At 62.5% G+C, this 57,671-nt stretch carries 54 protein-coding genes (1 of these 54 running past the window's edge); 5 read left to right on the top strand and 49 right to left on the bottom strand.

Features of this window, described 5'->3' with window-relative positions; genetic code table 11:
* From fliP to M5C71_RS13875, 48 genes are all read right to left on the bottom strand, one after another.
* On the bottom strand, positions 1-90 hold the 5' end (the start) of the coding sequence (gene fliP, locus M5C71_RS14110; RefSeq protein ID WP_103495949.1) for a flagellar type III secretion system pore protein FliP. 663 nt of this gene lie to the left of the window's left edge; only the first 90 of its 753 coding nucleotides appear in the window; its start codon is at positions 88-90; the stop codon falls past the left edge of the window.
* A complete protein-coding gene (gene fliO / locus M5C71_RS14105; RefSeq protein WP_103495950.1) occupies positions 90-524 on the bottom strand; it encodes a flagellar biosynthetic protein FliO in 435 nt (144 codons plus the stop codon). The genes fliP and fliO overlap by 1 nt, the downstream gene beginning before the upstream one ends.
* Entirely contained in the window at positions 525-992 is a 468-nt protein-coding gene (fliN, locus tag M5C71_RS14100) for a flagellar motor switch protein FliN (RefSeq protein ID WP_103495951.1), read from the bottom strand.
* 56 nt (positions 993-1,048) lie between these two features.
* Complete coding sequence (gene fliM, locus M5C71_RS14095; RefSeq protein WP_103495952.1) at positions 1,049-2,017, bottom strand: flagellar motor switch protein FliM; 969 nt, start codon at positions 2,015-2,017, stop codon at positions 1,049-1,051.
* A 9-nt stretch (positions 2,018-2,026) separates the two neighbouring features.
* Positions 2,027-2,533, bottom strand: coding sequence for a flagellar basal body-associated protein FliL (gene fliL / locus M5C71_RS14090; protein ID WP_103495953.1), 507 nt, complete (start codon positions 2,531-2,533; stop codon positions 2,027-2,029).
* Between the two features lie 245 nt (positions 2,534-2,778).
* A complete protein-coding gene (locus M5C71_RS14085; RefSeq protein ID WP_103495954.1) occupies positions 2,779-4,254 on the bottom strand; it encodes a flagellar hook-length control protein FliK in 1,476 nt (491 codons plus the stop codon).
* A 104-nt stretch (positions 4,255-4,358) separates the two neighbouring features.
* On the bottom strand, positions 4,359-4,703 hold the full coding sequence (locus M5C71_RS14080) for an Hpt domain-containing protein (protein WP_152738612.1): 345 nt from the start codon (positions 4,701-4,703) through the stop codon (positions 4,359-4,361).
* A gap of 41 nt (positions 4,704-4,744) precedes the next feature.
* The gene (locus tag M5C71_RS14075; protein WP_103495956.1) at positions 4,745-6,451 is read right to left on the bottom strand and encodes a SpoIIE family protein phosphatase; all 1,707 of its coding nucleotides are present in this window, start codon (positions 6,449-6,451) and stop codon (positions 4,745-4,747) included.
* Positions 6,452-6,457: 6 nt separating this feature from the next.
* Positions 6,458-6,763, bottom strand: coding sequence for an STAS domain-containing protein (locus tag M5C71_RS14070; protein ID WP_040069840.1), 306 nt, complete (start codon positions 6,761-6,763; stop codon positions 6,458-6,460).
* A gap of 88 nt (positions 6,764-6,851) precedes the next feature.
* Entirely contained in the window at positions 6,852-7,301 is a 450-nt protein-coding gene (gene fliJ / locus M5C71_RS14065) for a flagellar export protein FliJ (RefSeq protein ID WP_248768080.1), read from the bottom strand.
* 6 nt (positions 7,302-7,307) lie between these two features.
* Positions 7,308-8,666, bottom strand: a complete 1,359-nt coding sequence (gene fliI, locus M5C71_RS14060) for a flagellar protein export ATPase FliI (protein ID WP_103495958.1) — start codon at positions 8,664-8,666, stop codon at positions 7,308-7,310.
* On the bottom strand, positions 8,656-9,438 hold the full coding sequence (fliH, locus tag M5C71_RS14055) for a flagellar assembly protein FliH (RefSeq protein WP_103495959.1): 783 nt from the start codon (positions 9,436-9,438) through the stop codon (positions 8,656-8,658). The genes fliI and fliH overlap by 11 nt, the downstream gene beginning before the upstream one ends.
* 10 nt (positions 9,439-9,448) lie before the next feature.
* Complete coding sequence (gene fliG / locus M5C71_RS14050; RefSeq protein ID WP_100939016.1) at positions 9,449-10,468, bottom strand: flagellar motor switch protein FliG; 1,020 nt, start codon at positions 10,466-10,468, stop codon at positions 9,449-9,451.
* Positions 10,461-12,248: a flagellar basal-body MS-ring/collar protein FliF gene (gene fliF, locus M5C71_RS14045; RefSeq protein ID WP_103495960.1), complete on the bottom strand. Its 1,788-nt coding sequence runs from the start codon at positions 12,246-12,248 to the stop codon at positions 10,461-10,463. Before fliF ends, fliG begins: the two co-directional genes overlap by 8 nt.
* A gap of 21 nt (positions 12,249-12,269) precedes the next feature.
* Positions 12,270-12,599: a flagellar hook-basal body complex protein FliE gene (gene fliE / locus M5C71_RS14040; protein WP_103495961.1), complete on the bottom strand. Its 330-nt coding sequence runs from the start codon at positions 12,597-12,599 to the stop codon at positions 12,270-12,272.
* Between the two features lie 132 nt (positions 12,600-12,731).
* Positions 12,732-14,144 carry a sigma-54-dependent response regulator transcription factor FleR gene (gene fleR, locus M5C71_RS14035; protein WP_103495962.1) on the bottom strand — a complete coding sequence of 471 codons (1,413 nt, stop codon included), beginning with the start codon at positions 14,142-14,144 and terminating at the stop codon, positions 12,732-12,734.
* Positions 14,141-15,343 carry an ATP-binding protein gene (locus M5C71_RS14030; protein ID WP_248768151.1) on the bottom strand — a complete coding sequence of 401 codons (1,203 nt, stop codon included), beginning with the start codon at positions 15,341-15,343 and terminating at the stop codon, positions 14,141-14,143. Before M5C71_RS14030 ends, fleR begins: the two co-directional genes overlap by 4 nt.
* 128 nt (positions 15,344-15,471) lie before the next feature.
* Entirely contained in the window at positions 15,472-16,947 is a 1,476-nt protein-coding gene (locus M5C71_RS14025) for a sigma-54 dependent transcriptional regulator (protein WP_103495964.1), read from the bottom strand.
* Between the two features lie 171 nt (positions 16,948-17,118).
* Positions 17,119-17,415: a flagellar protein FliT gene (locus tag M5C71_RS14020; RefSeq protein WP_103495965.1), complete on the bottom strand. Its 297-nt coding sequence runs from the start codon at positions 17,413-17,415 to the stop codon at positions 17,119-17,121.
* 10 nt (positions 17,416-17,425) lie between these two features.
* The gene (gene fliS / locus M5C71_RS14015; protein WP_103495966.1) at positions 17,426-17,821 is read right to left on the bottom strand and encodes a flagellar export chaperone FliS; all 396 of its coding nucleotides are present in this window, start codon (positions 17,819-17,821) and stop codon (positions 17,426-17,428) included.
* Between the two features lie 131 nt (positions 17,822-17,952).
* Entirely contained in the window at positions 17,953-19,389 is a 1,437-nt protein-coding gene (gene fliD / locus M5C71_RS14010; protein WP_103495967.1) for a flagellar filament capping protein FliD, read from the bottom strand.
* An 82-nt stretch (positions 19,390-19,471) separates the two neighbouring features.
* Complete coding sequence (locus M5C71_RS14005) at positions 19,472-19,843, bottom strand: flagellar protein FlaG (protein WP_103495996.1); 372 nt, start codon at positions 19,841-19,843, stop codon at positions 19,472-19,474.
* 73 nt (positions 19,844-19,916) lie between these two features.
* Positions 19,917-20,768 (bottom strand): flagellin domain-containing protein, encoded by an 852-nt coding sequence (locus M5C71_RS14000; protein WP_103495968.1) that lies wholly within the window; start codon positions 20,766-20,768, stop codon positions 19,917-19,919.
* 192 nt (positions 20,769-20,960) lie between these two features.
* Positions 20,961-21,230 (bottom strand): hypothetical protein, encoded by a 270-nt coding sequence (locus M5C71_RS13995; protein ID WP_152738491.1) that lies wholly within the window; start codon positions 21,228-21,230, stop codon positions 20,961-20,963.
* Entirely contained in the window at positions 21,227-22,519 is a 1,293-nt protein-coding gene (locus tag M5C71_RS13990) for a 6-hydroxymethylpterin diphosphokinase MptE-like protein (RefSeq protein WP_248768079.1), read from the bottom strand. Before M5C71_RS13990 ends, M5C71_RS13995 begins: the two co-directional genes overlap by 4 nt.
* Before the next feature lie 79 nt (positions 22,520-22,598).
* On the bottom strand, positions 22,599-23,525 hold the full coding sequence (locus M5C71_RS13985; RefSeq protein ID WP_103495971.1) for a ketoacyl-ACP synthase III: 927 nt from the start codon (positions 23,523-23,525) through the stop codon (positions 22,599-22,601).
* Positions 23,526-23,755: 230 nt separating this feature from the next.
* Positions 23,756-24,808, bottom strand: a complete 1,053-nt coding sequence (pseI, locus tag M5C71_RS13980) for a pseudaminic acid synthase (protein WP_248768078.1) — start codon at positions 24,806-24,808, stop codon at positions 23,756-23,758.
* Complete coding sequence (gene pseG / locus M5C71_RS13975; protein ID WP_248768077.1) at positions 24,801-26,306, bottom strand: UDP-2,4-diacetamido-2,4,6-trideoxy-beta-L-altropyranose hydrolase; 1,506 nt, start codon at positions 26,304-26,306, stop codon at positions 24,801-24,803. The genes pseI and pseG overlap by 8 nt, the downstream gene beginning before the upstream one ends.
* A complete protein-coding gene (gene pseF, locus M5C71_RS13970) occupies positions 26,303-27,013 on the bottom strand; it encodes a pseudaminic acid cytidylyltransferase (RefSeq protein WP_103495974.1) in 711 nt (236 codons plus the stop codon). Before pseF ends, pseG begins: the two co-directional genes overlap by 4 nt.
* Entirely contained in the window at positions 27,010-27,630 is a 621-nt protein-coding gene (locus tag M5C71_RS13965) for a pseudaminic acid biosynthesis-associated methylase (protein WP_248768076.1), read from the bottom strand. Before M5C71_RS13965 ends, pseF begins: the two co-directional genes overlap by 4 nt.
* A 34-nt stretch (positions 27,631-27,664) precedes the next feature.
* Entirely contained in the window at positions 27,665-28,834 is a 1,170-nt protein-coding gene (gene pseC / locus M5C71_RS13960) for a UDP-4-amino-4,6-dideoxy-N-acetyl-beta-L-altrosamine transaminase (RefSeq protein ID WP_103495976.1), read from the bottom strand.
* Positions 28,831-29,832, bottom strand: a complete 1,002-nt coding sequence (pseB, locus tag M5C71_RS13955; protein ID WP_103495977.1) for a UDP-N-acetylglucosamine 4,6-dehydratase (inverting) — start codon at positions 29,830-29,832, stop codon at positions 28,831-28,833. The genes pseC and pseB overlap by 4 nt, the downstream gene beginning before the upstream one ends.
* Positions 29,833-29,862: 30 nt before the next feature.
* Complete coding sequence (locus M5C71_RS13950) at positions 29,863-32,805, bottom strand: TIGR00180 family glycosyltransferase (protein WP_248768075.1); 2,943 nt, start codon at positions 32,803-32,805, stop codon at positions 29,863-29,865.
* Between the two features lie 53 nt (positions 32,806-32,858).
* On the bottom strand, positions 32,859-33,596 hold the full coding sequence (locus tag M5C71_RS13945) for a cephalosporin hydroxylase family protein (protein WP_103495979.1): 738 nt from the start codon (positions 33,594-33,596) through the stop codon (positions 32,859-32,861).
* A 17-nt stretch (positions 33,597-33,613) separates the two neighbouring features.
* Complete coding sequence (locus tag M5C71_RS13940) at positions 33,614-34,684, bottom strand: class I SAM-dependent methyltransferase (RefSeq protein ID WP_248768074.1); 1,071 nt, start codon at positions 34,682-34,684, stop codon at positions 33,614-33,616.
* Complete coding sequence (locus tag M5C71_RS13935) at positions 34,674-35,531, bottom strand: NAD(P)-dependent oxidoreductase (RefSeq protein WP_103495997.1); 858 nt, start codon at positions 35,529-35,531, stop codon at positions 34,674-34,676. Before M5C71_RS13935 ends, M5C71_RS13940 begins: the two co-directional genes overlap by 11 nt.
* Before the next feature lie 5 nt (positions 35,532-35,536).
* Positions 35,537-36,763: a class I SAM-dependent methyltransferase gene (locus tag M5C71_RS13930; protein ID WP_248744691.1), complete on the bottom strand. Its 1,227-nt coding sequence runs from the start codon at positions 36,761-36,763 to the stop codon at positions 35,537-35,539.
* Complete coding sequence (rfbC, locus tag M5C71_RS13925) at positions 36,760-37,320, bottom strand: dTDP-4-dehydrorhamnose 3,5-epimerase (RefSeq protein ID WP_103495982.1); 561 nt, start codon at positions 37,318-37,320, stop codon at positions 36,760-36,762. The genes M5C71_RS13930 and rfbC overlap by 4 nt, the downstream gene beginning before the upstream one ends.
* Entirely contained in the window at positions 37,317-38,399 is a 1,083-nt protein-coding gene (gene rfbG / locus M5C71_RS13920) for a CDP-glucose 4,6-dehydratase (protein ID WP_177100090.1), read from the bottom strand. The genes rfbC and rfbG overlap by 4 nt, the downstream gene beginning before the upstream one ends.
* Positions 38,381-39,154: a glucose-1-phosphate cytidylyltransferase gene (gene rfbF, locus M5C71_RS13915; RefSeq protein WP_103495984.1), complete on the bottom strand. Its 774-nt coding sequence runs from the start codon at positions 39,152-39,154 to the stop codon at positions 38,381-38,383. Before rfbF ends, rfbG begins: the two co-directional genes overlap by 19 nt.
* 170 nt (positions 39,155-39,324) lie before the next feature.
* The gene (locus M5C71_RS13910) at positions 39,325-42,918 is read right to left on the bottom strand and encodes a glycosyltransferase (protein ID WP_248768073.1); all 3,594 of its coding nucleotides are present in this window, start codon (positions 42,916-42,918) and stop codon (positions 39,325-39,327) included.
* Between the two features lie 112 nt (positions 42,919-43,030).
* Positions 43,031-44,596, bottom strand: coding sequence for a flagellar hook-associated protein 3 (locus M5C71_RS13905; RefSeq protein WP_248768072.1), 1,566 nt, complete (start codon positions 44,594-44,596; stop codon positions 43,031-43,033).
* 13 nt (positions 44,597-44,609) lie between these two features.
* Positions 44,610-46,661, bottom strand: a complete 2,052-nt coding sequence (gene flgK, locus M5C71_RS13900; protein WP_103495987.1) for a flagellar hook-associated protein FlgK — start codon at positions 46,659-46,661, stop codon at positions 44,610-44,612.
* A gap of 10 nt (positions 46,662-46,671) precedes the next feature.
* Positions 46,672-47,967 carry a flagellar assembly peptidoglycan hydrolase FlgJ gene (gene flgJ, locus M5C71_RS13895; RefSeq protein ID WP_248744689.1) on the bottom strand — a complete coding sequence of 432 codons (1,296 nt, stop codon included), beginning with the start codon at positions 47,965-47,967 and terminating at the stop codon, positions 46,672-46,674.
* Positions 47,968-47,977: 10 nt separating this feature from the next.
* A complete protein-coding gene (locus M5C71_RS13890) occupies positions 47,978-49,087 on the bottom strand; it encodes a flagellar basal body P-ring protein FlgI (RefSeq protein WP_152738450.1) in 1,110 nt (369 codons plus the stop codon).
* Between the two features lie 11 nt (positions 49,088-49,098).
* Positions 49,099-49,776 (bottom strand): flagellar basal body L-ring protein FlgH, encoded by a 678-nt coding sequence (gene flgH / locus M5C71_RS13885; protein ID WP_248768071.1) that lies wholly within the window; start codon positions 49,774-49,776, stop codon positions 49,099-49,101.
* Between the two features lie 55 nt (positions 49,777-49,831).
* Entirely contained in the window at positions 49,832-50,617 is a 786-nt protein-coding gene (gene flgG / locus M5C71_RS13880; RefSeq protein WP_152738447.1) for a flagellar basal-body rod protein FlgG, read from the bottom strand.
* Between the two features lie 46 nt (positions 50,618-50,663).
* On the bottom strand, positions 50,664-51,404 hold the full coding sequence (locus tag M5C71_RS13875; RefSeq protein WP_177100078.1) for a flagellar basal body rod protein FlgF: 741 nt from the start codon (positions 51,402-51,404) through the stop codon (positions 50,664-50,666).
* A gap of 333 nt (positions 51,405-51,737) precedes the next feature.
* Here M5C71_RS13875 and M5C71_RS13870 point away from each other — a divergent pair, with 333 nt between their 5' ends.
* Together M5C71_RS13870 and M5C71_RS13865 are read left to right on the top strand one after the other, a co-directional pair.
* Positions 51,738-52,604 carry a hypothetical protein gene (locus tag M5C71_RS13870; protein ID WP_103496529.1) on the top strand — a complete coding sequence of 289 codons (867 nt, stop codon included), beginning with the start codon at positions 51,738-51,740 and terminating at the stop codon, positions 52,602-52,604.
* Complete coding sequence (locus tag M5C71_RS13865) at positions 52,601-53,323, top strand: TylF/MycF/NovP-related O-methyltransferase (RefSeq protein WP_100938982.1); 723 nt, start codon at positions 52,601-52,603, stop codon at positions 53,321-53,323. The genes M5C71_RS13870 and M5C71_RS13865 overlap by 4 nt, the downstream gene beginning before the upstream one ends.
* Before the next feature lie 24 nt (positions 53,324-53,347).
* On the opposite strand, the gene M5C71_RS13860 is transcribed toward M5C71_RS13865, so the two are convergent.
* Positions 53,348-54,907 (bottom strand): sigma-54-dependent transcriptional regulator, encoded by a 1,560-nt coding sequence (locus M5C71_RS13860; RefSeq protein WP_103496528.1) that lies wholly within the window; start codon positions 54,905-54,907, stop codon positions 53,348-53,350.
* 292 nt (positions 54,908-55,199) lie between these two features.
* Here M5C71_RS13860 and phhA point away from each other — a divergent pair, with 292 nt between their 5' ends.
* The 3 genes from phhA to M5C71_RS13845 all read left to right on the top strand — a co-directional run bounded on the left by phhA (position 55,200) and on the right by M5C71_RS13845 (position 57,640).
* A complete protein-coding gene (gene phhA / locus M5C71_RS13855; protein ID WP_248768070.1) occupies positions 55,200-55,985 on the top strand; it encodes a phenylalanine 4-monooxygenase in 786 nt (261 codons plus the stop codon).
* A gap of 102 nt (positions 55,986-56,087) precedes the next feature.
* Positions 56,088-56,444 carry a 4a-hydroxytetrahydrobiopterin dehydratase gene (locus tag M5C71_RS13850; RefSeq protein ID WP_100938979.1) on the top strand — a complete coding sequence of 119 codons (357 nt, stop codon included), beginning with the start codon at positions 56,088-56,090 and terminating at the stop codon, positions 56,442-56,444.
* Complete coding sequence (locus M5C71_RS13845) at positions 56,441-57,640, top strand: amino acid aminotransferase (RefSeq protein WP_248768150.1); 1,200 nt, start codon at positions 56,441-56,443, stop codon at positions 57,638-57,640. Before M5C71_RS13850 ends, M5C71_RS13845 begins: the two co-directional genes overlap by 4 nt.
* Positions 57,641-57,671: the final 31 nt, after the last annotated feature.

Below are 57,671 nucleotides of genomic sequence, written 5' to 3'. Positions count from 1 at the left end.
GATCGCCGGGATCGACAATGGATCGGCCGCCAGCGCCAGAGGCGCCGCCAGCAGCAAGGCCAACGTCAAGACAAACCGCAAAGCACCCATCACTTCTTATCCTTACCCAGCAATTCCATCAGGCGCTGAGCGAATTCAGGCGTGGCCTGCTCGCTGCTCGGCACCTGGACCGGTTCCTTGAGCACATGCAGCGGGGTGATGGTGCCCGGCGACAGCCCGAGCAGGATCTGCTCGTTGCCGACCTGCACCAGCACCAGACGGTCACGCGGCCCGAGGGCACGCGAGCCGATCAGTTCGATGACCTGCCGCCCCTTCGCCCCCGGCCCGACCTGTTGCATACGGCGCAGCAGCCAGGCGAGGACAAAGATGATCCCCAGCACCAGCAGCAAGCCGAGCACCAGTTGCGTCAGTTGCCCGGCCATGCTGCCGGGCGTACTCGGCGTGGCCGCTGTCGCCGTGGCCAGCGGTTCGGCCGCCCAGGCACTGAGCGGCGACAGCAGCAGGATGCCGAGAAGCCTGTTCATTCAGCGCAACTTCTTGATGCGTTCGCTCGGGCTGATCACGTCGGTCAGACGGATACCGAACTTTTCGTTGACCACCACCACTTCACCGTGGGCGATCAGCGTGCCATTGACCAGCACGTCCAACGGCTCGCCGGCCAGGCGATCGAGTTCGATCACCGAACCCTGGTTCAATTGCAGCAGGTTGCGGATATTGATATCGGTGCTGCCGACTTCCATGGAAATCGACACCGGAATATCGAGGATCACTTCCAGGTTCGGACCGTCCAGGGTCACCGGGTCGTTGTTCTTCGGCACACTGCCGAACTCTTCCATGGGCAGGCGGCTGCCGCCCGACGAATTGCCGGAGTCAGCCGCCAGCAAGGCATCGATATCGGACTGGCCGGCATCGCCGGTTTCTTCCAGGGCAGCCGCCCATTCGTCGGCCAGGGCCTGGTCGTCGGCGGAAGTCATATCGTTATCATTAGCCATCAGTTGTCCTCGGCAAGCAGAAATTCAGTTAACACAGCGCATTCCTGATCGACGCCCTAGCGGCGCCCGATCGCCTCAATCACTTGCAGTGCCAGGTTGCCCTTGTGGGAACCGAGCTTGACCTTGAACGACGGCACGCCATTGGCGCGCATCACCATCTCTTCCGGCAGTTCCACCGGAATCACATCACCCGGCTGCATGTGCAGGATGTCCCGCAGGCGCAACTGGCGACGGGCGACCGTAGCGCTGAGCGGCACGGCCACATCGAGCACGTCTTCGCGCAGGGCCTTGACCCAGCGCTCGTCCTGGTCGTCCAGGTCCGATTGGAAACCGGCGTCGAGCATTTCCCGCACCGGCTCGATCATCGAGTACGGCATGGTCACGTGCAGGTCGCCGCCGCCACCGTCGAGCTCGATATGGAAGGTCGAGACCACCACCGCTTCGCTGGGACCGACGATGTTGGCCATGGCCGGGTTCACTTCCGAGTTGATGTACTCGAAATTGACTTCCATGATCGCCTGCCAGGCTTCCTTGAGGTCGATGAATGCCTGCTCCAGCACCATGCGTACCACCCGCAGTTCAGTGGGGGTGAATTCACGGCCTTCGATCTTGGCGTGGCGACCGTCGCCACCGAAAAAGTTGTCCACCAGCTTGAACACCAGCTTGGCGTCGAGGATGAACAGGGCGGTGCCGCGCAACGGCTTGATCTTCACCAGGTTGAGGCTGGTGGGGACATAGAGCGAGTGCACGTATTCGCCGAACTTCATCACCTGGACGCCGCCGACCGCCACGTCGGCGGAACGGCGCAGCATGTTGAACATGCTGATGCGGGTGTAGCGGGCGAAACGTTCGTTGATCATTTCCAGGGTCGGCATGCGTCCGCGGACGATGCGATCCTGGCTGGTCAGGTCGTAACTTTTGACACTGCCGGGCTCGGCAGCGGTTTCGGTCTGTACCAGACCGTCATCGACGCCATGCAAGAGGGCGTCGATCTCATCCTGGGACAGCAGATCCTGCACGGCCATGTCGTGATCCTACTGCAATACGTAGTTAGTGAAGAGCAGCTGTTCGACCACCACTTTGCCGACTTCCTTCTGCGCCACTTCCTGCACGCTGGCAGTGGCTTTCTGGCGCAGCAGTTCCTGGCCGACCGGGGTCGCGAGGGTTTCGTAGGTCTGACCGGAGAACAGCATCACCAGGTTGTTGCGGATCACCGGCATGTGCACCTTGAGGGCATCCAGGTCGGCCTGGTTACGCGCCAGCAAGGTGATGCTCACCTGCATGTAGCGCTGGCGGCCGCTGGCGTCCTTGAAGTTGGTGACAAAGGCCGGGGCCATGGGCTCGTAGATCGCCGGCTGCTTGCCGCTGGGGGCGGCTTCGGCCACTGCCGGTGCCGGTTTGCTCTGGGCACTGTGCATGAAATACCAGGTCGCACCCACCGACAGGCCGATGGCCAGCAGCACACCCAGCACAATGACGATGATCAGCTTGAGTTTGCTTTTACTGCCGGGTTCTTTTACCGCTGCTTCGCTCTTCGCCATGCCAATAATCCGTCACTATTCGATTTTTCATAGTCGCACGGCAAGGCTGGAGCAAGTGTTATGCCAGATCGGGCATGAGGGAAGTACTGTCTTCGAAATACAGCGGAACCTGTAGGAGCAGGGCTTGTCGGGACGCCGCAGCGCCGCGATGAGCCCCTTGAGACCGCCAAAAGCTTCGCTGGCAAGCCATGCGCCTACAGTACCGTGTGCAGCCGAAAAATGGATGCACACCGAAAGCCCCGGGATCAGGCGTAATAGTCGACCGCGCTGGAGCCGACCACCACACTGGTGCTGGCGGCAGCGGCCGCTTCGCTGACTGCGGCAACCGACAGGTCATCCTCGCTGTCGCCACTGAGGCTACCGCCACTGCCGCTACCTCTGTGCGCCTGCTGCTGTTGCTGCTGCGCGCCCTGGCCCTGGCCGGCCCAGCCACGGGCCTGGTCGGAAACCGTGACGTCGGCCTGACCCAGACCTTGCTGTTGCAGCATGTCCCGCAGGCGCGGCATGTTGCCTTCAAGGGCATCGCGCACCCCGGCGTGGGCGCTGATGAAGCTGATCTGCGTCGGCTGGTCGGCGGACATGTTCACCTTGATATCCAGGCGCCCCAGCTCGGCGGGCTGCAACTGGATCTCCGCCGACTTGAGGTTGGCGCTGGAGAGGTACATGACCCGATTGACCACTTCTTCGCTCCAACCGCTCTGGTGCATCGCCAACGGCTGGTTGGCCGGCAGTGCATTCGCGGTCTTGGGCGTGGCCGCCTGGGTCAGCGCCGCCAGGCGATTGGCGAAGTCGTCGACCCGGGTATCGCTGGAGGCGCTCTTGATATCCTTGAGACCGTCATCGATCAGGGTCTTGAAGGATTTGTCGCCACCCTGGTCGCCGCTGCCCGAATCGGTTTTCTGATCCACCAGGGTGACGACGTTATTGGCCTGGTTCTGTGCCAGCGTCGAGTCGGTGGCATTGGTGTTGGCGCTGTCGGAGGATTTTGTCGAGGCCTGGCTACCGCTGGAGACGTGCCCCCCCTGCTCCATGGCCAGACGCACTGCCGGCAGGTTGTCCAGCGGGTCGGCGGCCGGATCGAAATCCCCCCCCGTGGTCGGCGTTGCCTTGGCAGCCGGGGTCGCCGCGGCGGTGACCGCTGCCGCCAACGGCGCCTGGACCACAGCCGGATCGACGGGAGCCGCAGGAGCCGGGGTCGCCGCGGTAGCGGCCGCCTGGAGCAGAGCCGGATCAACGGCCGGGTCCGGCGTCGCTACGGCGACCGGGGTATCGGTCGCCGTGGTGTCGGTACCGTCGCTGGAAGCGGTCTTGTCGTCGGACTTGGCCGTATCGGTCGAGGCCGTCGTGCCGTCGGCCGCGGTCTTGTCAGAGGCGCCCTTGTCATCGGCGGACGCTGTCTTGCCATCCACCTTGGTCGTTTTGTCGGCAGGCAAGGATTTGCCGCTACCGGCAACCGATGACTGCGCGGAGGCATTCGGGTTGTCGGCCTTGCTGGCCGGTGCGTCCGGCTTGGCCGGCGCCACGGGGGCCTTCTCCGCCATCGACTTGAGCGGATTGAAGGCGACCTTCACCGGATTGCTCTGGGTGTTCTGGTAGACCTGCGCAAAGCTGAAAGCATTGTCCTTGGGCGGTGCGACAACGCTCGGCGCAGGAATAACAGGGTCCGCCTGCGGCTTGACGGCAGCGTTGGCCTGGAGGAGCGAATTAGGGACGAGTGACATGGATACGGTCTCCGCTGCACAAGGATCGTAAGTACAGTGCAGGAAGCAACAGCAAGGTTCGGGCCATCTTTGCCCGACCGACTCGGATGCTCCCCTTAACGGGGCTAGGGCCGGACCGGAAAGCGCTCGCGCTCGCTTTCGTAAAAACGCCGCACCACTTCATATTCACGGTCGATCTGGTTGATCAGCTCTTCGACACCGACCCGCGGAGATTGCGCGGCCAACTGCTCCAGCTGCCGGCAAAGTTCGGCCAGGCGCAACGCGCCCATGTTGCTGCTGCTGCCCTTGAAACTGTGGGCCGCCGCGCCGAGATCCACAGCATTGCTCGCCTGGTGCAATTGCCCCAGGCGTTTGCTCGAATCTTCGAGAAAGGTATCCAGCAACAGCGGATACTCATCCTCCATGATGTCCTGCAATGCACTGAGTGCATCGCGGTCCAGATGTTCCATATCGTTGTTCACTTGATCGCTCCCTGCTCCACACACGCGAATTATGCCTGAGCCTCCCACGAAAACTCCACGTGGGCGCTGCGCCCGCCGTCCGACCAGCAGGCATTGCGGCCGAGCTGGCGCACCAGCCCCACACCACGCCCCGACAGCCGTTCGGCCCCCACGGGACGCTCCATCACACGGGTCACGTCAAAACCCTTACCGCTGTCATCGACCTGTATGCTCAACCGACCGCCCTCGCCCTGCGGGATCACCTGCAGGCGTACACGGACGAAGCCCTCCTCCAGTTCGAGCAGTCGCCGATTGCGTTGCTCATAGTATTGCGCAAATCCCTGCACATCGCGCTTGAGGCTCGAATCCAGGCCGAGGACACCATGTTCCAGGGCGTTGGAGTAGAGCTCGGCGAGAACGCTGTAGAGCGCCCCGCTCTGGGTGCGCAGGCCATGCACCTCCATCAGCAGTTGCAGCATGTACGGCAACGGATTGAAGCGTTTGAGGGTGGCCGCGCGAAATTCGAAGCTCACCGACCAGTCCAGCGGGCAGGACTCGCCGCTGTCGGAGTAGATCATGGCGTTCGGCAACTGCTGCGTCGGTGCCGGCAAACTGACCTGGACCATGCTCACATCATCGCGGGCCTCGCCGCGAAAGCGATGCAAGGCGTCCTGGATATCCTCGAACAGGCGATCCGGCTCCCGATTGGCGGCGAAGACTTCCTGCAGGCGCTCGACGCCGAACAACTGCTCGTCGCTGTTGCAGGTATCGATCACCCCGTCGGAGAGCAGAAATACCCGATCGCCCTGGGCCATGGGGTAGACGTCGGTGCGGTGGTCGAACGACTCGGCCCCCAGCACCCCCAACGGCAGGTTCCGCGCCACCAGCGGCTGGCGCTCTCCCGTGGCGACCCGATGCAGGTAGCCGTCCGGCATGCCGCCATTCCACACCTCCACCACCTGGCGCTGTGAGCTCAGGCAGAGAAAGGTCGCGCAGCAGAACATATCCACCGGCAGGATGCGCTTGAGCTTGGCATTCATCTCCCGCAGGGTTTCCGCCAGGCCATAGCCCTTGGCGGTCATGCCGTAGAAGACTTCCGCCAGCGGCATCGCCCCGACCGCCGCCGGCAGGCCATGGCCGGTGAAGTCGCCGAGCAGCACATGCATGTCACCGGCCGGGGTATAGGCCGCCAGCAACAGGTCACCGTTGAACAGCGCATAAGGCGATTGCATATAGCGGATATTTGGCGCGTTCAGACAGCCGGCGTGAGCCACCTTGTCGAACACCGCCTTGGCCACCCGCTGTTCGTTGAGCAGGTAGTCATGGTGCCGGGCAATCAGGTCGCGCTGTTGCAGAACGGTGTCCTGAAGGCGCCGGAGACGGTCCATGGCCTTGATCTTGGCCCCGAGGATCACCTGGTTGTAGGGTTTTTCCAGAAAGTCGTCGCCGCCAGCTTCCAGGCAACGCACCAGCCCATCGACTTCGGTCATGGAGGTGAGGAAGATGATCGGCACCAGCGACTCGCCGGCCAGCAACTTGATCCGCCGCGCCGCTTCGAAACCGTCCATCACCGGCATCATCGCGTCCATCAGCACCAATTGCGGCCGCTGCGCCTCGAACAGGGCCACCGCCTCGGCGCCATTGCTGGCGGTCAGCACTCCGTGGCCCTGACGCCTGACGATGCTCGAGAGCAATAAACGATCGGCCGCACCATCCTCGGCGATCAGTACCGTCAGCGACTCCGCTCCCGACTGCATGCAAGGTCAGCCGATATCGAAGAGTTTGTCGAAATTGGAGATGGCGAGGATCTTGCGCACGTCCGAGTTGCTGTTGATCACCCGTACATCGGAATGATCACCACCGGCGTGATCGCGCAACAAGAGCAACATGCCCAGCGCGGAGCTGTCCAGATAGGTCGCCTCTTTCAGATCGACCACAATGGACGACGGTTTCTTGGCAAGTCCCTCGTAAGACTCACGAAATTCCTGATGCCGGCCAAAATCGAAACGCCCCTTGATCGAGATCGTCAATTTTGCGCCATCGGGCGATACTTCTGCGACTACAGCCATGATCCTGCTTCCTTGTCAGTGGCGACGTGTACAAGGTTTAGCACCCCACCGAGGGTAGGGCAACCGTGAGCGTCAAAAATCCTGCAGATCAATACGGACTCTGCCGGGGCAAACGCTGGGACAGCTCATCCAGCAACTTCTGTTCACGCTTGTCTTCCAGATGGCGCGCCTCGTCGACATAACGTTGCACCAGCTTGCGCAAGCCTTCGACCCGGGCGTAGGCCTGCTGCCAGGCCTCGCGCGCCTTGTCGAGATTGTTCTGGTGCCAGGCCAGGCTCTGGCGCTGCTGGCCGACCGCGGTATCCAACTGGGTGAGGAACTGCTGGTAGCCCAGCAGCCACTGACCGGAGACCCCAAGGCTGCCACGCTGGATCCACTGCTCCTGGTATTCGAGACGAAAACGCTCGAGATCCTCCAGCTTGCTTTGCGCCACCCGCACCTGCCCCTGGAAATAGCCGAGACGCTGGACCGCGGTACGCTCGGTACTTTCGGCCATATCGACCACCGGGGCCAGGCGCGCGGCACGGCTCAGTGCCATGATCGATTAACCGCCGGCCACGGGAGCGAACACCGACGCCAGGTGCGCTTCGCTTTCGCCCAGGCTGATATTGGCGTTCAGACCCTGGCGCAGGTACTGGACCATCGCCGGCTGCAGGGCAATCGCCGTGTCGGTCTCGCGATCGCCGCCGGCGACATAGGCACCGACGCTGATCAAGTCGCGACTCTGCTGGTAACGCGACCAGAGCTGCTTGAAGTGCTGGGCGCGGCTCATGTGTTCAGGGCTGACCACCGCCGGCATGACCCGGCTGATGGACGCTTCGATATCGATCGCCGGGTAATGGCCTTCCTCGGCCAGGCGCCGGGACAGGACGATATGGCCGTCGAGCACGCCCCGCGCCGAGTCGGCAATCGGGTCCTGCTGGTCATCGCCTTCGGACAGCACGGTGTAGAACGCGGTGATCGAGCCACCGCCGGCCTCGGCGTTACCGGCCCGCTCCACCAGCTTGGGCAGCTTGGCGAACACTGACGGCGGATAGCCCTTGGTCGCCGGTGGTTCGCCGATGGCCAGGGCGATTTCCCGCTGGGCCTGGGCGAAACGGGTCAGGGAATCCATGAGCAACAGGACATTCTTGCCCTTGTCGCGGAAATACTCGGCAATCCGCGTGCAGTACATGGCCGCGCGCAAACGCATCAGCGGCGCGTCATCCGCCGGCGAAGCCACCACCACCGAGCGTTTGAGGCCTTCCTCGCCGAGGATGTGCTCGATGAATTCCTTCACCTCGCGACCCCGTTCGCCGATCAGGCCGACGACGATGATGTCGGCCTCGGTGAAGCGGGTCATCATGCCCAGCAGCACGCTCTTGCCCACGCCGGTACCGGCGAAGAGTCCGAGGCGCTGGCCGCGGCCCACGGTCAACAAACCATTGATGCAGCGAATGCCCACGTCCAGCGGCTGGCTGATGGGGTCGCGGTTGAGCGGGTTGATGGTCGGACCGTCCATCGGCACCCAGTCCTCGGCCTTCATCCCGCCCTTGCCGTCGAGGGCACGGCCGGCGCCGTCCAGCACCCGCCCGAGCATGCTCATGCCCATGGGCAGGCGCCCGGTGTCGGCCAGCGGCACTACCCTGGCACCCGGCGCAATGCCGGCCACGCTGCCCACCGGCATCAGGAAGACCTTGCCACCGGAAAACCCCATCACCTCGGCCTCGACCTGCACCGGGTGATAACTGTCGTCGTTGATGACCATGCAGCGCGCGCCCATGGCAGCACGCAAGCCCTCGGCTTCGAGAGTCAGGCCGACCATGCGCAACAGGCGTCCTTCGAGAATCGGCTGCCCAGGCAGGTCGATGGCTTCAGCGTAACCGCTCAAGCGCTTGGCGAAGCTGGTGCGTTCAAGACGCATCGGACAGGTCCGCTTCGGGAGCCGTCGTCAGCGCTTCCTCCAGCTCCAGGGCCATGTCCGGCACCGCCGGGTGCAGGGATTGCTCGTGGAGCTGATCGAACAACTGTGCGATGGCCTTGCTGATACGGGTTTCAATGGTCGCATCGATCCGACTGTGCTCGGTTTCGACCCGGCAGCCGCCGGCCAGCAGGGCCTCGTCCTCGACGATGCGCCAGGTGGCTTCGTGGCGCTCGCGCAAGGCCTTGACCTGGTCGAAGTCCTGGGGATTGATGTGCAAGCGGACATTCTCGGCACCCAGCGGCAACAGCTTGAGGGCTTCGCGCAGGACATGCTCGATCTGGCTGGAATCGGTCTTCAGCTCACGCTGGATGACCTCGCGGACCATATGCTCGACCAGACCCACCAGGCCCTGCTCGATCTGCCGGTCCTGCTCGGCGATGGGCGCGAACAGATTGCCCATCAGCGCTTCCAGGGACTTGAGCTTGGCACTGAGGGCGACTTCGGCTTCCTGGCGGACCTTGAGCTGGGTGCTGTGGAAACCTTCGCGTTCGCCCACGGCAAAGCCTTCGTTGTAGGCTTCCTGGCGAATGCTTTCGAGTTCCTCAAGGGTCAGCGGCTGGACCTCCTCCAGCGGCACTTCTTCCATCTCGGCCGGCGGCTCTTCCACCGGCTCGGGTTCCGGCTCCTCGACATGCGGGTCGAAACTGGGCAGCGACCAGAGGTCGAAACCGCCCACGTCCCGGGCGCGGATCAGATCGGTTGGATCAGTCATGGCTTGATCCTTAGATCATCTCTTCGCCGCCCTTGCCACCGAGCACGATCTCTCCGGCTTCGGCCATACGGCGGGCGATGGTAAGGATTTCCTTCTGCGCGGTCTCCACGTCGCTGACGCGAACCGGACCCTTGGCTTCGAGGTCGTCGCGCAGCAGTTCCGCCGCACGCTTGGACATGTTCTTGAAGATCTTTTCCTTGACGCCTTCGTCGGAGCCCTTGAGCGCCAGCACCAGCACGTCCGAAGACACTTCGCGCAGCAGCGCCTGGATACCGCGGTCGTCGACGTCGGAGAGGTTGTTGAAGACGAACATGAGGTCTTCGATCTGGGTCGACAGGTCCTCGTCGACTTCGCGGATCGAGTCCATCAACTGGCCTTCGATCGAGCTGTCGAGGAAGTTCATGATGTCCGCGGCACGCTTGATACCGCCCAGGGTGGTCCGGGCCGCGTTGGAGTTGCCGGAGAACTGTTTCTCGAGAATCTGGTTGAGCTCCTTGAGGGCCGCCGGCTGCACCGTGTTCAGCGACGAGACCCGCAGGATGATGTCCAGGCGCACCTTGTGGTCGAAGTTGTTCAGCACTTCGCCGGCCTGATCGGGGTCGAGGTACGCCACGACGATCGCCTGGATCTGCGGGTGCTCGTAACGGATCACGTCCGCCACCGCCCGCGGTTCCATCCACTTGAGGCTGTCCAGGCCGCTGGTGTTGCCGCCCAGCAGGATCCGGTCGATCAGGCCGTTGGCCTTGTCTTCACCCAAGGCCTGGGTCAGCATCTTGCGCACGTAGTCGTCGGAGCCGACGCCCAGGCTGGTCTGGTCGCCGACGATCTCGACGAACTCACTCATGACCTGCTCGACCTGCTCGCGGTGCACGTTGCGCATCTGCGCCATCGCCACGCCGACCCGCTGGACTTCCTTGGGGCCCATGTGGCGCAACACTTGTGCAGCATCCGTGGAGCCCAGCGACAGCAGCAGGATCGCGGCTTTGTCGACCCGGGTCAGCTTCTGGTTGACGGCGGCGTTATTACTCATCGGCGTTAATCCACTCTTTGACGACCTGTGCCACACGGCCCGGATCTTCGGCTACCAGACTCTTGATGGCGTTCAGCTGTGCGTCATAACCTTCACTCGGGCTCGGCAGCAGGATGCTCTGCGGACCGCCCAGGCTGACGCGGTCGTTGGCCAGTTCGCCATCCAGGCCGCCCATGCCACCGAGTTCGACGTCGCCGCCAAAACCGGCCAACTGCTTGCCCTTGCCGCCATTGGTGATGTTGTTGAGTACCGGACGCAGCACACCGAATACCAGTACCAGGATGAACAATACGCCCAGTACCTGCTTGACCACATCCCAGAACCAGGGTTGCGAGTAGAACGGAATATCGGCGATCACTTCCCCGCGCTCGGCGGAGAACGGCACGTTGATCACGCTGACGCTGTCGCCGCGGCTGGCCTCGAAACCGACGGCATCCTGGACCAGGCGGGTGAAGCGCGCCAGTTCGTCGGCGCTCCACGGCGAACGGGTGGTCTCGCCATTGGTCGGGTTGATCTTGACCTGGTCGTCAACCACCACCGCCACCGACAGACGGGTCACGCGACCTTGCTGTTGCTTGGTGTGGCTGATGGAGCGATCCAGTTCGAAGTTCTTGGTCGATTGTTGACGCTTGTCCGCCGGATACGGCGCCAGCATCGGTTGGCCGGTGGCCGGGTCCATGATCTGCTGGCCGTTGGCATCGAGCAGCGGCTGGCCAGCGGCGATGGCGCCGGAAGAAGCCGCTGCGCCGCCGGTGGTCTGCGGCGCGGTGGCCGGGCCTGGCGGTTGGTTGCTCAGGGCCCCCGGCACGCCTTGTGGGCCGCTGCTGGCGGTGCGCTGTTCGGTGGTCGACTGTTCGCTGCGCAGCGCCGGCTGGTCAGGGTTGAATTGTTCGGAGGTCGACTCGACCGCGCTGAAGTCCACGTCGGCGGAGACTTCGGCCTTGTAGCGATCGTTGCCCAGCACCGGTTGCAGGATATTGTGCACCCGCTGGGTGAGCATGCTTTCCATGCGCCGGCTGTAATCGAACTGCTTGCCGGCCATGCTCAATTCAGAGTTTTGCGCCTGGTCGGAGAGCAGGTTGCCTTTCTGGTCGACGACGGTGACCTGCGACTTGCTGAGTTCCGGAACACTGGTGGCCACCAGGTTGATAATGGCGAGCACCTGCCCGGGCTCCAGGGTACGACCGGAATACATCTCGACCAATACCGAAGCGCTGGGCTTGCGCTCATCGCGAACGAACACCGAGCTTTTCGGGATCGCCAGGTGCACACGGGCAGCCTTGATATTGTTCAGGCTGGAAATGGTCCGCGCCAGTTCGCCTTCCAGGCCGCGCCGATAACGGGTCGCCTCCATGAACTGGCTGGTGCCCAGGCCCTGGTCCTTGTCGAGAATTTCGAAACCGATGTTGCCGTCGCTCGGCGTCACGCCGGCGGCGGCCAGCTTGAGGCGGGCGCGGGACACGTCATCGGCCTTGACCAGCAGCGCGCCGGAGTTCGGCTCGACGGTGTAGGGAATATCCGCCGCCGCCAGGGTTTCCATGACCTGCTTGGCATCCATACCGGCCAGGCTGCCATACAGCGGCCGGTAGTCAGGCTGTTGGGACCACAACACCACGGCAAAGCCGATCGCCACGCTCGCCGCCAGGCCGACCATCAGGCCAACCTGACGGAGCATGGTCATTTCGGAAAGATTTTCCAGAAAGGACAACCCGAACAGCGGCGGTTTACCGTCTGCGGGGCCGGACTTGGCCGGTACGTTATCGGCGAGAACTTCTGCCATGACTATTTACGTCCCTAACCCTTAGACCGGCATCTGCATGATGTCTTGATACGCCTGGACCAGCTTGTTGCGCACCTGGGTCAAGGCCTGGAACGAGACACTGGCTTTCTGCGAGGCGATCATGACGTCCGTCAGGTCGACACCGCTCTTGCCGATTTCGAACGCCGTGGACAGCTGGCCAGAGGCTTGCTGCACGTCGTTGACCTTGTTGATGGCATTGCCGAGCAAATCGGAAAAGCTGCTGCCACTGACTTCCGGCGCGGCCACAGCCGATTTGGGTTGAGCCATGGCATCCATTTGCATGGAGCGCATGTCCAGCATCAATCGATTAAATTCAACACCCTGGCTCATGAACGTCTCTCTCCGGCGGCCTGCAATTTTTTGACACTTGTGCAGCTGTTAGTGAAGGGTTAGCAACAAGGGTGCCAGCTCCTTGTCGTTCTCGAACAAAATCCGATACACGACACACAAGCCCGAATCGGCCTAGCTGGCAAACAGATAGGCCTCGACATCCATTCCGGCATCGCGCATCTGCGCCAGTTTGTAGCGCAGCGTACGCGGGCTGATACCCAGTCGCTCGGCAGCCTCCTTGCGCCGCCCGCGCTCGGCGCGCAGGGTGTCGATGATCATCTGGAACTCACGTCGACGCAGGTCGTCGCCCAGGCCACCTGCCTGCTCCCCCGCTACCGCCTCGACCAGCACCGGTTCGCCGACAGACGACCGGTTGGTCAGCACAAGCCCTGGCAGCGGCGCCGCGCCGACCGGGCCGGCCAGGCAGAAATCCTCGGCCTGGATCAGCCCACCCTGCTGCAGGATCAGCGCCCGCTGGATCGCATTGTCCAGTTCGCGCACATTGCCCGGCCACGGATAGCCGATCAGACAAGCCTGCGCCTGGGGCGACAGTCGAACAGAGGCATGTTTCATTTTGGCGCTGTGCTTGGCAAGTAGACGTTCGGCCAACGGCAGAATATCGGCGGTACGCTCGCGCAACGGACGCCAGGCCAGCGGAAAAACCGACAGGCGATAGTAAAGGTCCTCACGGAAGCGTCCCGCCGCCACTTCTCCCGCCAGGTCGCGGTTGGTGGTGGCCACCACGCGGATATCCAGGGTGATCGGTTTGCGTGCACCGACCCGCTCGACCTCGCGCTCCTGGAGCACACGCAGCAGCTTGGCCTGGAGACCCAGGGGCATTTCGGAAATCTCATCGAGCAGGATGGTCCCGCCATCGGCCTGCTCGAACTTGCCGGCCTGGGCCGCGATGGCCCCCGTGAACGAGCCTTTTTCGTGGCCGAACAGGGTGGCCTCAAGCATATTGTCGGGAATCGCCGCGCAGTTGATGGCGATAAACGGCTGGCTGGCACGGGGTGATTGCTGGTGGATATACCGCGCCAGCACCTCCTTGCCGGTGCCGGACTCGCCAGAAATCAGCACCGTCGAATCGCTGCGCGCTACCCGCGCCGCCAGCTCGAGCAACTGCGCACTGGCCGGCTCCGAGGCGATCGGCCCCTCGCTGTCTGACGCGCCCGGCTGCCCCAGGGCATGCCGAGCCACCAGATCGAGCAGGGCCTTGGGCTCGAATGGTTTGACCAGATAATCGGCCGCGCCCTGGCGCATCGCATCCACCGCCCGCTCCACCGCCCCGTGGGCGGTCATCAGCAATACCGGCAATTGCGGCTGGCGCGCGCGCAGCAGGCCGAGCAACTGATGTCCGTCCATGCCCGGCATATTGACGTCACTGATCACCAGGCCGAACGACTCCGCGGCCACCGCCTCGAGTGCTTCCTCGGCCGAACCGACCGCGTGGAACCGATGCCCGGCCAGCAGCAAGGTATCGGCCAGCGCCTCACGCAAGGCATGATCGTCCTCGACCAGCAGGACCTTGAGCAGCGGTCTCATTGTTGAGCCTCCTCCATGGCGCCAGGAATCAGCGGCAGGCAGACCATCGCACAGGTGCCACGCCCCAGCCGCGATTGTAATTGCATGTCGCCCTGATGCGCCCGGGCAACGGCCTTGACCACCGCCAGGCCGAGGCCGGTGCCGGTGGTCTTGGTGGTAAAGAAGGGTTCGCCCAGGCGCAGCAGCACGGTCGGGTCGATACCCGAGCCATTGTCACTGACGCACAGGCGCAAGGTCGCGCCACGGGCGTACAGGTGCACCTTCAGGCGCACCTGTACGCCCGTGGCGGCCTGCTGGGCGTTTTCGATCAGGTTCAGCAGCGCGCCCACCAGGGTGTCGCGATTGCACAGCAACTCACCGACATGACTGTCGCACTGCCAGCGCACCGAGGCGCCCTGGACATGGGTCTGCGCCGCTGCCTGCAGCGCCTGCATCAAGCCATTGGGCGTCAGCCGATCGGTCAGCGGCAGCTCGCCACGGGCGAACACCAGCATATCGCGGACCTGGTGCTCCAACTCATGCAGGCGCTCCTTCAAGCGCCCGGCAAAGCGTTGCTGGGTCTCGACCGGCAAGGCCTGCTCGGCGAGATGGCTGGCATAGAGCAAGGCCGCCGAGAGCGGCGTACGGATCTGGTGCGCGAGGGACGCAACCATGCGCCCGAGCGAGGACAGGCGCTCGTGCCGGGCCAGTTGATCCTGCAGGCGACGGGTTTCAGTCAGGTCATTGAGCAGCACCAACTGTCCCGGCTCGGCATCCAGCGAGCGGGTGGAGATCGACAGACGCCGGCCGTCCTTGAGGGAGATCTCATGACCGTCGTCTTCACGTGGAGCAAAGCAACGAGCGATCACCTGACGCCAGAGCTCGCCGACCAGAGGCAGGCCGAGCAACTCCCGGGCCGCCGGATTGGCTTCGCTGACGATCCCCAGGGAATCGATGACGATGACCCCGCCCGGCAACAGGTCGAGCAGGTTCTGCAAACGATTGGCCAAGCGCTCTTTTTCCGCCAGTTCGGCCATGCGCTGGGCGCTGACCACGGCCAGCTCGCCCTTGAGCTCGGTGACCCGGGCCTCAAGCAGGCTGTAGGAATCGTTGAGTTGCGTCGACATCTGATTGAACAGCGAGAAAGCCTGCTCCAGACCCAACCGACCGGCCTGCTCGACGGACGACGAAGATCCCGAGGCTTCAGGGACAGGTGACATCGGGGCGGCTTGGGGCATGGTGCTCTCTCGCTTGGCTGACCGTCATTTAAACGGAACGTTACAAGAGGCTTAGCAATACCCGTGCCGAAAAAAAACCAGCCATTTTTCAGCAGCTTGAAAAACAGGCGTCAATCATCCGCCTGTTCATCACCCTCGCGACGGCTCATCCCGTACTTGCGCATCTTCTCCACCAGGGTGGTGCGACGGATACGCAGGCGCTCGGCGGCGCGCGCCACGATGCCATTGGCGTCGTCCAGCGCTTGCTGGATCAGGCCCTGCTCGAGGCCACCGAGGTAGTCCTTGAGATCCAGGCCTTCGGGCGGCAGCATCGCCGAGGTGGTGAAGTCCGGGGTATGGCCGTTGATCGCGACCCGCTCTTCGAGGTCGCTGCGCAGGCTGTCCACCAGTTGCTCGTCTTCGTCATCGACGTAGCGGAATTTCTTCGGCAGCTCGGCGACGCCGATCACCCCATACGGATGCATGATCGCCATGCGCTCCACCAGGTTGGCCAGCTCGCGGACGTTGCCCGGCCAGGCGTGACGGCACAGCGACATGATCGCCGCCGAATTGAAGCGAATGGAACCGCGCTTTTCGTGTTCCATGCGCGAGATCAATTCGTTCATCAGCAACGGAATGTCTTCGACCCGCTCACGCAGCGGCGCCATCTCGATGGGGAACACGTTCAGGCGGTAGTAGAGATCTTCGCGAAAGCTGCCGACCTCGATCATGCTTTCGAGGTTCTTGTGGGTGGCCGCGATGATGCGCACATCGATGCTCTGGGTCTTGTTGCTGCCCACGCGCTCGAAGGTCCGCTCCTGCAGCACGCGCAACAGCTTGACCTGCATCGGCAGCGGCATGTCACCGATCTCGTCGAGGAACAGGGTACCGCCGTTGGCCAGCTCGAAACGCCCGGCACGGGTGGTGATGGCCCCGGTAAAGGCGCCCTTCTCGTGACCGAACAGTTCGCTTTCCAGCAACTCGGCCGGGATCGCCCCGCAGTTGACCGGCACGAAAGGCGCGTCGCGGCGCTTGGAGTGATAGTGCAGGTTGCGCGCCACCACTTCCTTGCCGGTGCCGGACTCGCCAAGGATCAGCACGCTGGCGTCGGTGTCGGCCACTTGCTGCATCATCTGGCGCACATGCTGGATGGCACGACTGGTGCCGACCAGGCTGCGGAACAGGTTGGGCTCGCGCTGCCGGCCGCGCTCACGGGCCTGGTCATACATCTCGCGATAGACCTGGGCGCGGTGCAGGGAGTCGAGCAACTTGCTGTAGCTGGGTGGCATTTCCAGGCTGGACAGGACCCGGCGACGCTGGTCTTCGGGCAGGTCGGCAGAAGAAATTTCGCCGAGAAGCAACACCGGAAGGAACTCATCCCAGGTTGACAGTGTCCTAAGCAAGCCTGTCAGTCCGCTCACGGCATTGACCGTCCCGATCAGGACGCACAATACCTCACGACTGGACGACAAGGGGCCGACCATCTGCTGCCAGTCATCGCTGGTGCAGGAAATATTTTCTTCGCCGAGAAAATTTAAGATCACCGCCAGGTCGCGGCGGCGAACGCTATCGTCATCGATCAGCAGAATTTTGGTTTCACGCCACATGCAATAGCAACTTCCCTAGTCAACTCGATGCCCGGTATGGGTGGGGCAAGCTAGACATCCGAGGCCGGACAGGGCCTCCAAGGACGACTGAAATCTGGAAACAGCACTAGTTAAGTCAAAAAAGCGTACATAGTCAAATTTATGGCGCAATACGGTTCGATTAACCCAACATTAACCGAACAGATGGTAAACCTTTGCGGCGCTCCTTGCTTGCTGGATCTTCGACATCTCATCGACTATTGACTGACGTTCGGTCATCGCAGCTTCCAGCAACTGACGATAGACGTGCAACAACTTCTCAAGCTTGACGCGCAGCGCATCCTCGTCCAACCCCGTCTCGACCAGCACATCTTCCATGCAAGCGCGGCAGGCCAGGTCCAGCTGGGTGATGGCCTCCCAGTCACGCTCGGCCAAAGCCCTTACCAGGGCCTCGCGGGTTTCTTCGATACGCTGCAGTACGAGACTCATGATGCGCTCCTTAGAACTGCGGACCCGGTGGTGCGATAGCGTCCCAACCTTCCTTGACCGTTGTCAGCAGGCCGGCGACTTCGTCGAGCATCCCGATGTCCGAGTTTACATTGGCTTGCAGCAGGCGCGTCATCATATAGGCGTAAAGATTGTCCAGATCGGTCAGCGAATCGGCTGACTTTTCCAGATCCAGGCCCTCGCGCAAACCACCGACAATATCGATGGCCTTGCCGATGGCGACTCCCTTGGCGGGGATGTCCTTACGCTCGATGGCACCTTTGGCCTGGGCGATACGATCCAGGCCACCTTCCATCAACATCTGCACCAGGCGGTGAGGACTGGCCTCGGAGGTCTGAGCCTGGGCTCCTACCTTCTGGTATTGCCGAAGGGCTAGCATCGGATTCATGTTCTACCTCATTAACACTCAAGGGTTCGTATAAGAAGTGTATCGCCTTTGAGTCACAAAACTTTAGACCCAGAAGGCAAAAACCCGGCACGCGCTAAACGCGGCCGGGCTTTTTGGCGAGCTATCGGAGGTTAGCCCGACTTCTGCGCGGTCAACGAAGCGAAGAACGACGTGATGCTGTCCCCCTGTGCCTTCAACTGCCCGACCAACGCGTCCATGGCGTTGTACTTGGCCGTCAGGGTCGCAGTCAGGTTGGTGACATGCAGATCCAGTGCCGCTTGCTGACTCGCCAGGGCGCTGGCCTGGGTGTTCAAGCTGGTGCTGCGCTGATCGAGCAAACCGCCGGTCTGGACGTAGGGGGCGATCGCCGCGGTCATCCGCGCCAACACACCGTCCGCCCCCGCGTTGGCGGTGGTACCGGTAAACAGCGTCTGCACCTGGCCACTCAAACCATCGGTGGTCATCGCCCGGTTGAACGTGGTGGAGTTGAAATTCAATTGCCCCGTCTGCGGATCGGTCCCCACCCCCAGTTGCGAGAGCACCGCCAACTTATTACCCGGCCCGGGCGTGGTGAGCACGCCACGGATACTGGCAATCAGTGCCCGAGGCATGGAGTCACCGGTAAACGCCGCTGGCTTGCTATTACCACTGGAGTCGGTCGTCGGGGTACTGAGAGTACCGATGGTCGTCATCAAGCTGTTGTAGGCGCTCACGAACGTCTGGATCGAGGTCTGCAGACCGCTGGTGTTGGTGCCCACGGTGACCACCGAAGTAGAACCCGCACCTCCAGTCCCCGAGAGCAGGTTCAGTGTCAGACCACTGACGGCACCGGTGACGGTATTGGTCTTGCTGGTAACCGTCAGGCCATCAATGGTGATACTTGCATCCTTGGCCAGACCATTGACCGCGCCCGAGCTTGAAGCTGTCGGGGGATTGGCCATTGCCTGGGTACCGTCGATTGTCAGGCCGGCAATACCACTGACCGACAAGTCGGAACCCGCGCCAGTGGTGTTGGAGCCGAACACAAGACGCGCCGCACCGCTACTGTCGGTCACGATGTTGGCGGAAATACCGTTGCCCGCCAGCGTGGAGTTGATCGCGTCACGGGTGCTCTGCAGCGTTGCATTGGCCGGGATGGTGACATTGTAATTAGTGCCATTCTGACTGATGGTCAGGGTACCACTCGGAATGGCACTGGTTGCACCGCCGGAAAAAGAAGCACTGGAAACCTTCGAACTCGTGGCGAGGTTATTCACCGTAATACTGTAGTTACCGGCTACCGCGGTATTGTCAGTGGTGGCCGTCAATACGGACGGTGATCCGGAGGTTGCCGAGAAGCCGGCGAACTGCGGAGTAGTCGAGCTGTTGAGGGCGGCCAGTGCGGTCTGGAAGGTCGTCAACGCACTCTTCAGCGAACCCACGCCGGAAAGCTTCAGCGTGTTGGTTGTTTGCGACGAGCTGATCTGCTGCGTTGCGGCACTTGAATCAGCATTGACCAACGCGGTCACGATCGAGCCGATATTCAGGCCGGAACCCAGGCCCGTAGTTGGTACAATTGGACTTGCCATGTTTATCTCCCTTCAATTTGCAGCCAGTCTTTTGACCCTTACCAGCGCCAAAGGCAACTGCACACACGATTCATGCCAGCTGTCAGGCTTTCGCATCAAACAGCACATTACTCGCTGAACTCAGACTGTCAGCCAGTTTCAACGCTTCCTCGGATGGGATCTGTCGAACCACCTCGCCGCTGTCGCTGGCGATCACCTTGACCACGACTTGCCCGGAGTGCTCGTCGATGGAAAATTCCAGGTTGCGCTTGATTGATTGAACGAACTTCTCGATATCCTGCACAGCCTGCTTGAGCCTGTCGGAAGAGCCCGAATCCTTGCTGGTGGCTGAAACGGGTGTTACCGGATCCGCCTGAGGCGCCGCCGTAGCCGGTACCGGCTTGTCGGCAACAGGAGTGGAACTGGCCGGCGTAACAGCGGGGTAAGACAGACTAAGCTTTACACTCATGTCCATTTCCATCACCTCTCAACGTGAAAAAGCGAGAGAGCGTGACCAGCACACCCCCCCGCCAAAACTTATTCCGAAATTACTGAAGCAACTTCAGTACAGCGGAAGGCAGTTGGTTGGCCTGAGCCAGAACCGAGGTAGAAGCCTGTTGCAGGGTTTGCTGCTTGGTCAGTTCTGCGGTTTCAGCGGCGAAGTCGGTGTCTTGTACGCGACCCTGTGCAGCGGTCACGTTCTGAGTCACGTTCTGCAGGACGGAGATGGTGCTGGTCAGACGGTTCTGCGAAGCACCGAGGTTGGCACGGGTAGCACCGATGGCGGCGATTGCAGCGTCGATCGCGGTGATCGCGTTGTCGATGTTGGAGGCGGCTGCGGCGCTGGTGGCACCGGTCAGAACCAGAGTACCGCTATCCACGGACAGGCTGACGGCGTCGAACTTGGAGCTCAGGGTCAGGCTGATCTGGTTGGCCGAACCGGTGTTGGAACCCACTTGCAGGGTCACGACGCCAGCAGAACCGTTCAGCAGGAACTTGCCGTTGATCTGGGTGCTCGCGGAGATACGAGTCAATTCGTCCGACATCTGGGCGAATTCGGAGTTGGTTGCGGTCTGGTCAGCGGTGCTGTTGGTACCGTTACGGGCTTGAACAGCCAGTTCACGCATACGCTGCAGAATGTCGGTGTCGGTTGCCATCGCGCCGTCGGCGGTCTGTGCCAGGGAGATACCGTCGTTGGCGTTCTTGATCGCAACGGTCTGACCACGGATCTGGCTGCTCATACGAGTAGAGATCTGCAGGCCGGCAGCATCGTCCGCGGCGCTGTTGATTTTCAGGCCGGAAGACAGGCGCTGCATGGCGGTGGAGAGAGCGTTCGCCGCGTTATTCAGGTTCTTCTGAACAGACAGGGAAGTGACGTTAGTGTTTACACTCAGAGACATGACGAAATCCTCGTTGGTTGGGTACTGCGGCTTCCGGCCCTGGCAAGCGCCGGGTATGGCCTAGAGAACCTTCGTAATAGTTATCGTCGGGATTGCAAGTTGCTTGAGGGCTTTTTTCAAAAATTTTGCCATCACCCTGCCACCCCTTTGAAAACAAGGGCTTGGCGCCCTGCTCCAAGAGGAAAAATGACGTCAGGGAATTGCCGCCGATTCCAGCAGCCCCACCAGTTCGTACTCCATCCAGTCGGCCAGCCCCAACCAGTCCTGGGATTCCTGGCAAACCAGCATTCGGGTCAGCAGTTGCGCCCACTGCTGCCGAACCTCCCCAGGCGCGCTCGCCAACGCCAACTGCGCGGCATCGAACACCTCGACCATGTTCAAGGCCGCCTCCACATCACGACCCAGACGAAACAGCCCGGCGCACTCGCGGGCATCCTCGACACACTGCGCCAGCCGGCTCATTGGACAAACTCCTGGTCGAACCCGGTACCGACGATCTGCGCCCCAGCCCTGCTGCTGTTGAGGAATGCCACCTGCGGGTGACGGGCGATATAGCGCTCCAACTCCACCAGGTAACGACGGAAGTTCAACTGCGTCCTGACCCGTTGCCCCTGGCCGTCCAGTACCCAGTGCTGCGCCAGGTCGACACCCGGGCCGAGATCGCCATCCTTCCAGCCCGCATGGGTCTTGTTCATCGGGAAGGCGAAGTCGGCGCCGAACAGGGTGATGCGCGCCGCGCCCATCTTCACCGCCAGGTCGACCGCCGGGTGCAGCACGCTGCCGCCGACGAACAACAGGCCGCGCCGGTACCGCTCACGTACCGAGGCATAGATCGGACTGATGGAATAGCCGCCGTAACGCGGGCCTTTCCAGGCGTGCAGCACCTGGGGATCGCTCATCGGCATATAGACCAGGGGAATACCGTCGGACGCTTCGACGGGCAAATGTCGGAAACCGATGCGCTGGTCGATGCTGACCACCATATCCGGCCGGATCCCCTGCTCACGCAAAGGCCGGTAGGCAGTGTCGACACTGATGAACAACGGCCGGTCCGGCTGCTCGCTGATCGCGCGCAACTTGGCGAACTGCTGCTCCAGCGTCGGCCCGGTGCCGATCACATAGATATGCTGGCCCGGACGCGTCGCAAACAGCTCGGTGACATCGCGGTCCGCACCAAACACCTCGCGGGTGTCCAGCAGACGCTGGACGATAACCGCGGACTGCGGATCGAACTCGCGATTATTGAAGGTCAGGTGTACCTCGCCGACCAGACGATCACGCATCCGCGCATTGCAATCATCGGCCAGCACCAGTTCGGCCGGCAGGGCAAAAAACGGCAAGAGAATCTCGGGATGGTCGGCGGCGTAGCTCAGATCGACCCGAGGATCGGTCAGCCAGGATTGCTGATCCAACAGCCCCAGCACCAACTTGAACAACGCGCCATTGAGGACATGGACACACAGGCGTTTCAGGCTCGGGCGCTCCAGCAGGATCTGTTGCAGATCGCCCAAGCCGGTGCCGTAGAGGTGCAGCAAGTCGCTGTCCGGCGGCAGACTGGCGGCCTGCAGGCGGGCCTCGGCGACGCGATCATGCCGACTGGTGAGCTGGATGCCACCCACGCTCAGGGTCGAGCCCAGCCCTTCCAGCAGTTCGACCGGCAACGACTCGCTGTCCTCGGCCAATAGCCGCGCCAGCAAACCCGGCCAACGGTCGCCGATGACCTGCAGATTCTGCTCGAAACTTTCGCTCATGCCGCCGCCCTCAACTTCCGCGCAAAAAAATGGCGCTCAAGGTTATCTCACCTGGAGCGCCATTTTGCGACCCTTGGCATCAAGGCCGATGAATAATCGCCGATCCCCACGACAAGCCCACGCCAAAGCCACTGAGGGCCACGCGCTTCCAGGTCGAGTCCAGGACATGTTTCTCCAGCAACAACGGAATACTCGACGACACCGTGTTACCGGTCTCGACCATGTCCTTGATGAACTTCTCCGGCTCGCCCTCGAAACGCCGCGCCACGGCATCCACGATCGCCGCGCTGCCCTGGTGAATGCAGAACGCATCGATATCGTCCGCCTGCAGGCCGGACTCTTCCAGCAACTCGTGCAGGTGCGCCGGAACCTTGAGCAAGGCGAAGTTGAAGACCTGGCGGCCGTTCATGAAAAACACGCCATTGCTGACCTTCAGATGCGGCGCGCCGGACCCGTCGGTGCCGAACTTGGCCTTGCCCAACTGCCAGGGCGCGTCTTCACCCATCCAGGTGGCCGTCGCCGCATCGCCGAAAAGCATGGTGGTGTTGCGATCTTCCGGATCGACGATCTTCGAATACGGGTCGGCGGTGACCAACAGGCCGTTCTTCAGACCCGCCGCTTCCATGAAACCCTTGATCGCGTAGATGCCATAGACATAACCGGAGCAACCCAGGGAAATATCGAACGCCGCCACGTTGGTGGGCAGGCCGAGTTTGTCCTGGACGATGGCGGCGGTATGCGGCAGGCCTTCCTCATCGCCGTTCTGGGTGACCACGATCAGCGCGTCGATGGATTCGCGCTTGAGCTCGGGATTGCGGGCGAACAGCGCATTCACGGCTTCGACACACAGGTCCGAGGTTTCCTGACCGTCATCCTTGCGTGGCAGGAAGGCCGAACCGATCTTGCCGAGGATGAAGGCTTCATCCTTCTCGAATTTTGCACCTTGTGCGTAATTGTCCACGCCGGCTACAGGCACGTAGCTCGCAATGCTCTTTATGCCAATCATTACGGCTTCCCAATAATAAACAGCTGAAAACCCTCGTTCACCAGGACCGAGGGCTGCCGACAAACAGAGATTTGACGCCGCCCACGGGGGAGCGACTGCCGGAAGAGTAAAAGGCTATCACCGGACTCTTTATGAAGCCGGGCGCCATCTTCCAGGTCGATACAATACAGTGAAGATGCGCGTTATGACTCGCAGGTCACGCTATTTTGCCGAATCAGCGCGACAAAACACTATTCGACCAGCGACCAGGACAGCGGCGTCCCACGCTTGAGGGCCTGTCGGGCCGTGCGCCCGAGCACGGCGTCGAGATGCCGGGGTGCCAGTCCCAGACCGGGGCGGATCGCCCGCAGGTTGTCGGCGCTGAAGGTTTCACCCGCGGCCATATCGCGGGTGATATACAGCGAGCGGCGATACACCAGGGACTTGCGTTCCGCCTCGGTAACGCCGTAGTGCACCTGGCCCAGGGCCTGCCAGGCGCGTTCGGTCTCGATGACCAGGCTGGCCAGTTCCGCCGGCTCCAGGGAAAAGCTCGAGTCCACCCCGCCATCAGCGCGATCCAGGGTGAAATGTTTCTCCACCACCGTTGCCCCCAGGGCCACCGCGGCTACCGCCACCCCCACGCCCATGGAGTGATCGGACAAGCCGACCTGGCAGCCGAACAATTCGCTCAGGTGAGGAATGGTTCGCACATGGCTGTTTTCCGGGCTGGCCGGGTAGGTGCTGGTGCATTTGAGCAGTACCAGGTCCTTGCAACCGGCAGCCCGGGCGGCGCGCACGCTCTCATCCAGCTCGGCGACACTGGCCATGCCGGTGGAAATGATCAGCGGCTTGCCGGTCGCGGCCACACGCCGGATCAACGGCAGATCGGTGTTTTCGAAGCTGGCGATCTTGTAGGCCGGCACGTCGAGGCTTTCGAGAAAGTCCACCGCCGTTTCATCGAAAGGCGTGGAAAACGCCAGCATGCCCAGCTCCCGGGCACGGGCGAAGATCGGCGCGTGCCACTCCCAGGGCGTATGGGCCTTTTCATACAAGGCATAGAGCGACGAGCCAGCCCATAGGCTGGCCGGGTCCTGGATAAAGAACTCGCCTTCGTCCAGGTCCAGGGTCATGGTCTCGGCGGTATAGGTTTGCAGCTTGAGCGCATGGGCACCGGCCTTGGCCGCCGCTTCGACAATGCGCAGCGCCACCTCCAGCGACTGGTTATGGTTGCCGCTCATCTCGGCAATGATGAAGGGTGGCGCGTCCGCGCCTATGACCCGCTGGCCGATCTTGAAACTAGTCATGGTGCTGATCCTTTACCACGCGCTCGAAACGGCAGGCCGACTGGACATAACCGCCGTGACGGAACAATTCGATGGAAGCCGGATTATCCGGCAGTACCTGGGCGTCGATCACCGTCACCTGCGGCCAGTGCTCGCCCACGGCGGCTTCGCCACGAGCCAGCAGCGCCCGGCCCCAACCGAGACCGGCGCGGCCCTGGAACAGATACAGCGAGACTTCCGCGCGACTGCCCGCCAGATCGTAGCGCAGCACGCCCACCGGGCCATCCGCGGCCTCGGCGATCAATAGCAGGCGTCCGGGGTTGAGCAGGCTCGCGGCCAGCCAGGCCTGATGCGCCTCCCAGCCGATGGGCTCGGAACTCAACGAGGCACGGCGTACCGACTCGGCGTTACGGCCGTCGAACAACAACTGCGAATCCGCGACCGTGACCCGGCGCAAGGCCAGACTGGAGCCGGCCAAGGCCACGGCAAACCGTCGCGCCCCCAGGCCATCCACCAGACGCCGCGACTGCGCGGCCAGGCTGCGCCGCAGACTGACATTGCCCAGGACAAAACCGATGGCCTGGCGCAGGCTGTCGACCGTCACCTCGTCGCTGCTGCCCAGGTAGACATGCACCCCGGCGGCCGCCAGCCGCTCGGCATTCGCCCGCTGATTCTCCGCCACGGCAATGCACAGGGTCGGCAGGCCGAGGACCGCACGTTCCCAACTGGTACCGCCACCGGCCCCGATAAACAGATCGGCCCGGGCCATCAGCGCGGCGAAATCGCTGACAAAAGTCTGCACCCGCCACTGCGGACGATCAACCGCCATGGCCTGGATCGAAGCCAGCATCGGGTTGGCGGTGCCGGCGATAAAATCCACTTCCAACTCGTTGAAGTCCGCCAGGGACTGAATGGCCTTCCAGGTTTCGCCGGCCGCATCCAGGCCGCCAAAATTCACCATTACCCGCCGGGGCTGCAAGACGATCGGCACAGCCCCCTGGCGGAACTCATCACGAATCAGCGCGTAACGGGGGCCGAAGAGCTCACGGCAGGGCCGCAAGCAGCGGTGGGCGTACTCGGGGTCGCCGGCGGTGAAATTCTGGTCGAAGAGCAGATCCACGGCATGCTGGCGATTGTTCAGGTCGTCGATCGCCGCAATCTGCCGCGCCCACTGGCGAGCGGCGGTTTGCCAGGCGTGATCGAGGCCATAGTGATCGACGATAATCCAGTCGAAGACCGGCTCGGTGACCAGGCAGGCACCCAGCGCGGCGATATCCGCCTGCCACGGCAACGGGGCCTCGATGTCCGCACCGGGCTCCTCGCCTGCGTACTCGGCCGGCAACGCCAGGGCCTGAAAGCCCTGCTCGGCGATACGTGCCAACGAATGGCCGGGCAAGGCCCGACAGGCGAACAGCACCTCGGCACCACCACTGCGCAGCACCTGCGCGAGGCTCAGGCAGCGCGCCACATGCCCGCTGCCAATGGCCGGCGAGGCATCGGCACGGATCAACACTCTCATGGCTCCAGCTCTCCACCAGCCAGCAACGCGCTGTAAAGGTACTCGGCGCGCCGCCAGTCCTCGTCGGTGTCGATGTCCTGGACCAGATGGCGCGGCAGGATGACCGGCAGGCTTTTTTCCGAAAACAGCGCGTCGCCTCGCAGCCAGGCCGCGCTGCGCCCCCAGTAGAACTGCCCGGCATCCTGGAAGGCGCGGGGCAGATCCTGGGAACGGGTCTGTCGATGCTCGGGATACAGCGGCGTCAGCGCGCCGTCCGCGCCGAGCGTCAAAGCGCGCTGTACCGGAAAACCGAATTCGCAAACCGAAAACGCAAAGGACTTTTCAGCATGGGCTTCGAGCAGCTCCAGCCCCTGGCGCAAAAAACGCGCCTGCAACAACGGCGCCGTGGCGTAGATACAGCAGGCATGCTCAAACAGGTATCCGGCCTGCTGCAAGGCCTCCACCGCATGGGCGATCACAGCGGCAGTACCGGTGAAATCATCGGCCAGGGCCGCCGGACGCATAAACGGCACCTGCGCCCCCCGGGCCCGGGCCAGGGCAGCGATTTCCTCGTCATCGGTACTGACGATCACCCGCTCGAACAACCCCGAATCGAGCGCCAGGCGAATAGAGCGGGCAATCATCGGCTCGCCATGGAACAGCTTGAGATTCTTGCGCGGGATGCGCTTGCTGCCACCACGCGCCGGAATGATTGCAATCGCACTCAAGGACGTTTTTCCAGCAGGAACCAGTTGATATCGTCGGTCGGAAACTGCGGATCGCGGTGGTAACTGAAGCCGTAGTCCAGCAGTTGCAGGTCCGGATAACGATCGAGCATTTCCCCGGCAAAGTCACGCTTGAACAACTTGCCGCTGTTACCACGATAGGACACTTCCACCGGCACCGGGTTGTAGTACTCGGCAATCAGGATATAGCGTCCGCTCAGGGTGTATAGCTGCTCATAGGCCGTGGCCAGCAGCTCAGGCGCCAGGTGGATCAGCACGCCCTTGCTCAGGGTCAGGTCGAAGGTCCGCTCGCGCGGGTAGTCGAACAACGAACCGTGCCAGATCTCGGCGATGCCCAGCTCGCGCGCCTGCTCGCAGGCCTTGGCGTTGATCTCCACGCCCTGCAGGGCACACGCGGGCAGGAGCTGGTGCAAGGCCAGCAGGTTGTTGCCGGTGTTGGTGCCCAGTTCCAGCAGGCTGGAGAGCCGGCCGGTGCGCGCCAGGGCCTTGGCGAACAGCGCCAGGTTGGCGGCGACCAGCGCCTGCCCCTGGTTGCGGCCCACGTATTGATCGCCGAACTCGCCACGCCAGAACACTTCCTGTTCGCTGAACTCACGCATGTCGGGTGTTTATCCTCGGGCCATTGAGCGTCGTTTAACCGACAAGATTTCGTAATTGTTCGACCACATAGTCCTGCTGCTCCTCGGTGAGCAGCGGGAACAACGGCAGGCTGAGGGCTTCGCCGAAGTAACGCTCGGCTTCGGGGAAGTCACCGTCCTTGAAGCCCTGCTCGCGGTAGTAGGGTTGCAGGTGCACGGGAATGTAATGCAGGTTCACCCCGATGCCGGCTGCGCGCAAGGCGTCGAAGACTTCGCGCTGGCTGACCCTCATCTGTTCAAGCTGCAAGCGCACCACGTACAGGTGCCAGGCGGACTCGGCACCCGCCTGGGCCACCGGCAATTGCAGCGGTAGGTCGGCCAGCAAAAGGTCATAGCGGCCGGCCAGTTCACGGCGACGGGCGACAAAGCTGTCGAGCCGGGCCGTTTGCGACAGCCCCAGCGCGGCGTGCAGGTCGGTCATCCGGTAATTGAAGCCCAGTTCCAGTTGCTGGTAGTACCACAGCCCTTGCGCGGGAACGTTCATCTGCGCCGGATCACCGGTGATCCCATGGCTGCGCAGACGACGCAGGCGCTCGGCCAGTTCGGGGCTATTGGTCAGGACCATGCCGCCTTCGGCCGAGGTGATGATCTTCACCGGATGGAAACTGAAGATGGTCATCGCGGCAAAGGCACCGCAACCCACCGGTCGCCCGAGGTAGGATGCGCCGACCGCATGGGACGCATCCTCGATCAGCGTGAAGCCATAGCGCTCGGACAATGCGGCGATGGCGCGCATATCGCAACTCTGGCCGGCAAAGGCCACGGCCACCACCACCTTGGGCAACCGCCCGCCGGCCTCGGCAACCTCAAGTTTGCGCGCCAGCAGGCCGGCATCGAGATTCAAGGTCAGGGGGTCGATGTCGACGAAGTCCACCTCGGCGCCGCAGTAGCGAGCGCAGTTGGCCGAGGCGACAAAGGTATTCGGGCTGGTCCACAAGCGATCCCCCGGCCCCAGGTCCGCCGCCAGGCAGGCGATATGCAAGGCCGCCGTGGCATTGCACACCGCCACGGCAAAATCGGCCTGGCAATGTTCGGCCAACGCCGCCTCGAAGCGCGGGATGGTCGGTCCCTGGGTCAACCAGGGCGACTTGAGCACCTCGACCACCGCATCGATATCGGCCTGTTCGATGCTCTGGCAACCATAAGGAATCTGATAAGGCGTCATACCGGCAGCCCGGCGTGCAGATCGGCAATCTGCATCACGTCCAGGAAGTCAGGGTTGGTATCGGAGCGGTATTCGAAGTCCTCATCCACCGCCTTGCCGCGCTCCCCCAGACCGTCAACCGCGAAATCGACATCGACGCTGGTGAAACGAATCGACGGCTGGATGGTGTAGTGGTCGGCGAATTCCAGGGTCATGCGCGCGTCGTCCAGCGGCACCATCAACTCATGCAGCTTCTCGCCCGGCCGAATGCCCACGTGTTTGTGCGGCAGATGCGCGGCCATGCCGGACGCCAGGTCGACGATGCGGATCGACGGGATCTTCGGTACGAACACTTCACCACCGTGCATGCGCGCGAAGCTGTCGAGCACGAACTGCACACCATGGTCGAGGGTGATCCAGAAGCGGGTCATGCGCTCGTCGGTGATCGGCAGTTCCCGGGCCCCCTCGGCAATCAGCTTGTTGAAAAACGGCACCACCGAACCCCGAGAGCCGGCCACGTTGCCGTAGCGCACCACGGCAAAGCGGGTCGCCTGCTCGCCGGCGATATTGTTGGCGGCGACGAACAACTTGTCCGACAGCAGCTTGGTGGCCCCATAGAGGTTGATCGGGCTGGCCGCCTTGTCGGTGGACAGGGCGACAACCTTCTGCACGCCATTATCGATGGCCGCGGCAATGATGTTTTCCGCCCCGTTGACGTTGGTGCGAATGCACTCGGTGGGGTTGTACTCGGCCGCCGGCACCTGTTTCAGGGCCGCGGCATGCACGACAAAATCGATCCCGCGCATGGCCAGGCGCAAGCGCTCGGCATCCCGGACATCACCGAGAAAATAGCGCATGCACGGCGCGTTGAACGTCTGCTGCATCTCGTACTGCTTGAGCTCGTCGCGCGAGAACACCACCACCCGCCGCGGCTGGTACTGCTCCAGCAGACGACGGATGAAGTTGCGGCCGAACGAGCCGGTGCCGCCGGAGATGAAAATCGATTTGCCGTTGAACATACCGTGAGTCCCTTTAACTGTCTGCCAGGCTTAAACGAGCAACTGCGCCCATCCCACTGGACTGGCACTGCCCAGACTGAAACCTTTTCCTGTCAGGGACAGGTGCGGGTTGTAGGCCGGGTCGCGCTGGAAGTTCACCGCCCACTTCTCGAGCAGGGCCGCCAGAGCCTCTGGCGCCTCGGGCAGAAGACCCGGGTGGAACACTTGCACTTGCGGCGTCCACGACACCAGGCCGCCGACCTGGCCGATCTTGAGACACAGATCGACATCGGCGAAGGCCTCGGCGAAGTCGCCTTCGTCCAGGCCACCGACCGCCTCGAAGAACGCCTTGCGCACCATCAGGCACGTCGCCGAGACCGCCGAATAGTTCTGCTCCACCGCCAGCCGCTGCATATAGCCCCTGGCATCCGTCTTTTCACCGACAAAAGGCGAACCGACACCACCGTTCAAGCCGAGAATCAGCCCGGCCTGGGAGACCTTGGTATCACGGCTGTAGAGCTTGGCGCCGACCACGCCGACTTCCGGGCGCAAGGCCTGGTTGAGCAGCGACTCGATCCAGTTGGGGTTGACCACTTCGCTGTCTTGCGCGAGCAGCACCAGGTACTCACCCAGGGCCTGATCTGCCGCCGCGTTGCAGAATGCCGAGGTGCTCGACCAGTCGGCTTGCAACACACTGACTTTACCGGCCTGAGGCTGTTCTCGGAGCCAGGTCGTGAGGGCTTCGCTGTAGCTCGGGTGATCGGCCACCAGCACTTCGTATTTCAGGTAGCGGGTTTTTTGCAGCACTGCGCTCAGGCAGCGCTCCAGTTCGGCGAAGTCGGCCTGGCCATGGAGAATGATCGACACCAGCGGGCGTTCGGTATGCCGATAATCGACAAAGTAGCTGCCCGGATTCTGCGAAGTGACCTGGGCCTTGTAGCCCCGCGTGCCCAGGTGGCGCAGCAACGCCAGGCGCTCATGGGCGTTCTCTTCGAGTGCCGGTACGCTGGAAATCAGCAATGGCTCGTCCAGATGGGCCAGTCCGGCCATGCCGCCCTGCTCGATCAGACGCAGCAACAGATCGAATTCCAGGGCTTTGCTGAAGTCGGCCTTGTAGCCGCCAACCTCCAGCAAGACTTCACGGCGAATCAACCAGTGCCTGGCCATCAGCGCCGGTACGCTTTGTAGCAGGTCGAGGTTGAAGCTCGGACGGAACACATCGATCAGCGCGCCATTGGCGTCGCGCTGGATTTCATCGGTGGCCACCGCACGGCAGCCCTCGGCCGCGCGCAGTTCGAGACCGGCGCGCAACAAACCGCTGGCAGTGAACTCGTCACCCGCCTCGGCCAGCAACAGCCAGTCGCAGGGCAACTGGCGAGTGGTCTGGTTCAACTTGTCGACCAGGTTGCCCGGTGTCACCCGGATAAAGTGCAAGGTGTTCTGCAGGGTAGTCGCCGCCTGCGGCTCGCCCGTGGTGAAGACGACGATGCGGAAGGCCTTGCTGTGCCCTTCCAGCAGGCTATCGAGGGTGACCTGCAACTTACCGATGTCGTTGTTCAGGTCCAGTACCAGCAGGCCGAAGACCGGACCGCTGCCCTGCTCGACCTGGTAATCGCCGATCGCCTCAAGTTCGCCGGCAGACGGCTCGCGAACCTGCAGCCAATCGAGCAGGCGTCCCGAGAGCATCGCCTCGAAGGTCGAGCGATTGTCTTCAGTGGAAACGGCGTCCAGGCGCTCGGCCCAGGCGAACATATCCCGTGCCTCGTCCTCTTCGCCGAGAATCTCCAGTTGCCGGGCCAGGCGCTTGACCACCCGCCGGTTGAACAGGTTGCACTCCTGGGCCTGCCACAGGCGGTCCGCCACGCTTTCCGGGGTGTCGTTGTTGTGCGCGCGCATCAGCGCGTCCTGACGGGTCCATACACCCTCCAGTCCCATCAGTTGCACACGACCGGCCGGCATCGCATGGAGCAGGAATTCGAACTGGGTCAACTGATCGAAAAATGCCTGGTTGTAGTAAGGCATTTCCACGTACTGCTTGGGCCCGAAGCGCCGCACGGGTGCGTCCTTGATGCTGATCCAGGTGGATTCGAACAGCCCTTCCATGGTCAGTGCCCGTCCGGTGCGCAAGCTGTCGGTCATGGCTTCGAAACTTTCCAGGGCGAAGGCTTTGCCCTGTGCCGGATCAAGCCCTTCGATCGCGGTAGGCAGGGAGGCCAGGAACTCGGCAAAGGCTTCGCGCTCGGCCACCGACTTGGCATCGGTGTAGGTCAGCGAGTGGTAGACCTCGGTGCTGTGTTCCGAATCGCCATAGTTGACCTCACGGACCACATAGGGAATCGGCAGGATCCGCGCCTTGGCCCGGGCGAGCATGTAGTAGACATGGCCGATTTCCTGCCATTGGAAACTGGTGCCTTCAGGCAAGGCCGAATGCCAGTCGCGCATCAGGGCGGTACGATGGACGGCGTAGAACGGCGGCAGGTATTGGTACATATAGTCCACCACGCGATCCTGGGCCCGCTCGGAGGCGTAGTCCTCACAGACCTTCTTGTCGCGACGGTAGTAGCTGACGCTGCCCGCCAACGACAGGTACATCATGCAGTAACCATGGCACATGCCGTAGTCGGCATTGTTCTCCAGGAACGCAACCGCCTCGGCCAACGCCCCGTGAACGATAAAGTCGTCGTCGGCGGCAAACACCATGTACGGCGTGGTCACGCTCATCACGCCATGGGCGAACTTGTTCTGCAATTTCCAGTAGTCGTACTGCGGCACGTGCAGGTACTCGATCGAGTCATGCCCCTGCGCGACTTCGGCGTAGGCCACGGGGGAAGAGTCCAGCACCAGCAGTTTGCAAGGCAACGCGCTATAGAACTTCACCGCCCGACGCAGGAACGCCGGCCGGTTATGGGTAACCAGCACCACGGTCAACAAATCACCCAGGAGCTGCACATTCCCCTGAAGCGATGCCTGTTCAGAAACGTACTTGCCTTGCATAACCTTTCCCCAAAACTGCGAATCGACCAATGAACTCAGGATGATGTGGCTATTTAGCGAACCCGGCGCAGGTAACCGTCAGGCGCGACGGTGACCAGCAGCTTGTTCTCCAGCTGCTTATCGATCTCGAAATCGCTGTTCTCTTGCAGGTACGCCCAGACCGCGGTCTTCGGGTTGTCACCCGGGCCCCATGGACGATCAGGGAAAAACTCCGGCGGCATGTCCTCGACCACCGTATCCATCACCACGCAGTAGCTGCCGACGGAAACCAGCGGCGCGTAAAGGCGCAGCTCTTCCAGTACGTGATCGTGGGTATGGTTGGAATCCAGGACCAGGATGACCTTCTTGCCCGCGGCAGCCGCACGGACCTGCTCGGCGGTCGACTGCTCGATGCTCGAACCCTCGATCATGCGGATGCGCTTGCTCATCGGATGGCTCTCGATGGCCTCGCGGTTGTGCCGGCGGATATCAAGGTCGATGCCCAGCACTTCGCCGTGGCCTTGCAGCTCAAGCAGCGAGGCGTAGTAGATGATCGAACCGCCATGGGCGATACCACACTCGATCACCAGGTCCGGCTTGACCTGCCAGATGATCTCCTGCATCGCCATCATGTCCTGGGGCAGTTGAATGATCGGCCGGCCCATCCAGGAGAAGTGGTAGCTGTACTTGTGCTTGGCCGACTCGTTGAAGAAGTCGCGGGCCAGGCCCTGGAGTTTTTCGTCCTGGCCCTGGGCGGCGATTTCGGCTTGGCATTCGGCTTCGAAGGCTTGCATAACGGTCTTGGTCATCATTCAGTCTCGGCAAAAGTTCATTGAAAGGAGGCGCTGTCGACGGCGTGGTAGACGTAACGTCCGCCCGTCATGCGCTTGATTTCTTCGAGGTAATTGGAGTTCATCACAAACAGGTTGGCGCCAATGGGCAAGGCATCCAGGGCTTCCTCCGGCGACGACACGCGCACACCGCTGAGGGGCAGGTAACGCCCCTGCTTGGCCGGGTTGATATCCACCACCTGGTCCACCGCCACTCCCGCCCGCTGCAGGAACAGCGAATAGATCACCCCCTTGGAGGACGCGCCCCAGATACACGAGCCTTGCTCGGGCGCCTCGCGGATGATGCGGATCGCCTTGGCCAGGCTGGCGGTGAAGTCATTCGGCAGCTGTTGGCGCGGAACCGGCTCGGTCGGCGTCAGGCGCAGGCTGCCGAGGTCGGCGACGATATACAGGTACTGCCCGCCGAACAGATGGCCGGCCTCGTGCACGGTGCCGAACAAGCGGCGCAGGTCATCGAGACGGAAGTAGTTGACGTGTTCGTAGAACAGGTCGAACCAGGCCCGGTGCTCGACGATCCAGTCAAAGCACGGCACCTCGATATAGATCTGCCCGCCCTGGTTGGCCTCGGCCATCGCCGCCAGGAACGCCACCGGGTCGGCGATATGCTCCAGCACGTGGCGCAACACCAGGGCATCGGCGGCCAGGCCGAGGCCACGGGTGAACGGTGCCTTGATCACTTCGGGGTTGCTGCCTTCGTAGGCCGGGTCGATACCGGTGATGGCGTAGCCGAGGCCGCGCAGCAGCTCGAGGAAATAACCCTTGCCGCAACCGACCTCGATCAGGCTCCGGCCCTTGAAGTGCCGGGCAATGATGCCTTCCACGTCGCTCAAGTGCTGCTGGAACTGGCCGGAATGGGCCTGCTCGTTCTGATAGTCGCTGTCGTAGCTCAACTTGTCGGCATCGAAGGCCTGGTTGAAGATCAAGCCGCTGACTTCGTCCTGTACCAGCACGATATCGGCGCGGGCCGAAGCCCTGGCCGAGGCCGCGTCGGCAAAGGTGCGGTTTTGCAGGACCGGCAGATCAGCTGCCCGATACAACTCATGCGCCATGTTCGACTCCCAGTAGCTGTTGCAGTCGCTCGGCCACGGCCCAGAACGCCATGGGCTCGTGACTGGCATAACCGTAGTGACCCAGGTTCAGCGCGATGGACGATCCGCGCTCGCGCAGACGCTGCTCGACCAGGGTCCTGACCGCGATAGGGCGGCCGCTGGCGCAATTGACCACGCCGGAAAAATCCCGCTGTTCCAGCAACCGGGCCAGGTAATCGGCGGCCACTTCAATGGCCAGGTAATCACGCAGTTGCTCGCCGGCCGACATGTTGAAGTGACTGTCACCGGCCGCGATGGCACGGTCCAGGCTGGCCAGCAGGCTATTGGGGTTCTGCCCCTCGCCATGCAAATAGAACAGGCGCGCCCACTGCAGGTTGAACGGCATCTGCTGGCGCAACGTCTCCAGGAACAGGCGCAGGGTGTTCTTCGCCAGACCGTAGGGATTGCTCGGCTGCGCCGGCGTCGCTTCGCTCAACGGCCCACTCTGCAAGCCATATTCGAAGCAGGTGCCGGTCACCAGGACCTGGGGCACACCGGCTTCGACCGCCTGCTTGATAAAACGGTAATCGGCGAACAGGTTGTGTTCGAAGTGAAACAGCGCCTGGTAGTTCGGCAACCCCGGCCAGGCCAGGTGGGCCAGGGCATCGACGCCCTGGGTCAGCATGGCAACATCAAGGTCCACGGCATGCACGTCGGCGGCGATAAACTCCACATCGTCGATCCACGGCAACTTGCGCGCGGCCTCGGGATCGCGAGCCACGGCCCGCACCGAATGCCCGCGCGCCAGCAAGGCCGAGACCAGATGGCGACCGACAAAGCCGGTCGCACCGGTCACCAGCACTTTCAGGCCGCTCACAGGATCGTCAACTCGGGTACGGCGACGACAAAACGCCCGCCCCATTCACGCACCACGGCCTGCTGCTGACTCACTTCCTGCAACAGGTTCCACGGCAACACCAGCACGTAGTCGGGCTTTTCCGCCTCGATACGCTCAGGCGAGACCACGGGAATACGACTGCCAGGGAGAAACTTGCCCTGCTTGTGCGGGTTGGCATCGGCGACCCAGGCCAGCAGGTCCGGACGGACCCCGGCATAGTTGAGCAAGGTGTTGCCCTTGGCCGCCGCGCCATAACCGACCACACGCTTGCCTTCGGCCTTGGCCTGCAACAGGAAACGCAACAGCTCGTGCTTGATGCGCTCGGCGGCCGGTGCCAGGGTGGCGTAGAAAGCCGGGGTTTTCACCCCCGCGGCCAGCTCGGCGTCCAGCACCTGGCGGACCACTGCCTGCACCGGGCGACGAGCACCGTCGGCGCGCTGCACGAAGACCCGCAGTGAACCGCCATGGGTCGGCAAGCCGCCGACATCGAAGATTTCCAGGCCATTGCGCACGCACAAGGCCTGCACCGCTGTCAGCGACAGGTAGGAATAGTGCTCGTGATACAAGGTATCGAACTGCTTCCCGGCGATCAGGGCCAGCAGGTGCGGGAACTCGAAGGTGGCCACTCCCGTGGGCTTGAGCAGCGTCGCGAAGCCCTGGAGAAAATCATTGATGTCCGGCACATGGGCCAGCACGTTGTTGGCCGCCATCAGGTCAGCCGCCCAACCCTCCTCGCGCAACTGCAACGCGGTATCGCGCCCGAAGAACAGCTCGCGGATCTCCAGGCCTTTGTCCCGCGCCGCCTGGGCGGTGCTGCGGGTCGGCTCGACACCCAGGCAGCGGATACCGCGCCCGGCGACATACTGCAGCAGGTAGCCATCGTTGGCGGCCACCTCCACCACGCGGCTGTCCGCGGTCAGTTCGAAGCGCTCGACCATCTCGGTCACATAACGCTCGGCATGCTCCAGCCAGGTACTGGAAAACGAACTGAAATAGGCGTAGTCGGCGTCGAACAGCGTATCGGCACGGGTGTAGTCCTCGGTCTGCACCAGCCAGCAGCTCTGGCACACCGCGACTTTCAACGGCAGCCACGGCTCGGCCTGCTCCAACTGGTCAGCCCGCAGGTAGGCATTGGACGGTGGCGAAGTCCCCAGATCGATCAACGGCAAGACCAGCGGGGTACCGCAACCTCGGCAGTTCATAAACGCACTCCAGGGAAAGACGCATCGATCAGGGGGTGACTGCTGTCCCTGGCCGACAGATTTTTGACAGCCTCGGGCCAGGCGATTGCCAGGCGCGGGTCGAGCACTGACAGACCGCCCTCGGACGCGGGCGTGTAGTCGGCGCTGTGCAGGTAAAGCAGTTCAGCATCGTCGCTGAGGGTCTGGAAACCGTGGGCGAAGCCGGCGGGAATCAACAGGCCGCGACCGTCGCCGGCACGCAGGTACTCGGCGTGCCAATGCAGGAAGGTCGGCGAATCCGCACGCAGGTCCACCGCCACATCCCAGACTTCGCCACGCAGGCAGGTGATCAGCTTGGCCTCCGGGGCCTGGGCATTCTGATAATGCAGGCCGCGCACGCTGCCACGCTCGCGGGTGCAGGAGTGGTTGATCTGGCGGATATGAAACGGCTCGCCGAACGCACTCAGGCTGCCTTCGCAGAACAACCGGGAAAAATGCCCGCGCTGATCGGCGTGATGCTTGTGCTGTACGCTGAACAGCCCCTTGAGGGGCAAGGCATGAATCAGGAATTCACTCAAAGCTCACCCCGGTACAGATTCAATTGCGCCAGGGTCACGCTGCGCATGTCCTCGGCGTTTTTCCAGGCCAGGTGCCAATCGAGGGTGTGTTCCAGGCATTGCTGCAAGGACCAGCGCGGTTGCCAGCCGAGCAACTGCCGGGCGCGACTGCTGTCCAGGCGCAACAGACCGGCCTCGTGCAGCTCGCTGGGCTCGACCCGCAGGCCCGGCGCCTGGGGCCAGCGCCCGGCGAGTCGAGCGACGACGTCGCCGACACTGCACATGTCGTCCTCGCCAGGCCCGAAGTTCCACGCCCCGGCCGCTTCCGGCCCACGCTCATACAGCGCGGCGGCCAGTTGCAGGTAACCGGCCAGCGGCTCCAGCGCATGCTGCCAGGGCCGTACCGCCTGTGGATAGCGCAGGGTCACCGGCTCGTCCGCCGACCAGGCCCGGAGCACGTCGGGAATCAGCCGTTCCGGGGAGAAGTCGCCGCCGCCCAGGACGTTGCCGGCCCGCGCGGTCGCCACCGCCAGGCCATGGGCCTCATAGCGTTCGGCCGGGAAAAAGGAGGCCACATAGGACTGCGCCAACAGTTCGCAACAGGCCTTGCTGCTGCTGTAGGGATCATGGCCGCCGAGGGCTTCGTTCTCGCGATAGGGCCAGGCCCACTCCTGGTTGGCGTAGACCTTGTCGGTGGTGACCAGCACACAGGCCCGTACCCCACCGACCTGGCGAATCGCTTCCAACAGGTTGAGGGTACCCATGACATTGCTCGAATAGGTGCCGAGCGGATCGCGATAGGCTTCGCGCACCAGCGGCTGGGCCGCCAGGTGCAGGACAATTTCCGGTTCGGTCTCGGCGATCAGTTCAAGCAAGGCGCCGAGGTCGCGCAGGTCGCCGCGCTGGTCGTTGAGACTCTCGCCAACCCGGGCCAGTTCGAACAGGCTGGGGTCGGTACTGGGATCGAGGGCGAAGCCGCTGACCTGGGCACCCAGGCTCTCGAGCCACAGTGCCAACCAACTGCCCTTGAACCCGGTATGGCCGGTCAGCAGGACCCGCTTGCCGCTCCAGAATGCCCGGCTCAGTCCCACTGCTTCCATGGGGCCTCCCCGCTCTGCCACAGTTGCTCCAGGTGATTCTTGTCCCGCAGGGTGTCCATCGGATGCCAGAAGCCGTCGTGCTGGAAGGCGTTCAGTTGCCCCAGGGTGGCCAGTTCCGCCAAGGGTTCGGCTTCCCAGACGGTACTGTCGTCACTGAGCAGCGACAGCACCTTGGGCGACAGGACGAAGAAACCGCCATTGATCCAACCGCCATCGCCACGGGGCTTTTCGATAAAGCCACGGACCATGTCACCGTCGCGCTCCAGCGCGCCATAGCGGCCTGGCGGCTGTACGGCAGTGACCGTCGCCAACTTGCCGCTGGAAAGGTGGAAGTCCACCAGCGCGCCGATGTTCAGGTCCGAGACGCCGTCGCCGTAGGTGAAGCAGAAGGCCTCTTCGTTCTCCAGGTAACGCCCGGCACGACGCAGGCGGCCGCCGGTCATGGTGTCTTCGCCGGTGTCGATCAGGGTCACGCGCCATGGCTCGCTGTAGTTCTGGTGAACGTCCATGCGATTGTTGCTCATGTCGAAGGTGACGTCGGAGGTGTGCAGGAAGTAGTTGGCGAAGAAGTCCTTGATGGCGTAGCCCTTGTACCCAAGGCAGATCACGAAGTCGTGGATACCGTGGGCCGAGTACTGCTTCATGATGTGCCAGAGAATTGGCTTGCCGCCGATCTCGATCATCGGCTTGGGCTTGAGGTGCGATTCCTCGCTGATCCGCGTGCCCAGGCCACCCGCCAGAATAACTGCCTTCATCAACGTCCCCTCTTGTTCGACACAGGGCCTGCTCAGGCGCTGTGGGACTTCCCAGACTGCCGGGTCAAATCGCGCCAGCGGCACGCGGCCCGTGGGCCGCGCCGCCAAATGCACGATTTATGGCGATATGCAGGGGGACTTGCAGGAAACGCGCCAGCTCCACGGCGGGATCAATCGGCCAGCCAGCCGTTCTCCCAGTAACGCAGGTTGTCGCCACGCAACATGTAGTCGCGCAGGACGATCTCACGCAGTTCATCCCCCATGCGGTAGCTGGCATCGGGATCGGACAGGTGCATGCGAATCGCCTGCAGCCACTCATCGGTGGAGTTGCTCTTGACCTTGGTGCACGGCAGGTAGCCGGTATAGGCCTTGGTATCGGTGCAGATCACCGGATAGCCGCAGGCGCCGTACTCCAACAGCCGCAGGTTGCTCTTGCAGTCGTTGAAGATATGGAACTCCAACGGCGCCAGGGCCAGGTCCAGGTTCAGGCTGGCCAGCTTCGCCGGGTACACCTCCAGCCCGATCACCCCATGGAACTCATGCATGTAAGGGCGCAAATCGTCCGGGCACATGCCGAAAAAGACCCAGTCGACCTCCGTCGCCAGCTCGCGCACAACCTCGGCGATCACCGCCAGATCGCCGGAGTGACTGGTACCGCCGCCCCAACCGACACGGGGCTTTTTCGAGGTCCGGCGCTGTCCCTTCAAGCCCGTCCACAGGTGGGTCGCGAGCATATTGGGAACGACCCGGATATCGCTGTGCATGGACGACAGGGCATCGGCCAGCGGCTCGGTCGACACCACGACCCGATCACACAGGCCGATGCCGCGACGAACCAGCGCCTCCATCTCGTCACGGGTCGGCATGTTGCGCACATGGGCGTTTTTCTTGGTCGGCTGGATCACATAGTCATCCAGCTCGTAGACGCGCCGGGCATTCGAGTAAGTCTTCAGCGGCACGCACTCATTGATCGGCCCTTCGGTATAACGCCCCTGCAGCACGATAACGTCAGGAGACTGACGCTCCACCTCGATAATCGACGGCATTTCATACATGACCCGCCCCACCGCCCGCCCCGCGGCCTGCAATTCGATCAGTGGCTGCGTCACCCGGTAATGGCCGATGGCCGAGGCGTTGACCGGAAGCGCCAGGACCTTCGGCAGGTTGCGGACTGAAAACGGGCTCCAGCCGGAAAGCAGACCCGGTTCGAGGCCAAAACTGCTGCCGCCCAGGGTGCGCAGGCTCAGGTTGGGATTGTAGGCCGGATCCCGAGCGATCACGGGCAGCCAACGCAGGTAGAACGCCTCCTGCTCAGCCTCACGCAGGGCTTGCTGGTCCGCCTCGAGAACCACGCTCGGGCGGGCCCCCAGGGCCAGTTGCGCATGCGGGGTCCAGACCACCAGATAACCGCTGCGGCCAATCTTCAGACACAAATCGACTTCACCGAGCGTCTGCACAAACTGCGCTTCATCCAGCCCCTGCACGCTGTCGAATACGGTCTTGCGCACCATCAGGCAATCGGCACCGACCGCACTCAGATCATGGGCGATCTGCAAACGGTGCATATAGCCCGCGGACTGCAGGGACTCGCCATGAAAAGGCAGGCCCGCAGGCCCATGCAATCCCAACACCAGACCGGCATGTACCACGCGTCCGTCGGCATTGAACAGTTTGGGGCCCACCACGCCGACTTCCGGGCGCTGCGCATGATTGAGCATCTCGTCGAGCCAGAGGCCGTCAGTCACCATCAGGTAGGGGTTGAACAGCAACAGATAGTCGCCCCGGGCTTGCCCGGCAGCGGCGTTGATAACGGCAGCCTGACTCTGGCGGGCAAAGGTCAATACGCGCAAACGATCGCTGCCCATACTGGCCATGGCGCTCAGCCAGGCCAGCGCCTCGGGACTTTCACTGCCGTTGTCCACCAGCAGCAGCTCGTATTGGCGGTAAAGGGTTTTTTCCAATAAGGTTTCGACACAACGCTGTACCGCCGCCAACTGATCCTTGCAGACGATAATGATCGAGACCAGCGGTCGATCCGCGTGCAGATAATCCACACGGTTGAACAGCGCCTGCCCTCTGTCACGCAACTCATGGTCCACGCCGAGACGCCACAGATGCGCCTCGAGCAGCGGTGCGTTCAGTTCGAGCAACTCGGGCAGCGACATCCACTGGGAAAGCGACAACACGGACTCCACCAGTACCTCGGCGATATGCCCGACGACCTGGGTACCGACTTGCTCGACCAGCCGCCAGAGCAGGTCGTGAGGCGCCAGTTCGCCATGTCGCGAGTCGAAACCACCGAGCGCCAGGAAAGGCTCGCGCTTGAAGGCCAGGACACGCCCCACATACGGATAGCTGCGCATCAGGTCCAGGTTGAAGTCGGACTTGAAAACCGGCTCCGCCGGCTCGCCGTCGCGCAAACAGCTCTCGTCACTATAGAAACAGCATTCCTCGCCGGCCTGTACGATGCGATCAGCCAGCACCAGCAGCGCGGGCTCCACCAGGCGATCCCCGGCACGCAACAGATAAAACCAGTCAGCACCGTCAATCTGGGCCAACAGCTCATTGAGTTGCTGCTGCCAGTCCTCTTGCAAAGGCAAGGTAAACACCCGGTCCAACAGCACGGCTTCGCTACAGGCGTCAGACAGTACCAGTGTCAACTCCGCGGGATAGAGCTGCCCGGCCAGACTCTGCAGGGTGCTGTCCAGGCCGGAGAGACCGCCCTCCCGATCAATCACCACCGCCACGATCTTCGGCTGCCACGCCCACTCGAGCAGTGCATCGGGCAGCAGTTTGCGCTCGGGCTCCGTCAGGGTCCGACACGCCAGCCACTGGGCATACATTTCGGAAAAACTGTCGCTGGTAACCCCGACGCGCCAGATCTCGGTGGTCTGCTTGGTGCCCAGGGTCCGCAGCAACGCCAGTTCACCCCAGACCCGTGGCGACTCATTGGCACGGGTCAGCGGCAACAAACGGACCCAGCCATGGGCCGGGGCCGACTCGCCACTGCGCGCCTTGAGCATTTGCAGCAGCCACTCACGCTCGGAGAGCACCGCATCAAGCATCGCCTGCTGCCGATTGGGCCGCTCCGGGTAACGACGCTCGACACTCAGGACGTGGTTCAGCATCACCATATTGCCGCGACGCAACAGGCAGATATACAGCGCGAACTCCAGCGAAGCGACAAAACAATGCCCCGGCTGGGTCAAGGCGGGCAACCACTCCAGCACATCCGCGCGACGCAACAGCGCATTGCTGAAACCACCCAGGATATTGACCGGAAAGGTCTCGAAAATCGCCAGCAGGTCTTCGCCCTTGAAGACCGAACAAGTGGGCGCCAACGTAGCGTTCTCAAGACGAATCGGCAGTTGCAGATCGTCGGCGTCCCAGAACATGCGTTGCGCCAGCACCAGGTTGACGTCGGCCTGCTCGACCAGGACCTGCGCCTGGCGCTCGATACAGGCGCCAAACAGTTGGTCGTCATCATAGAGAAACTTGATGAATTCGCCCTGGGCCAACTCAAGACCCGCGAGCAAATTAGCCACATGCCCGAGCCTGAGCGCGTTACGGACATAACGTACCGGCCGGCCCGCCTCTTCACTCATGGTCTCGACCAGACGGCCAATTTCGTCATCCTGGCTGTCATCGCACACGATGATTTCGAGATTGCCGTAGCTCTGGCCCAAGGCACTGTGCAGGGCTTTGCCAAAAAAGCGTGGATTGACGGCGGGAATGACGAGACTGACGAGTGGGACTGGGTTCACGACGGGGCTCGCAAGCGGCGCGACTCACCCGATCGGACGAGCCACTGGAACCGCTGAAAAAGGCGGTTGATGGAGGCGCGAGAGCCACGATGGCTCCCGCGCCCGGGTCGAATCAGATCTTGTTGAACAGGCCCAATTGACTGATTTTGCTGAAGGCCAACTGCGCCGCCTGCAACATGGTCTGCTGCAGGGTCAGCTGGGTCATGACCGCCGCCGGGTCGGCGTCGCGAATCGCCCCCTGGCTGGTGGTGTTGGCCAGCACCAGGCTCTGGTTGGTGGCGTCCTGGGCATCCAGGACCTGGCCGCGGGTACCGATGGCGGTGACCGCACTGCCCGCCTGGTCCATGGCGCTGGTGACGTTGCTGACCCCGGCGTTCATGCTTGCCAGCAGCTTCTGCTGGGCAACCGGATTGCCATCGGCCGGCGTGTTCAACGTACCTATCATCTGGTTCAAGGTATCGAGGATATTCTGGGTCTGGTGATTATTCGGCTGGACCACAAACTGATCACCGGCCGCCGGCGTACCGCCCAAGGTCAGGCTGACCCCCGCCGCCGTCGCCGTGGAACCGGCCATGGTCCCCGAGGACACCGGCCGGCTGCTGGCCGTGATCGGCGATGCATACAAGTCATAGGCCGTGGCGCTGGTGAACTTGAGGATCGCCCCACTGGCAGGGAAGGTGCTGTCGTAGGCCGCCTGGTTGGTCGTCGTCGCCCCGGTCACCACCGCGGTCGACGGGTTGCCGGCGCTGCGCGAGGTATTGAAGGTATCCGGCTGCGCCGAAAGGGTGAAGCTGTGCCCGGCAATCACGGTATCCGGCACATCACCGGACTTCAGGTTGAGGTTCAGCCCCAGGTCCACGCCTCGAAAGGTGACCGTCTGGTTCGCGCCGTTGCTGTTGCTGATCACGCCGTTCTGGCTGGCTTCGGAAGTGACGTCAGCGCCGCTGGCATCGGTGATCTTGATCTGGGTACTGCTGAGGAAACTGACGGTATACGGCTGACCGCCGGCGAACTGAGCGTTGTAGGTCGCGCTATTGCTGACCTGGCCGTTGGACAGGGTGACGCGACCGTCGTCCACGGCCGGCGAGGTCATGGTGACCTGGGTGCGGGCAGTGTTGATGGACTGCTGGAACGCGTCCCAGCCCGTCACATTGCTGGCCACCGAACTATTGTCGCCAATGGCCAGGTTCAACTGCGACTGATCACCGTTGTAGCTGTAGGTGCCGTCGGAGTTGGCGGTATAGGGCGGAGCGCTGGTCTTCGAACCGCCGAACAGGTAGTTGCCGTTGGCATCCTGGCTGTTCATCAGCCCGAGGACCGTTTGCTGGATCTGTCCCAACTGTTGGGCATAGGCCTTGCGATCGGCATCGGTGTTGGTGCCACTGATGGCCGACAGCCCGATTTCGCGAGCCGATTGCATGGCGCTCTGAATCGCGGTCAAGGCCGTTTCCGACTGACTGTAAGAGCCTTTGAGCGAGCTGATATTGCTGGAGTACTGGGTCAGCGCAGCGCTTTGCTGGCCCAGCTGCAACAGCCGCGCGGCCCCTACCGGGTCATCGGCGGCGGTATTGACCTTGACCATGCTGCTGGCCTCGGCACTGGTCTTGAGCGTGTCGTTGTAACCGCGCTGGTAGTTGGCAGCCGTGGTTTCGTAATACTGGGCGGTGGAAATGCGCATGAATCACGACTCCTTAAAGGCTGCTGAGCAGCGTGCTGAAGATGGCCTGGGCGGCTTTGATAATCTGCGACGCGGCCGTGTAGTACTGCTGGTACTTGACCAGGTTGGCGGACTCTTCGTCCAGGTTGACGCCGGACAGGGAGTCGCGCGCGCCCTTGGCGTTGGTCAGGATGGTCGTCGTCGCCGTGTTGTCCGAGGTGGCCTGGGACGCCTTGGTACCGACAGTGGAGACCAAGGTGCCGTAGGCGTCGGAGATGCTGCTGCCGCCGTTCGTGGCGCTCGTCCCCACGGTCTTGCTGTTTTGCAGGGCGACCAGGGCGGTGCTGTTGCGGTTGTCCGAAGAACCGGCGCCAGTCATCGACATGGTAAAGCTTTCACCGGACTTCGGATTACCGCTGACCGTGGTCTGAACGGTGAAGGTCTTCTGCACGCCTGCGCCGTCCAACACCGGATTGCCGCTGGCGTCGACCATGTTGATTTTCAGGTTCAGTGTGTTGGCCTGCCCCGGCACGATGGTACCGGTGCCCATCACGTTGCCCTGGGCATCGGTCAGGGTGTAGCCCTGGGTACCTGCGGTCGCACCGGTACCCGGTGCGCCGAAGACGATCTTGGCCGGCGTGCCGTACTTGATGGCATCCTGCAACTGCGCGTTGTTGGTCGCGTTGGACGTGCCCAACTGGTCGACCAGGGTCGGCTGGGTGTAGGTGCCGCCGTTGTTGGCACTGGTGACACCGGCCAGCGGCGCCGCCGCGGCAATGTTCTGCGCGTTGGTCATCACCGTCTGGATATCACTGGCACCGCTGCGGGTCGGGGTCACCTTGAAGGTGTCGCCGGCACTCATCGCGCCACCACCATTGAGGCTCAGGGTGATCCCGTCGATGACCGGTGGTGGCGTGGTAGTGGTGCTGAAGGACCCCATCGCGGTGCCGTCCGAGCGCGTGACGCTGTAGTTGGTCGCGCTGCTGAAGGTGACCTGGTAATCGTTGGTGGTCAGCGCACCGGTGTCGGCGATGGTCACGTTCAGGTTGCCGGAACCGGCGCTGTTGTTCCCATTGGCGATGCTGCGCTGGCTGATCAGGGTGGCGCTGTTGATATCGTTGAAGATCGGCGAACCGAAGTTGCCGTTCTTGTCGATGCCCTGGGCCTGCTGCTTGTTCATCTGGTCGGCCGCGACCATGGCAATGCGCCCCAACGCGTTGATCGACGGGTCGAGCACATCGCTGCGATAGCGCAGCAGACCACCGATCTCGCCACCGGTCACCGTGGAGGTGATATCGACGGTGCTGGTGCCGCGATCCAGCTGCAAGGCCGACTGGCTCGGGTCGTCCTTGCTCGGCACGGCGGACAGGGTGTTGGTGCTGTTGCCCATCACCAGCGGCTGACCGCTGCCGATATAGACGTCATAACTCGAACCGCGCTGGACCACCTGGGTCCCGACCAGCTCGGACAACTGGCGCACCGCCTCGCTGCGCTGGTCCAGCAGGTCGTTCGGGGCACCGGCGGCGGTGGTGACTTTGGAAATCTGATCGTTGTACTGGGCAATGGTACTCGCCAGCTTGTTCACCTGGCCGGCCATGTCCGACAGGTTGCTGTTGATCCCGGTGTTCTGGGCGCTCAATTGCTGGGAGAGGGAGTTGAGTTTGTCGCTCAACGCCTGGGCGCTGGTCAGCGTCGTCTGGCGGGACGCATCGTCCGTCGGGGTGGTCGACACACTTTGCAGCGAGCTGAAGAACTTCTGCAACGAAGCGGTCATGCCGGTGTTGGTATCCGACAGCATGGAGTCGGTCGGCGTGACCTGGGCCAGGTACGAGGACGAATCGCTGTTGAGCGAGGTCGAGGTTTGCAACTGCGCATCCAGGTAGGCGCTGTAGACCCGACGGACATCCGCCAGGGTCGTGCCGGTACCGATGAACACGTTGCCGTATTGCTGCGAGGCAGAGCTGGTCTGAACGGTTGACTGACGTGAATAGCCGGCCGTATCAACGTTGGAAATGTTGTTGCCGGTGGTGTTCAAAGCCGTCGAGGCCGCGTTCAACCCCGTCATACCAATATTGAGCAAGCTCATGATTCAGACCTTATAAATTCGTGGAAGCGCCCGCCGCAGCGTAGTTCTGGTAGCTCTTCATCTGTTTTGCTATTTGCGAAATCTTGCTGGCGTAGTCCGGGTCAGTGGCATACCCGGCCTTTTGCAACTCGCGTACAAACTGTTCAGGTTTATCGGCCGACTTCAGTACATCTTGATAGCGATTATTACTTTGCAGCATGGTCACCAGATCGTGGAAGCTGTCCTGGTAGGAGGCATAGGAACGGAAGTCCGCCGTCTCCTTGACCATCTGGCCATTTTTGAACTCACTGGTGATGGCGCGGGCCTGCGGCCCTTGCCAACTGCTGCCGGCCTTGATGCCGAACAGGTTGTGACTGCTGCTGCCGTCCTGCTGGCGCATGACCGATTTGCCCCAACCGGTTTCCAGGGCTGCCTGGGCCACCAGGTAACGCGGGTCGACACCAATGCGCCTGGCCGCCTGTTCCGCCATCGGCAGCATGGTGGCGACGAATTCGTCGGGCGAACTGAACGCCTGTTTGGCCGGCGCCAACGGCGGCTGGGCCACGGCGCGACCATAGATCTGCATGCGCGTGCTCGGCACATTGCTCAAGCCGTGGATGGCCTGACCCTGGAGCACGGAATCGCTGGCGGCGCTGTTGCGCGCCGGCACAGCCTGGGCGTTGACCGTGGCCAGGCTGCCGTCGGCCGACGGCACCAGCCCGGCGACCAGGCGATCAGTCAACTTGCTCGGCAACGCCAGGCGACGCTCGTTGAGCTTGGCCATGTCGTTGTGCAGGCTGCCGTCGCTGTTGTGGATCGGGCTGGCGACCCGCGAGGCCCACAACGGCCGCTGGCCATTGGAGCGCGCGAACGGCGAAGCCGCGGTCGCGGCCGTGGTGGTGCCAGCATTGATCGGTGTCGGCACCGGTGCTTCGCTCGCAACCGTACCGGCCGGCGGCCCGACCTTGAGCCCGCCCTGGGAGGGATGCGTCGGTTTGTTCTTGCTCATCTGGCGCACCAGCACATCGGCCAGGCCGATACCGCCACCCTGGCGCGACATGGTCACGGCCAACTGATGGTCGTACATTTCCTGATATTGCTTGGTCGCCGGGGTATTGAGCGGATTGTCCTGGGCCATTACATCAGTGGCCGCGCGCGCGGACTTGAGCATTTCGCCAACGAACAGCGACTCGAACTCCTGCGCCACCTTGCGAATGTTGGCATCGCTGTCGCGGTTGCCGACCTTCAGGCTGTTCATTCGGTTCAGGTCGCTGTAGGCACCGGAGTCGCCGGTGCTTGCCAACCCGCTCTTGCGCATATCCACCATAGCGACGGCCTCAAATCACGATCAGGTCGGCTTGCAAGGCGCCGGCCTGTTTCAAGGCTTCGAGGATCGCCATCAAGTCGCCTGGCGCCGCACCCACCTGGTTCACCGCACGGACGATCTCGTCCAGGGTGGTCCCCGGGCCAAACTTGAACATCGGCTTGGCTTCCTGCTGGGCGTTGACCCGCGAACGCGGTACCACCGCCGTGGTGCCATTGGACAGCGGCCCCGGCTGGCTGACGATCGGGTCTTCGGTAATGGTCACGGTCAGGCTGCCGTGGGTCACCGCGGCCGGCGACACCTTGACGTTCTGGCCGATCACGATGGTACCGGTACGCGAGTTGATGATGACTTTAGCCACCGCCTGGCCCGGGTCGACCTCAAGATTTTCCAGCATCGACAGGTAGTCGACCCGCTGGCTCGGATCCAGCGGCGCGGTGACGCGGATCGAACCGCCGTCGATGGCCTGGGCCACGCCCGGGCCGAGCAGGTCGTTGACCTTGTCGACGATCCGCTTGGCGGTGGTGAAGTCAGAACGGTTGAGGTTCAGGGTCAGGCTGTTGCCCTGGTTGAAACCACTCGGTACCGCGCGCTCCACCGAAGCCCCGCCGGGGATCCGCCCGGCCGACGGAACGTTGACGGTGATCTTCGAACCGTCCGCGCCAGAAGCATCGAAACCGCCCACCACCAGGTTGCCCTGGGCGATGGCGTAGACGTTGCCGTCGATACCCTTGAGCGGCGTCATCAACAGGGTGCCGCCGCGCAGGCTCTTGGCGTTACCGATGGACGAGACGGTGATATCCACCACCTGCCCCGGCTTGGCGAACGCCGGCAGGTCGGCACTGATCGACACCGCCGCGACGTTCTTCAACTGCACGGTACCGGCGTTGGCCGGCACCTTGATGCCGAACTGCGAGAGCATGTTGTTGAAGGTCTGCAGGGTGAACGGTGTCTGCGTGGTCTGGTCACCCGAACCGTTGAGACCGACCACCAGGCCATAACCAATCAGCTGGTTGGAGCGCACACCGGAAATACTGGCGATGTCCTTCAACCGCTCGGCCTGGGCACCGAGAGCGGTGGACATCAGCAGCACAGCCGCCATCAGATGCTTGAGATTGAACATGGTCGTAGCACCTAGAAAGGCCAGAGCGGGCTGAGGAAGAAGCGGTCGAGCCAACCCGGCTGGCTCGTATCGGCAAAGGCGCCGGTACCCGAGTAGGTAATGCGCGCATCGGCCACGCGAGTGGACGGAACGGTGTTATCGGTGGCGATATCATCCGCGCGGATCATCCCGGCGATGCGCACCAGCTCATTGCCGGTATTGAGGGTCAACCACTTCTCGCCCCGTACGGCGATGATGCCGTTGGGCAGCACGTCAGCCACGGTCACGGTAATCGAGCCGGTCAGGCTGTTGCTCTGCGCGGCCTTGGAGGAACCGTCGGTGGTCTTGGTACCGCCATAGCCGATATTCAGGTTTGCGTTGCCGCTGGTCACCGACGAGCCGAAGAGCGTGGTCAGGCCAAAGTTGTTGGCATCTTTCTTCGACAGGTCGGAGTTGGCATTTTTGCTCGCCTGGGTGGCTTCATTAAGGGTAATGGTGACAATGTCACCGACCCGGAAAGCCTTGCGGTCGCCATACAGGTTCTGCTCGAAGCCGGCCTGGTAGATCGAACCGTTGTTCGCCGCGGCGGGCAACGGGGTACGCGGCAACACCGGCGCGTAATACGGGTCATTGGGCTTGGGTAGCGGGCTCATGCAGCCGGCCAACAGCGCCATCGCGCTCAACGCGAGCATGGAAAACAACCGATTCATGACCCTATTACCTCACGGTGTTGCAGGCGCCCTTCAGGCCGCCTCATAGACTTGATTACAGGTTCTGTGCGACGTACTGGAGCATCTGGTCGGCGGTGGAAATCACCTTGGAGTTCATCTCGTAGGCACGCTGGGTGGTGATCATGTTGACCATTTCTTCCACGGTGCTGACGTTGGAAGTTTCCAGGGTGCTCTGCTCGGTGGTACCGAAACCGTTGAGACCCGGGGTGCCGACCTGCGGCGCGCCGCTGGCGGCGGTTTCCAGAAACAGGTTGCCACCCTTGGCCTGCAGGCCGGCCGGGTTGATGAAGTCGGCGGTCTGGATATTGCCGATCACTTGCGAAGTCGGGCTGCCGGCGACGGTGATCGAGACCGTGCCGTCCTGGCCGACGGTGAAGGTCTGGGCGTTGTTCGGGATGATGATCGCCGGCTGCAGGGTGAAACCGTTGGCGGTGACGATCTGCCCGGTGTTGCTCAGGTGGAAGGTACCGTCACGGGTGTAGGCCGTGGTGCCGTCCGGTTGCAGGATCTGGAAGAAACCGCGACCGTTGACGGCCATGTCCAGCGGCTGGTCGGTGGTTTGCAGACTACCGGCGGCGAAGTTCTTCTGGGTGCCGACGATCCGCACACCGGTACCCAGTTGCAGGCCCGACGGCAGTTCGCTGTCCTGGGTCGACTCGGCACCCGGCTGACGCTTGATCTGGTACAGCAGGTCCTGGAACTCGGCGCGATCACGCTTGAAGCCGGTGGTCGAGACGTTGGCCAAGTTGTTGGAAATAGTCGTCAGGTTGGTGTCTTGTGCCGCCAAACCTGTTTTTGCAACCCATAGAGCCGGAAGCATTCTGTTCTCCTTCGCGCGCCTGTTTTACGGCGCTACGTTCTGGTGATTAGCTGTTCTGCAAGACCCGAGCCATAGCCGTGTCATCTTCTTTGGCGGTGTTCATCATCTTGATGTGCAATTCGAACTGCTTGGACAGGGCCAGCACCGAGGTCATTTCCTCCACGGCATTGACGTTGCTGCCCACCAGGAAGCCCGAGACCACCTTGACGTTGGCGTCGACCGGCGCGGTCGTGCCGTCCTTGGTATGCACCACGGCATCCGGCCCCTTGATCATGTTCTTCAGATCCGGGTTGACCAGCTTGATGCGGTCGACTTCCGCCACCACCCGCGGCCCTTCACCCATGGCGCGAATGCTGATGGTGCCGTCCTCGCCCACTTCGATCTTCGACTCGGGTGGCACGGCGATCGGCCCGCCATTGCCCATGACCGGCATGCCGTTGCCGGCACGCAGCACCCCGAGGGCGTCAATATTCATGCTCGCGGTGCGCACGTAACCTTCGCCGCCGTCAGGTGTCTGCACGGCCACCCAGCCGTCACCGGCCACCGCCACGTCGAGATCGCGACCGGTCTCGACCATCGGACCCGAGTCGAAATCCGTGCCCGGGCGCTCGGACATGGCGTAGGCACGTGACGGAAAGCTGTCACCGAACACCGGCATGGAACGAGCCTGTTCCAGGTCACGTTGAAAACCGTTGGTCGAGAGGTTCGCCAGATTGTTGGCATGGGCCTTTTGCGCCAGAGCATTCTGGGCCGCACCGGTCATTGCCACGTAAAGGTACTTGTCCACAGTCTTTCCTCTTCCTGACGGGCGTTTGCCGCCACCGCTGTACTGCGAGAGGCGCAAGCAATTTCCGAACCAACTTTTTTCTTGACGCAGGACAAGCCCTCGTGACGGGGCTTGAGTACCTTTGGCTGGCTTTCAAGGTCTTGAGGGCAGACGAAAAAACGGCGCGGTTATGCCGCTGGCGGCAAGTATCGGTCGTTTCCCCTCGTGCGGCGGGCGCCAGAAAACCACCCTGGAATAGACCTTGCAAGCCAACCCGGCAGACGGCAACCAACGTCAAGTTTGCCCCGTGACTGCCGACATTCAGAATTAGCCACAGTATTCAGGAGGGCTGACGTGAACCTGTACATCAACCAACTACAGAAAAAAGCGGACTTCAAGGAAGAGATCTATTCAGGCGCCATCTTCCTGGACACCCAGTTGGCGACCGCCAAGGAGCTCTGTGGTTTTGCCAAGGAAAGCATCACCCTGGCCTTTGACGGCGAGACCGATCACCAGTCCCTGCACACGATGATGCCGGTCGAGGAATTCGTCAGCCGGGTGACCCGCCTCAAGGGCCAGTTCACCAACAGCCAGCGCGTCAAGGACCTGATCCTGGCGTTCATCCATGAAGTCGGCATCGACCCGCGCGAGTACATCTTCGATGTGCCGCGCCTGCGCGTCGTGCCCAACTACAACTACCTGCATGCCGGCGTCAGCTACGCCTACAAGCCCCATCGCGACACCTGGTACGGCAGCGTCGATTGCCAGATCAACACCTGGATGCCGGTCTACACCATCGCCCCGAACCAGACCATGATGATCAACGCCGGCTACTTCGAAAAGCCGGTGCTCAACACCTCGAAGGACTGGAGCCTGAACGACTGGATCAACAACCAGCGGCACAAGGCCAAGGAAAACCTGACCGAGGAAGTGCGCGTGCACCCGGTGCCCCTGGCCGACATCGATACGTCGTCGGAAGTCCGCATTGCCGGCAACACCGGTGAGATGCTGATCTTCTCCGGTTCACATTTGCATGGCACCGTACCCAATTACACCGAACAGACCCGCTTCAGCGTGGACTTCCGCCTGATGCACCTGGACGACCTGCAACACAAGCGCGGCGCCCCCAACGTCGACAGCGCCTGCCCGGATGTCGGGGCCGGCTTCAAAGACTACTTCCACGCCCACGACTTCTCGAATTTCCAAGGAATCTATCAATGACCAAGCGCCGCATTACGCCTGCCGAGGCTCAATACAACGAAACCCGTGCCGGCGTGCTCAAGCGGGTCGATGCCGAATACGTGGCCGACGCGCCGTTCGTGTTCGCCAACCGCATCAACGTGACCGCCGCCCTGTCGCGCATGGAGCTGTTCAAGAAGGTCATGGACGTGCCGGGTGCGATCATCGAATGCGGCGTGTACAAGGGCAACTCGCTGATGCTCTACATGCACCTGTCGATGATCCTCGAGCCGTACGCGATCAACCGTTCGATCGTCGGCTTCGACACCTTCGAAGGCTTCACCAGCATCAACAAGGATGAAGACCCGGCCGACATCAACGAGAACATGTTCTCCGACACCGACCAGTCGCTGATCCAGGACATGATCGATGCCAACGACCTGCTGCGTCCGGTCAACCGCATCCCGCGCTGCGAACTGGTCAAGGGCGATATCTGCAAGACCGTGCCGGAATTCGTCAAGTCCCGTCCGGACCTGGTGGTGGCCATGCTGATCCTCGATACCGACCTCTACGAACCGACCAAGGTCGCCCTGGAAACCTTCCTGCCGTACATGCCCAAAGGTGCCATCGTGGTACTCGACGAAGTTGCCTATCGCAACTTCCCGGGTGAAACCAAGGCCCTGCGCGAAGTGTTCGACATGAACAAGATCGAGCTCAAGCGCCTGCCGTTCGACTCGTGCGTGGGTTACTTCCACATCTGATCGAGCCAGGGGCGGGAGGCCTGGTTACTGCCCGCCCTTGACGACCTCATATTCCTTCAGCTTGTTGGCAATGGTGGTATGGGAAACCCCCAGCCGCTTGCCCAGCAAGCGACTGCTCGGATGCTCCGAGTACAGACGCTCCAGCACCGCCCGCTCGAACCGCCCGACAATCTCGTCCAACCCGCCCTCCAGGGAAAAATCCCCCAGGGGTTGGCGCACGCCATAGTCCGGCAACCGGATATGCTCGGCCTTGACCACCCCGCCCTCGCAGAGGGAAACCGCCTGGAACAGCACGTTCTCCAACTGCCGGACATTGCCCGGCCAGTGATAGTGCGCAAGACGATCCATCGCCGCCGGCGCCAACTTCGGCAAGGGGCAACCGATCTGCCGACTGGCCTGGTCGAGAAAATGCTCCACCAACGGGGTCAGCCCGTCCAGGCACTCACGCAGGGGCGGGATATGCAGGGACAACACGTTGAGACGGTGATAGAGGTCCTGGCGAAACTCACCCCGCGAACACAGCTCCGAGAGGTCGACCTGGGTCGCGCAGATCACCCGCACATCCAGGTACACCTCCTCGTCGCTGCCGACCCGACGGAACCCGCCATCCTGGAGAAAGCGCAATAACTTGACCTGCAGGCGCGGACTCATCTCCCCCACCCCGTCGAGGAACAAGGTACCGCCGGCGGTCAGTTCCAGCAGCCCGAGCTTGCCCTCGGCCCGCGCGCCCTCGAACGCGCCGGGACCGTAGCCGAACAGCTCGGTTTCAGCCATGGACTCCGGCAAGCCGGCGCAGTTGAGGGCCATCAACGGCGCCTGTCCCCGCGGGCTGGCCAGGTGGCAGGCCCGCGCCAGCAATTCCTTGCCGGTCCCGGTCTCGCCTTCAATCAGCAGCGGTGCATCCAGCGGTGCCATGCGCCGGGCCTCGCGAACCACCGCGGCCATGACTTTCGAACTCTGGAAAATACTGTCAAAGCCGCGCAACTCCTGCTTGCGCACGTTGTAGATACGCTCGCCGACCTGGTCGGCGCGATGCAAGGTCAGCACCGCGCCGGCCATCGCCTCGCTGTCATCGTGTTCCGACTGCAACGGCGCGATATCCGCCAGGAAAACGTCACCCTTGATCTTGACCCGCAGGCCATTGATCCGCGACTGGTTGGCACGCACCAACTCCGGCAGGTCGAAATCCGGTGCATAACGCGCCAGCGGGATGCCCGGCACCTCGTCAACCCTGACCCCGAGCAACTGCGCCGCCGCGCGGTTGGCCGCGACAATCGAGCCGCCCATGTCGATGGACAGCACCGGAAACTCCAGGGCCCCAAGCAAGGCGTTGAGCTCCATATGCCGACGCTCGCTGGGCATCAGGCCGACGCGTTTGACGCCAAACACCCCGGCGATGGTTTCGAACTTCGGCCGCAGGGCCTGGAACTGCAGGTTGATCAGATTCGGGCAGTGCAGGTAGATGGCATTGCCCTGATCACCGCCGACTTCGCCACGGGCGACGTTGATGCCGTAGTCCACCAACAGATTGAGAATGTCGCGAAGAATGCCGATGCGGTTCTGGCAGTGCACTTTGATACGCATGGAAAGGCTCGAAAAGGGTGATAGCCGGGCCCCATGGGCCCCTGCGGAGCGGGCACTTTTTTCAGTACGCCGCAGTTAGTCGTAAAGATTATGTGACGAAAACCCGCTTGATCGCCACGTCAAAACGCCTTACGCATCAGCAAAACGCCATTTCGTAACGATTTCTTTACGAAATATCGGCATGCATCCTACCCCTTCGCGCTTTGCCCTGGATGCGCACGCCCCCTCAACGGGTTAACACTAAGCCCATCGCAGCACATAACAAGAACGAATCCCCCAGCAGGAGAGCGGTATGAAGCAGACGCACTACGTGGCTCGCGAGCCCGATGCGCAAGGTTTTATCGACTACCCGGCCGCCGAGCATGCCGTGTGGAACACCCTGATCACTCGCCAACTGAAAGTGATCGAAGGCCGCGCGTGCCAGGAATACCTGGACGGCATCGAAAAACTGGCCCTGCCCCACGACCGGATTCCGCAACTCGGCGAAATCAACCAGGTCCTCGGCGCCACCACCGGCTGGCAAGTCGCCCGGGTGCCGGCGCTGATTCCGTTCCAGACTTTTTTCGAACTGCTGGCCAACAAGCAGTTTCCAGTGGCGACCTTCATTCGCACCGAAGAAGAGCTCGACTACCTGCAAGAGCCGGACATTTTCCACGAAATCTTTGGCCACTGCCCGCTGCTGACCAACCCCTGGTTCGCCGAATTCACCCACACCTACGGCAAGCTCGGCCTGCAAGCCAGCAAGGAGCAACGGGTGTACCTGGCGCGCCTGTACTGGATGACCATCGAATTCGGCCTGGTGGACACCCCGCAAGGTCGGCGCATCTATGGCGGCGGCATTCTCTCCTCGCCGAAAGAGAGCGTGTACAGCCTGTCCAACCAGCCCGAGCATCAGCTCTTCGATCCGCTGGAAGCCATGCGCACGCCGTATCGCATCGACATCCTGCAACCGCTGTACTTTGTCCTGCCGAACCTCAAGCGCTTGTTCGACCTGGCCCACGAAGACATCATGGGCATGGTCGAGCGCGGCATGCAGCTGGGTCTGCACGCCCCGAAATTCCCGCCCAAGGCCGCCTGATCCGCGACATTGAGCGCTACGTGCGTCTTTCTCGAACCGACGTTTTCGAATAGCGTATTCGAACGGCGTCCTTGAATAAAAAAACGATTTCAGGAATCCATCATGAACACCTTGAACCAAGCCCACTGCGAAGCCTGCCGCGCCGATGCCCCCCAGGTCAGCGACGAAGAACTGCCGCTGCTGATCAAACAGATTCCGGACTGGAACATCGAAGTGCGGGACGGCATCATGCAGCTGGAGAAGGTCTTCCTGTTCAAGAACTTCAAGTTCGCCCTGGCCTTCACCAATGCCGTCGGCGAGATTTCCGAAGCCGAAGGCCATCACCCGGGTCTGCTGACCGAGTGGGGCAAAGTCACCGTCACCTGGTGGAGCCATTCGATCAAGGGCCTGCACCGTAACGATTTCATCATGGCGGCACGCACCGACGAGGTCAGCCACGCCGCCGAGGGCCGTAAATAATGCATTTCGACGCCATCGCGCGTGTACCCGGCGACCCGATCCTCGGGTTGCTGGAGGCTTATGCCCAGGACCCCAATCCTCGCAAGTTCGACCTGGGCGTAGGCGTCTACAAGGATGCCCAGGGCCTGACCCCGATCCTGCGGTCGGTCAAGCTGGCTGAACAGCGGCTGGTGGACGAGCAGCGGACCAAGTCCTATATCGGTGGCCACGGCGACCTGCGCTTTGGCAGCCTGCTCAACGAGCTGGTGATGGGTGCGGACTCGCCGTTGATCGCCGCCCAACGCGTCGGCGCGACCCAGACCCCGGGTGGCACCGGCGCCTTGCGCCTGAGTGCCGACTTTATCGCCCACTGCCTTCCGGGTCGTGGCATCTGGCTCAGCGATCCGACCTGGCCGATCCACGAGACCATCTTCGCCGCCGCTGGCTTGAAGATCAGTCACTACCCTTATGTCGACAGCGACAACCGCCTGAACGTCGAAGGCATGCTCGCCGCCCTGGAACAGGTGCCGCAGGGTGACGTGGTGCTGCTGCACGCCTGCTGCCACAACCCGACCGGTTTCGACCTGTCCCACGACGACTGGTACAAGGTGCTGGACATCGTCCGTCGCCGCGAACTGCTGCCGCTGATCGACTTCGCCTACCAGGGCTTTGGCGATGGCGTGGAGCAGGATGCCTGGGCCGCGCGGTTGTTCGCCCGGGAATTGCCGGAAGTGCTGATCACCAGTTCCTGCTCGAAGAATTTCGGCCTGTACCGCGAGCGCATCGGCGCACTGATCGTCTGCACCGGCGATGCTGAAAAACTGCTGGATGTGCGCAGTCAACTGGCGGCGGTGGCCCGTAACCTGTGGTCGAACCCACCGGATCATGGCGCGGCGGTGGTCACCACCATTCTCGGCACCCCAGAGTTGAAGAGCCTGTGGGCCGATGAAGTGGAAGCCATGCGTTTGCGTATTGCGCAACTGCGCAGCGGCCTGGTGGAAGCCCTGCAGCCCCATGGCCTAGCCGAGCGCTTCGCGCATATTGGCGTGCAGCGCGGCATGTTCTCCTATACCGGTTTGTCACCGGCCCAGGTCAAACGCCTGCGCGACGAGCACAGCGTGTATATGGTCAGCTCCGGCCGGGCCAACGTGGCGGGAATCGACGCGACGCGCCTGGATGCGCTGGCGCAGGCGATTGCCGCGGTCTGCAAGGACTGACACAACGGCACGTGCTGGCTGGACATGGTCC

This window comes from Pseudomonas sp. MWU12-2345 (genome assembly GCF_023242385.1).
Classification (GTDB): domain Bacteria; phylum Pseudomonadota; class Gammaproteobacteria; order Pseudomonadales; family Pseudomonadaceae; genus Aquipseudomonas; species Aquipseudomonas gingeri_D.
The sequence above is the reverse complement of the archived record's forward strand: the minus strand, read 5'-3'. Positions and strand labels throughout refer to the sequence as shown.

Coding starts and splice junctions, on each gene's coding strand:
- fliF (WP_103495960.1), bottom strand. CDS start 12,248: ATGGCAGAAGTTCTCGCCGATAACGTACCGGCCAAGTCCGGCCCCGCA.
- M5C71_RS14020 (WP_103495965.1), bottom strand. CDS start 17,415: ATGAGTCTCGTACTGCAGCGTATCGAAGAAACCCGCGAGGCCCTGGTA.
- M5C71_RS13950 (WP_248768075.1), bottom strand. CDS start 32,805: ATGCAAGGCAAGTACGTTTCTGAACAGGCATCGCTTCAGGGGAATGTG.
- fliD (WP_103495967.1), bottom strand. CDS start 19,389: ATGGCAAGTCCAATTGTACCAACTACGGGCCTGGGTTCCGGCCTGAAT.
- fliO (WP_103495950.1), bottom strand. CDS start 524: ATGAACAGGCTTCTCGGCATCCTGCTGCTGTCGCCGCTCAGTGCCTGG.
- fleR (WP_103495962.1), bottom strand. CDS start 14,144: ATGAGACCGCTGCTCAAGGTCCTGCTGGTCGAGGACGATCATGCCTTG.
- M5C71_RS14025 (WP_103495964.1), bottom strand. CDS start 16,947: ATGTGGCGTGAAACCAAAATTCTGCTGATCGATGACGATAGCGTTCGC.
- rfbG (WP_177100090.1), bottom strand. CDS start 38,399: ATGGAAGCAGTGGGACTGAGCCGGGCATTCTGGAGCGGCAAGCGGGTC.
- flgH (WP_248768071.1), bottom strand. CDS start 49,776: ATGAATCGGTTGTTTTCCATGCTCGCGTTGAGCGCGATGGCGCTGTTG.
- M5C71_RS14070 (WP_040069840.1), bottom strand. CDS start 6,763: ATGGCTGTAGTCGCAGAAGTATCGCCCGATGGCGCAAAATTGACGATC.
- pseG (WP_248768077.1), bottom strand. CDS start 26,306: ATGAGAGTGTTGATCCGTGCCGATGCCTCGCCGGCCATTGGCAGCGGG.
- fliJ (WP_248768080.1), bottom strand. CDS start 7,301: ATGGCACTGAGCCGTGCCGCGCGCCTGGCCCCGGTGGTCGATATGGCC.
- M5C71_RS13965 (WP_248768076.1), bottom strand. CDS start 27,630: ATGCGTGAGTTCAGCGAACAGGAAGTGTTCTGGCGTGGCGAGTTCGGC.
- fliG (WP_100939016.1), bottom strand. CDS start 10,468: ATGAGTAATAACGCCGCCGTCAACCAGAAGCTGACCCGGGTCGACAAA.
- flgG (WP_152738447.1), bottom strand. CDS start 50,617: ATGCTTCCGGCTCTATGGGTTGCAAAAACAGGTTTGGCGGCACAAGAC.
- M5C71_RS13905 (WP_248768072.1), bottom strand. CDS start 44,596: ATGCGCATTTCCACCGCCCAGTATTACGAAACCACGGCTGCCAACTAC.
- fliE (WP_103495961.1), bottom strand. CDS start 12,599: ATGAGCCAGGGTGTTGAATTTAATCGATTGATGCTGGACATGCGCTCC.
- M5C71_RS13995 (WP_152738491.1), bottom strand. CDS start 21,230: ATGAGCCGGCTGGCGCAGTGTGTCGAGGATGCCCGCGAGTGCGCCGGG.
- fliL (WP_103495953.1), bottom strand. CDS start 2,533: ATGGCGAAGAGCGAAGCAGCGGTAAAAGAACCCGGCAGTAAAAGCAAA.
- pseB (WP_103495977.1), bottom strand. CDS start 29,832: ATGTTCAACGGCAAATCGATTTTCATCTCCGGCGGCACCGGCTCGTTC.
- pseI (WP_248768078.1), bottom strand. CDS start 24,808: ATGACTAGTTTCAAGATCGGCCAGCGGGTCATAGGCGCGGACGCGCCA.
- fliS (WP_103495966.1), bottom strand. CDS start 17,821: ATGAATCCGATGCTAGCCCTTCGGCAATACCAGAAGGTAGGAGCCCAG.
- M5C71_RS14000 (WP_103495968.1), bottom strand. CDS start 20,768: ATGTCTCTGAGTGTAAACACTAACGTCACTTCCCTGTCTGTTCAGAAG.
- M5C71_RS13890 (WP_152738450.1), bottom strand. CDS start 49,087: ATGTTCAATCTCAAGCATCTGATGGCGGCTGTGCTGCTGATGTCCACC.
- M5C71_RS14075 (WP_103495956.1), bottom strand. CDS start 6,451: ATGCAGTCGGGAGCGGAGTCGCTGACGGTACTGATCGCCGAGGATGGT.
- phhA (WP_248768070.1), top strand. CDS start 55,200: ATGAAGCAGACGCACTACGTGGCTCGCGAGCCCGATGCGCAAGGTTTT.
- M5C71_RS13940 (WP_248768074.1), bottom strand. CDS start 34,684: ATGGCGCATGAGTTGTATCGGGCAGCTGATCTGCCGGTCCTGCAAAAC.
- M5C71_RS13850 (WP_100938979.1), top strand. CDS start 56,088: ATGAACACCTTGAACCAAGCCCACTGCGAAGCCTGCCGCGCCGATGCC.
- fliI (WP_103495958.1), bottom strand. CDS start 8,666: ATGCGTCTTGAACGCACCAGCTTCGCCAAGCGCTTGAGCGGTTACGCT.
- pseC (WP_103495976.1), bottom strand. CDS start 28,834: ATGACGCCTTATCAGATTCCTTATGGTTGCCAGAGCATCGAACAGGCC.
- M5C71_RS13930 (WP_248744691.1), bottom strand. CDS start 36,763: ATGAACTGCCGAGGTTGCGGTACCCCGCTGGTCTTGCCGTTGATCGAT.
- M5C71_RS14080 (WP_152738612.1), bottom strand. CDS start 4,703: ATGGAACATCTGGACCGCGATGCACTCAGTGCATTGCAGGACATCATG.
- M5C71_RS13865 (WP_100938982.1), top strand. CDS start 52,601: ATGACCAAGCGCCGCATTACGCCTGCCGAGGCTCAATACAACGAAACC.
- M5C71_RS13990 (WP_248768079.1), bottom strand. CDS start 22,519: ATGAGCGAAAGTTTCGAGCAGAATCTGCAGGTCATCGGCGACCGTTGG.
- M5C71_RS13945 (WP_103495979.1), bottom strand. CDS start 33,596: ATGATGACCAAGACCGTTATGCAAGCCTTCGAAGCCGAATGCCAAGCC.
- fliH (WP_103495959.1), bottom strand. CDS start 9,438: ATGACTGATCCAACCGATCTGATCCGCGCCCGGGACGTGGGCGGTTTC.
- fliN (WP_103495951.1), bottom strand. CDS start 992: ATGGCTAATGATAACGATATGACTTCCGCCGACGACCAGGCCCTGGCC.
- flgK (WP_103495987.1), bottom strand. CDS start 46,661: ATGAGCTTGCTCAATATTGGTATGACGGGGTTGAACGCGGCCTCGACG.
- fliM (WP_103495952.1), bottom strand. CDS start 2,017: ATGGCCGTGCAGGATCTGCTGTCCCAGGATGAGATCGACGCCCTCTTG.
- rfbF (WP_103495984.1), bottom strand. CDS start 39,154: ATGAAGGCAGTTATTCTGGCGGGTGGCCTGGGCACGCGGATCAGCGAG.
- M5C71_RS14030 (WP_248768151.1), bottom strand. CDS start 15,343: ATGTCACCTGTCCCTGAAGCCTCGGGATCTTCGTCGTCCGTCGAGCAG.
- M5C71_RS13985 (WP_103495971.1), bottom strand. CDS start 23,525: ATGATTGGCATAAAGAGCATTGCGAGCTACGTGCCTGTAGCCGGCGTG.
- M5C71_RS14085 (WP_103495954.1), bottom strand. CDS start 4,254: ATGTCACTCGTCCCTAATTCGCTCCTCCAGGCCAACGCTGCCGTCAAG.
- M5C71_RS14005 (WP_103495996.1), bottom strand. CDS start 19,843: ATGGACATGAGTGTAAAGCTTAGTCTGTCTTACCCCGCTGTTACGCCG.
- flgJ (WP_248744689.1), bottom strand. CDS start 47,967: ATGGTGGATATGCGCAAGAGCGGGTTGGCAAGCACCGGCGACTCCGGT.
- M5C71_RS13860 (WP_103496528.1), bottom strand. CDS start 54,907: ATGCGTATCAAAGTGCACTGCCAGAACCGCATCGGCATTCTTCGCGAC.